This window comes from Nocardia ninae NBRC 108245, from assembly GCF_007990755.1.
GTDB classification, from domain to species: Bacteria; Actinomycetota; Actinomycetes; order Mycobacteriales; family Mycobacteriaceae; genus Nocardia; species Nocardia ninae.
In genome coordinates this window covers 1-57,671 of the sequence record NZ_BJXA01000008.1, presented here as the reverse complement: position 1 = coordinate 57,671, position 57,671 = coordinate 1, and the positions used below count along the sequence as shown (strand labels likewise).

33 protein-coding genes and 1 pseudogene (1 of these 34 running past the window's edge) are annotated in these 57,671 nt (G+C 68.4%); 5 read left to right on the top strand and 29 right to left on the bottom strand.

Annotated elements, in window-relative coordinates; all coding sequences use genetic code 11:
* From NN4_RS08505 to NN4_RS08420, 18 genes are all read right to left on the bottom strand, one after another.
* On the bottom strand, positions 1 to 840 hold the 5' end (the start) of the coding sequence (locus NN4_RS08505) for an MMPL family transporter (RefSeq protein WP_147129396.1). The gene continues 1,317 nt to the left of window position 1, outside the view; the window shows 840 of its 2,157 coding nt (coding positions 1-840); the start codon lies at positions 838 to 840; its stop codon lies off the left edge, out of view.
* A 33-nt stretch (positions 841 to 873) separates the two neighbouring features.
* The gene (locus tag NN4_RS08500; protein WP_186818326.1) at positions 874 to 1,332 is read right to left on the bottom strand and encodes an EXLDI protein; all 459 of its coding nucleotides are present in this window, start codon (positions 1,330 to 1,332) and stop codon (positions 874 to 876) included.
* Between the two features lie 453 nt (positions 1,333 to 1,785).
* Positions 1,786 to 2,988, bottom strand: coding sequence for an MFS transporter (locus NN4_RS08495; protein WP_246180777.1), 1,203 nt, complete (start codon positions 2,986 to 2,988; stop codon positions 1,786 to 1,788).
* Between the two features lie 123 nt (positions 2,989 to 3,111).
* Positions 3,112 to 3,915, bottom strand: coding sequence for a phosphatase (locus NN4_RS08490; protein WP_147129466.1), 804 nt, complete (start codon positions 3,913 to 3,915; stop codon positions 3,112 to 3,114).
* A gap of 168 nt (positions 3,916 to 4,083) precedes the next feature.
* Entirely contained in the window at positions 4,084 to 4,521 is a 438-nt protein-coding gene (locus NN4_RS08485) for a PIN domain-containing protein (RefSeq protein WP_186818325.1), read from the bottom strand.
* The gene (locus NN4_RS08480) at positions 4,518 to 4,772 is read right to left on the bottom strand and encodes a DUF6364 family protein (protein WP_147129393.1); all 255 of its coding nucleotides are present in this window, start codon (positions 4,770 to 4,772) and stop codon (positions 4,518 to 4,520) included. The genes NN4_RS08485 and NN4_RS08480 overlap by 4 nt, the downstream gene beginning before the upstream one ends.
* A 119-nt stretch (positions 4,773 to 4,891) precedes the next feature.
* Entirely contained in the window at positions 4,892 to 5,164 is a 273-nt protein-coding gene (gene rpsQ / locus NN4_RS08475) for a 30S ribosomal protein S17 (RefSeq protein WP_107654117.1), read from the bottom strand.
* Positions 5,161 to 5,400 carry a 50S ribosomal protein L29 gene (rpmC, locus tag NN4_RS08470; RefSeq protein WP_039822417.1) on the bottom strand — a complete coding sequence of 80 codons (240 nt, stop codon included), beginning with the start codon at positions 5,398 to 5,400 and terminating at the stop codon, positions 5,161 to 5,163. The genes rpsQ and rpmC overlap by 4 nt, the downstream gene beginning before the upstream one ends.
* Positions 5,400 to 5,816 carry a 50S ribosomal protein L16 gene (gene rplP / locus NN4_RS08465; protein WP_025347180.1) on the bottom strand — a complete coding sequence of 139 codons (417 nt, stop codon included), beginning with the start codon at positions 5,814 to 5,816 and terminating at the stop codon, positions 5,400 to 5,402. Before rplP ends, rpmC begins: the two co-directional genes overlap by 1 nt.
* A 4-nt stretch (positions 5,817 to 5,820) precedes the next feature.
* Complete coding sequence (gene rpsC, locus NN4_RS08460; protein WP_107654116.1) at positions 5,821 to 6,624, bottom strand: 30S ribosomal protein S3; 804 nt, start codon at positions 6,622 to 6,624, stop codon at positions 5,821 to 5,823.
* Positions 6,625 to 7,026, bottom strand: a complete 402-nt coding sequence (gene rplV, locus NN4_RS08455) for a 50S ribosomal protein L22 (protein WP_107654115.1) — start codon at positions 7,024 to 7,026, stop codon at positions 6,625 to 6,627. It abuts the gene before it with no gap.
* A complete protein-coding gene (gene rpsS / locus NN4_RS08450) occupies positions 7,023 to 7,304 on the bottom strand; it encodes a 30S ribosomal protein S19 (RefSeq protein ID WP_019045020.1) in 282 nt (93 codons plus the stop codon). Before rpsS ends, rplV begins: the two co-directional genes overlap by 4 nt.
* A gap of 15 nt (positions 7,305 to 7,319) precedes the next feature.
* A complete protein-coding gene (gene rplB / locus NN4_RS08445; RefSeq protein WP_107654113.1) occupies positions 7,320 to 8,159 on the bottom strand; it encodes a 50S ribosomal protein L2 in 840 nt (279 codons plus the stop codon).
* 33 nt (positions 8,160 to 8,192) lie between these two features.
* A complete protein-coding gene (gene rplW, locus NN4_RS08440; protein ID WP_040731336.1) occupies positions 8,193 to 8,498 on the bottom strand; it encodes a 50S ribosomal protein L23 in 306 nt (101 codons plus the stop codon).
* Positions 8,495 to 9,169: a 50S ribosomal protein L4 gene (rplD, locus tag NN4_RS08435; RefSeq protein WP_107654112.1), complete on the bottom strand. Its 675-nt coding sequence runs from the start codon at positions 9,167 to 9,169 to the stop codon at positions 8,495 to 8,497. Before rplD ends, rplW begins: the two co-directional genes overlap by 4 nt.
* On the bottom strand, positions 9,166 to 9,831 hold the full coding sequence (gene rplC, locus NN4_RS08430; protein ID WP_040731331.1) for a 50S ribosomal protein L3: 666 nt from the start codon (positions 9,829 to 9,831) through the stop codon (positions 9,166 to 9,168). Before rplC ends, rplD begins: the two co-directional genes overlap by 4 nt.
* 14 nt (positions 9,832 to 9,845) lie before the next feature.
* On the bottom strand, positions 9,846 to 10,151 hold the full coding sequence (gene rpsJ, locus NN4_RS08425; protein WP_003938093.1) for a 30S ribosomal protein S10: 306 nt from the start codon (positions 10,149 to 10,151) through the stop codon (positions 9,846 to 9,848).
* 537 nt (positions 10,152 to 10,688) lie between these two features.
* Positions 10,689 to 11,099, bottom strand: a complete 411-nt coding sequence (locus tag NN4_RS08420; RefSeq protein WP_147129392.1) for a hypothetical protein — start codon at positions 11,097 to 11,099, stop codon at positions 10,689 to 10,691.
* Positions 11,100 to 11,284: 185 nt separating this feature from the next.
* On the opposite strand from NN4_RS08420, the gene NN4_RS08415 reads away from it, so the two are divergent.
* A complete protein-coding gene (locus NN4_RS08415) occupies positions 11,285 to 11,761 on the top strand; it encodes a hotdog fold domain-containing protein (protein ID WP_147129391.1) in 477 nt (158 codons plus the stop codon).
* Between the two features lie 12 nt (positions 11,762 to 11,773).
* Here the strand turns inward: NN4_RS08415 and NN4_RS08410 are convergent, their stop codons facing one another.
* Both NN4_RS08410 and NN4_RS08405 read right to left on the bottom strand, forming a co-directional pair.
* The gene (locus NN4_RS08410) at positions 11,774 to 12,709 is read right to left on the bottom strand and encodes an esterase/lipase family protein (RefSeq protein WP_147129390.1); all 936 of its coding nucleotides are present in this window, start codon (positions 12,707 to 12,709) and stop codon (positions 11,774 to 11,776) included.
* A gap of 1 nt (position 12,710) precedes the next feature.
* Positions 12,711 to 13,646 carry an alpha/beta hydrolase gene (locus tag NN4_RS08405; protein WP_246180776.1) on the bottom strand — a complete coding sequence of 312 codons (936 nt, stop codon included), beginning with the start codon at positions 13,644 to 13,646 and terminating at the stop codon, positions 12,711 to 12,713.
* Positions 13,647 to 13,949: 303 nt separating this feature from the next.
* Here NN4_RS08405 and NN4_RS08400 point away from each other — a divergent pair, with 303 nt between their 5' ends.
* The gene (locus NN4_RS08400) at positions 13,950 to 15,140 is read left to right on the top strand and encodes a lycopene cyclase family protein (RefSeq protein ID WP_147129389.1); all 1,191 of its coding nucleotides are present in this window, start codon (positions 13,950 to 13,952) and stop codon (positions 15,138 to 15,140) included.
* On the opposite strand, the gene NN4_RS08395 is transcribed toward NN4_RS08400, so the two are convergent.
* From NN4_RS08395 to NN4_RS08385, 3 genes are read right to left on the bottom strand one after another with little or no spacing between them, the layout of a single operon-like run.
* Positions 15,110 to 15,979, bottom strand: coding sequence for an ABC transporter permease (locus tag NN4_RS08395; protein ID WP_186818324.1), 870 nt, complete (start codon positions 15,977 to 15,979; stop codon positions 15,110 to 15,112). The two genes, NN4_RS08400 and NN4_RS08395, sit on opposite strands and share 31 nt — an antisense overlap.
* A complete protein-coding gene (locus NN4_RS08390; RefSeq protein WP_147129388.1) occupies positions 15,976 to 16,800 on the bottom strand; it encodes an ABC transporter permease in 825 nt (274 codons plus the stop codon). Before NN4_RS08390 ends, NN4_RS08395 begins: the two co-directional genes overlap by 4 nt.
* Positions 16,797 to 17,780: an ATP-binding cassette domain-containing protein gene (locus NN4_RS08385; protein WP_147129387.1), complete on the bottom strand. Its 984-nt coding sequence runs from the start codon at positions 17,778 to 17,780 to the stop codon at positions 16,797 to 16,799. Before NN4_RS08385 ends, NN4_RS08390 begins: the two co-directional genes overlap by 4 nt.
* A gap of 365 nt (positions 17,781 to 18,145) precedes the next feature.
* On the opposite strand from NN4_RS08385, the gene NN4_RS08380 reads away from it, so the two are divergent.
* Positions 18,146 to 19,672, top strand: a complete 1,527-nt coding sequence (locus NN4_RS08380) for an aldehyde dehydrogenase family protein (RefSeq protein WP_147129386.1) — start codon at positions 18,146 to 18,148, stop codon at positions 19,670 to 19,672.
* 65 nt (positions 19,673 to 19,737) lie between these two features.
* Here the strand turns inward: NN4_RS08380 and NN4_RS08375 are convergent, their stop codons facing one another.
* On the bottom strand, positions 19,738 to 20,991 hold the full coding sequence (locus NN4_RS08375) for a TetR/AcrR family transcriptional regulator (RefSeq protein WP_147129385.1): 1,254 nt from the start codon (positions 20,989 to 20,991) through the stop codon (positions 19,738 to 19,740).
* Between the two features lie 130 nt (positions 20,992 to 21,121).
* On the opposite strand from NN4_RS08375, the gene NN4_RS08370 reads away from it, so the two are divergent.
* Together NN4_RS08370 and NN4_RS08365 are read left to right on the top strand one after the other, a co-directional pair.
* Positions 21,122 to 21,943 carry an enoyl-CoA hydratase-related protein gene (locus tag NN4_RS08370; RefSeq protein WP_147129384.1) on the top strand — a complete coding sequence of 274 codons (822 nt, stop codon included), beginning with the start codon at positions 21,122 to 21,124 and terminating at the stop codon, positions 21,941 to 21,943.
* A gap of 211 nt (positions 21,944 to 22,154) precedes the next feature.
* Positions 22,155 to 23,180 carry an SDR family oxidoreductase gene (locus tag NN4_RS08365; RefSeq protein ID WP_147129383.1) on the top strand — a complete coding sequence of 342 codons (1,026 nt, stop codon included), beginning with the start codon at positions 22,155 to 22,157 and terminating at the stop codon, positions 23,178 to 23,180.
* Positions 23,181 to 23,216: 36 nt separating this feature from the next.
* On the opposite strand, the gene NN4_RS08360 is transcribed toward NN4_RS08365, so the two are convergent.
* The 5 genes and pseudogenes from NN4_RS08360 to NN4_RS08340 form a co-directional block, all read right to left on the bottom strand.
* Positions 23,217 to 24,452 (bottom strand): Nramp family divalent metal transporter, encoded by a 1,236-nt coding sequence (locus NN4_RS08360; protein WP_147129463.1) that lies wholly within the window; start codon positions 24,450 to 24,452, stop codon positions 23,217 to 23,219.
* Between the two features lie 135 nt (positions 24,453 to 24,587).
* Complete coding sequence (locus NN4_RS08355; protein WP_107654101.1) at positions 24,588 to 25,580, bottom strand: alpha/beta hydrolase; 993 nt, start codon at positions 25,578 to 25,580, stop codon at positions 24,588 to 24,590.
* Positions 25,581 to 25,886: 306 nt separating this feature from the next.
* Positions 25,887 to 42,716 carry a non-ribosomal peptide synthetase gene (locus tag NN4_RS08350; protein WP_371865633.1) on the bottom strand — a complete coding sequence of 5,610 codons (16,830 nt, stop codon included), beginning with the start codon at positions 42,714 to 42,716 and terminating at the stop codon, positions 25,887 to 25,889.
* Positions 42,717 to 42,989: 273 nt separating this feature from the next.
* Positions 42,990 to 55,199, bottom strand: a pseudogene (locus NN4_RS08345) (amino acid adenylation domain-containing protein); the annotation flags it as partial.
* 200 nt (positions 55,200 to 55,399) lie between these two features.
* The coding region (locus tag NN4_RS08340) for a condensation domain-containing protein (protein WP_147129381.1) at positions 55,400 to 57,671 on the bottom strand (2,272 nt) is incomplete at its 5' end.

Sequence of the window (57,671 nt, the reverse complement as noted above, 5' to 3'; positions counted from 1 at the left end):
GACCCTGGTGACGGCACTGACCATGGCGGTCTTCGGATCTTCCCCCGCCCGCAGCCGTTCCCGGTAGCGGAACATCAGGAACAGGATGTAATCGGTGCCGACGCCGAACAGCACGACCAGCAGGATGGCGTTCACCGAACTGTCCACCTTGAGGTCGAAGGCCTCGGCCGTCATCGCGATCAGTCCGCCGACCAGACTGGAGACGGCGCCGATGGTGACGATCGGCAGCAGCGCGATCACCGGGCTGCGGAAGATGATCAGCAGCAGCACGAGGATCAGCACGATCGTCGCGACACCGATGATCGCCATGCCCTTTTCGCTGGACTCCATCTGATCCAGCATCTGCGCCGCCTGACCGGTGATGCCCGCCTTCAGTTCGCCGCCTTGCACTTCCGTCTTCAGCGCGTCACGCAGCGCCTTGACCGCGTCGCTCTGGGTCGTGTCGCCCGCGCTGGTCACCTTCGTCAGCTGCACCGCGATGACCTGGATCAGCCGGTTCTCCGACGGCGGAATCGGCTGTAGCCCAGTGACATCCTCGATGTTGGCCGCACTGAGTTTCGCGCCGATGGACGCGACCGCGGCCGTATCGCTGTCGCTCAACTGTGCCCCGTCGGACCGGGCGAAGACGATCAACGCCGCGGGCGCTGCACTCTGCGGAAAAGCCTTCTGTTGCATGTCGAGTGCCTGGATCGACTCGTAATGCGAAGGCAGGAAGTCGGATTGGTCGGTGGTCGATTTGAGCTGCGGCGCCGTCGCCACCACACCGACGATGATGAGCAGCCACAGGCCGATCACCTTCCACGGATGGTGCACGACCAACTGCCCGAGTCGAGCAAACATGGGAATGCGTCCTTTCGGTATCCGAGCGGCCGCTCAGATGTCGAGATCCTCGATAGGAGGTTGCGCGGAAGTGTCGGTGAGTGTGCGGAAGATCTTGGCGGGCACCCGCTCCCGCAGTTCCTCGAACGAGTCCACCACCTCCAGCGTGCGGTCGCCCCAACTCTGATTGTCCAGGTCCAGCCCGCCACGCCAGTTCGTCTTCTGCATCTTCTTCAATTCCTTGACCCAATCGGCCACCACCGAGAAATCGGTCCACTCCGCACTTTGCTTGTGCACCACGTACTTCCCTTTGCGGCTCAGATAAACCCGGACCAGCTCCACCCCCGCCTTGGTGACCTGCGTCGACTCCCCCACCCGCCGCCCGGCAAACCGCTGCACCCGCCCACTCCCCGGCCCTACCTTCAGCGCGACTTCCCGAAACCCCTCCGGGTCCGCCCTCTCGAAGTCGACACCCCCCTCGACCACAACCGCCTGCACCGATTCGCTACTCATGACGACTCCATCTATACGTAAATGCGCATGCACGCATCGATTCAGAACCAACGGACCCCTCATTCGCCCCGCCGGCCCAGATTCTCGGTCTCGATTTCCCCGGGCCACTGCACACCAGCACCCGTCGCGACCACTATATGTAGATGTATACGTATAACGCAAGGCCTCGGCTGGAAATCTGGCTCACCAGCACCCGCCCTCCGATCACCGCAGGCCTACGACACCCCGCTCAGCCACGACAGGGGGCTATCGAGTTGGCTCGACTCAACCGCGAAACCGGTTGTCAGCCGGGACGTTTCAGAAGATGAGCTATTGGAACCGCTCAGGGGCGAGAAGGGCAGTCAGCCACTCATGACCGAACTACCCACGGACACAACACGGTCGATCAGCACCGACCGGAGGCACATCTCAACCGCTGTCGCCGACTGCGGTGCCGTCGACGCTGGCCGAGACTCAGGCGCCGACTTGGCTCGGTTCTTTCTCGACGGCTGGGTGGCGGCGGTTGCGCAGGGCGAGGAGGAGCGGGATGCCGAGGCCGATGCCCAGGCCGAGGGCGGCTGCGGCACCGAAGCCCGCGGGGAAGCCGCCCGCGTCGATGGCGATGCCCGCCATGGAGCTGCCGATGCCGTTGCCGAGGGTGAGGGCGGCGCTGTGCCATCCGATTGCTTCACCGCGGCCGCCCTCGGGAACTATTCGGCTCATCTGGTCGATGGAGGCGGTAATCGTTGGCGCGCAGAATAATCCGGCGACCAGGCCGGTGATAGCGAGGGAGATGGGGCCGACGGCGAAGGCCATCGGTAGGGTGACGGCGCCGAGGGCCGCGAGCAGCAGGTAGGTGGAGATCTTGCGGTGCAGCGCGCCGTAGGTGAGGCCGCCGACCACCGAACCGAAGCCCCAGACGGCGAGGACGACGCCGAGCCATTTCTGCGCGTCGAATTCGCGGATGGCGGAGACGAAGGTCAGTTCGGAGCCGGCCAGGACGGCGATCGCCGCGCTCGCGCCGACGCACAGGGCGACGAACTCGAGGCGGAACCAGCTGCGGCGCGGGACGGCGACGGCGTTCGCGCGGTCGGTGTCCTGGGCGGAGCGCAGTGGTGGATTGCGCACCCAGAGCAGGATGCCGGCGAGCACCAAAGTCATTTGCACGAAGAACAACACCATCGTCGTCGACCAGATGCTGGCGGCGGCGACACCGACGATCGGCCCGACCATGAAGGCGCACTCGACCGACACCGACTCCAACGCGAGGGCGGGCTGCCGGTTCTGCTCGGTCGTCGCGGCGATGACCGCCTGCCGGACGACGGTGAAGATGGGTACGTCGAAGAGTCCGGCGATCGCGGCGAAGATGAGCAGCGGCACGTAATCGACGAACGGCGCGATCGACCAGCACACCGCGCCGACCAGAATGGACGGCGCGACCGTGCGGCGCAGTCCGAACCGATCGAGCAGGCGCCCGCGCCACGGCCCGCTCAACGCGATGCACACGGTGGCGATGGTGCTGAGCACACCGGCCTGCACGTAGGAACCGTGCAACGTCTGCACGACGTGCAGTGCGAGCAGCACGGCCCCGGCGAAGAACGGGATGCGCACCAGCGCCCCGAGCAGCAGTACGTTGCGCACATCCGCACTCGCCAAAACCACCCGATAGGACCGCACCAACCGAGCTTGTCACGCCGTACCGACAAGCCGCCACCGATTTATCCCATGAATTTTGCCGCTGTCACTCGCTGCCCAATGAGCAAGCGGTAGTTCACCTTTGCGCTCAGCCGTCGAGTAGGTTCAGCCGGTGAGACCCGCGCGGTCGAGCAGGTAGTCGGTCATCGGTTCGTAGTATTCGGGGAAGACGCCGTCGTCGAGCGGGACGGTAACGGCGATCTTGCCTTCGGCGCGGCCCGCGAACAGGGCTGGGTCGTTGGAGTCGGCGAAACCGACGGTGTCGATGCCCGCTTCACCCGCTGCGCCGGCCCAGCCGTGGTCGGCGATGACGAGGTCGGGCCAGGGGTGCGGTTCGGGGCGGTCGCGCAGTTCTTGCAGCATCGCCTGCATGGGGTTCGGGTCGTGCGTGTGCTGGAGTCGGCCGCCGGTGCTGAGCGCGGCAACGCCTGAGCTGTAGACGATTTCGCGAATCCGCGAGCCGTTCGCGGTGATGACGGGGTACGACCAACCCGCGGCGGGGGTGAGTACCTCACACCCGGCGGCGCGCAACGCGTCTTCGACTGCGCGGTAGACGCCCATCAGCGGCCCGGGGTGCCCGGTGGCCAGCAGCACTGTCTCTCGATCGCGCGCGGCCTGCCCGATTCGGGCGCCCATCTCGTCGAGGGCCTCGATGGTCAGATCCACTCCGATGGTGTCGGCGCCTTGCCGATGCCGCGGGTCCGGGTTGACCCCGCACAGCCGCGCCATCATGTCCAAGGTCTCGTCGAACGTCCAGTCCTTCAACGCCAACCCGAATTGGTAGCCGGGATCCTTGGCGACCATCCTGCGGTAATGCGCCAGGTTTCCCTCGCGTGGCGTCGCGACATCGCCCGCTATCCGAGTCTGTAGCAAGTGCTTACGCAGCAGCGCCCGGTCGTATGGCTGCACCAACAATCCCACCTCCGCATCGGCCGGCACTGCTACCGAGGCCAGGTGCTTCGACGCAGTGTTCGCCGTCAACACGACACTACAAGGACGGGCGCGCCCGGCAACCGCAGTACGCGCCCTCCTCACTGTTCGGTTCTCGCCGCGATCTCCTGCGGGTCCGGATCTGGGCTAACCCGCTCGTTCGAGGAAGGGGTTGCGCACCTCTAACCCGAGGAAGCTGCGGCCGTGTTGAAGGTCTTCCGACAGAATGTATTTCGCGCCGGACCGGGAAGCGGCCTCGATGATCAATGCGTCCCACCACGACACCATGTGTGTTTCGGCAAGAAATGAAGCGTTCATGATCACCAGCGGGTCGGTGTCGCGCGCGCACCATTCGCTGTAGGTCGCAATGACCCGGCGAGCCTTCGCTGGACTCATCCGTGGCGTCAACTTGCGCGTCGCCACGTTGTAGAACTCCTGCAGCACCTGGGTGCTGAGCAAACCGACGCCGCGACGCCACAGGTCCGCGAGGACATCTCGAGCGATCCGGTGCCGCTCCCCGGCCTCGATGTCGTGTGCGTAGATGAGGATGTTGGTGTCTATGAAGGTGCGCTCAACCGCGATCACGCGTGCCTCTGCTCCCCTCGGTCGTAAAGCTCCTCTCGCGTCCACGTGACGCGCCCTCCGTGCCCTTCGGCCTCGGCCATCAGCTGGAGCGCCTGCTGTTTGGCGTACTCATAGCGCTCGGCGTCCTGAGCGATCTCGCGCAGGTACTGCGTCACCAGCGCGCTGACCGACGTGCCCCGTTGTACCGCAATCACCTTTGCGGAGGTGATCACCTCTTCATCGAGCTGGATCGTCAGATTACGTTTGGACATGCCACATGTATACCACGTGTTCCACGTGAAAGTAACGTGGCGATCGGGTCGGCTCATAGAACGACGAAGGCCCGCCTCCCAACCGGGAAGCGGGCCTTCGCCTTACAGACCGAAAAGACCTACTTGGCCTTCTCCAGCACCTCGACCAGACGCCAGCGCTTGGTCGCCGACAGCGGTCGGGTCTCCATCAGCTGGACGCGGTCGCCGATGCCGGCGATCTCGTTCTCGTCATGCGCCTTCACCTTGGAGGTGGTGCGAATGATCTTGCCGTAGAGCTTGTGCCGGTTACGGTCTTCCAGCTCGACGACGATCGTCTTGGTCATCTTGTCCGAGACAACGTAGCCAACTCGAACCTTGCGGCTGGCGCGCTGCTGCTCTTTCTGTTCGCTCATGCCGCATCTCCCTTGTCAGCGGGTCCGGAGGCCAGACCGAGCTCGCGCTCGCGCATGACCGTGTAGATGCGCGCGATCTCGTGACGAACCACGCGCAGCCGACGGTTGTTGTCCAGCTGACCCGTCGCCATCTGGAAGCGCAGGTTGAACAGCTCTTCCTTGGAGTCGCGCAGCTTCTGCACCAACTCTTCTTCGGTGAGCTCGCGGAGCTCTGCGGCCGGTGTTTCGGTAGCCATCAGAACTGCTCCTCCCTGGTCACGATCCGGCACTTCATCGGGAGCTTGTGCATCGCGCGGCGCAGGGCCTCACGAGCGATCTCCTCATTGGGGTAACTCATCTCGAACATCACGCGGCCGGGCTTGACGTTCGCGATCCACCACTCCGGCGAACCCTTACCGGAACCCATGCGGGTTTCGGCAGGCTTCTTGGTGAGCGGGCGATCCGGGTAGATGTTGATCCAGATCTTGCCGCCACGCTTGATGTGGCGGGTCATCGCGATACGTGCCGACTCGATCTGCCGGTTGGTCACGTAAGCAGGCTCCAGCGCCTGGATCCCGAACTCGCCGAACGCCACCGAGGTGCCGCCCTTGGCCATGCCGGAACGACCGGGGTGGTGCTGCTTGCGGTGCTTGACCTTACGAGGCATCAGCATTGCGTCAGCCCTCCTGTGTCTCTGCCGGAGCGTCCACCACCGCGGTGGCGGCGCGCCCGGCCTCGGTGCTGGTCGCCGTGGTACCGGCGGATCCGGAGCGACGCGGGCGAGACGGACGCTCGCGGCGCGGGCGATCGCGATCGCCTGCCGGAGCGGCCGCGGCGGCGAGCTCACGCTTGCCACCGACGATGTCGCCCTTGTAGATCCAGACCTTCACGCCGATGCGACCGAAGGTGGTCTTGGCCTCGTAGAGGCCGTAGTCGATGTCGGCGCGCAGCGTGTGCAGCGGCACCCGACCCTCGCGGTAGAACTCCGAGCGCGACATTTCGGCGCCACCGAGGCGGCCCGAGCACTGCACGCGGATGCCCTTGACGTTCGGCGAACGCATGGCCGACTGGATGGCCTTACGCATCGCACGACGGAACGCCACGCGGTTGGACAGCTGCTCGGCCACGGCCTGAGCAACGAGCTGCGCATCCGATTCGGGGTTCTTGACCTCGAGGATGTTCAGCTGCACCTGCTTCTTGGTGAGCTTCTCCAGCTCGGCCCGGATGCGATCGGCCTCGGCGCCACGGCGGCCGATGACGATGCCCGGACGAGCGGTGTGGATGTCGACGCGAACCCGATCACGGGTGCGCTCGATCTCCACCTTGGAGATGCCCGCCCGCTCCATGCCGGTGGCGAGGAGCTTACGGATGGCGACATCTTCCTTGACGTAGTCCGCGTACTGCTTGTCCGCGTACCAACGCGACTTCCAGTCGGTGGTGATACCGAGGCGGAAGCCATGGGGATTGATTTTCTGTCCCATTTACTTTGCCCCTCCCTTCCGGCGGTTGCGAGTTGCTCCACCGGCGGTGGGGATGCTCTCGACCTCGATGGTGATGTGGCTGGTGCGCTTGCGGATGCGGAACGCACGACCCTGGGCGCGCGGCTGGAACCGCTTCATGGTCGCACCCTCGTCGACGTAGGCCGTCGAGATGACCAGGGTGGCCGGGTTCAGGCCGAGGTTGTTCTCGGCGTTCGCCGCGGCACTCGCCACGACCTTGGCAACTGGCTCGCTCGCGGCCTGGGGCGCGAACTTCAGGATCGCCAGGGCATCCTCGACTCGCTTGCCGCGGACCAGGTCCACGACGCGACGAGCCTTCATCGGGGTGACGCGAACGTGCTTGGCCGTCGCGCGTGCAGTCGGATTCTGAGTGTCAGTCGTCATCGCCGCTTGCTCTTCCGGTCGTCCTTGACGTGGCTCTTGAACGTCCTGGTCGGCGCGAACTCACCGAGCTTGTGCCCGACCATGTTGTCCGAGACGAACACCGGCACGTGCTTGCGACCGTCATGGACGGCGAAGGTGTGGCCGATGAAATCGGGGATGATGGTCGAACGACGCGACCAGGTCTTGATGACCTGCTTCGTGCCCTTTTCGTTCTGCACGTCCACCTTCGCGAGGAGGTGGTCGTCGACGAACGGGCCTTTCTTGAGGCTGCGTGGCATTTCTTACCTCCTCCTTCAGCGCTTGTTCTTGCCGGACTTGCGGCGGCGGACGATGAGCTTGTCGCTCGGGCGGTTGGGCTTGCGGGTACGGCCTTCCGGCTGTCCCCACGGCGAGACCGGGTGGCGACCACCGGAGGTCTTGCCTTCACCACCACCGTGCGGGTGGTCGACCGGGTTCATCACGACACCACGGACGGTGGGGCGACGGCCCTTCCAGCGCATACGGCCGGCCTTGCCCCAGTTGATGTTCGACTGCTCGGCGTTGCCGACCTCGCCGACGGTGGCGCGGCAGCGCACGTCGACGCGGCGGATTTCGCCGGAGGGCATACGCAGCGTGGCGTAGGAGCCTTCCTTACCGAGCAGCTGGATGCTGGATCCGGCCGAACGAGCCATCTTCGCGCCGCCGCCCGGACGCAGCTCCACCGCATGGATGGTGGTACCGGTCGGGATGTTGCGCAGCGGCAGGTTGTTACCCGGCTTGATGTCGGCCGTGGGGCCGGACTCGATCGGGGTGCCCTGCGCGATGCCCTTGGGCGCGATGATGTAGCGCTTCTCGCCGTCCACGAAGTGCAGCAGCGCGATGTTCGCGGTGCGGTTCGGGTCGTACTCGATGTGCGCGACCTTGGCCGGGATGCCGTCCTTGTCCAGTCGACGGAAGTCGATCAGACGGTAGGCCCGCTTGTGGCCGCCACCGCGGTGCCGGGTGGTGATGCGACCGTGCGCATTACGACCACCCTTGCTGTGCAGCGGACGGATCAGCGACTTCTCGGGGGTCGACCGAGTGATCTCAGCGAAGTCCGAAACGGACGACCCGCGGCGACCCGGGGTTGTCGGCTTGTACTTACGAATTGCCATGAGTTCTTCTCTTCTTTCTGGAGTCCCAGGCGCTTACGCGACCGGGCCTCCGAAGATCTCGATGGGCTTGCTGTCGGCCGAGATGGTCACGAGCGCGCGCTTGGTGTTCTTGCGCTTGCCGTAACCGAAGCGGGTCCGCTTGCGCTTGCCCTGACGGTTGGCGGTGTTGACGCTGGTAACCGTGACACCGAAGACCTTCTCGACGGCGATCTTGATCTGCGTCTTGTTGGAATCCGGGTGCACGATGAAGGTGTAGGTGCCTTCCTCGATGAGTCCGTAGGACTTCTCCGAGATGACCGGCGCCAGCAGGATGTCGCGGGGGTCGGCGATGGTGGTCACTTGCTCTCCTCCTGTGCCGCCTCGGCGGGGCCGTGCACGAAGGCGTTGAGTGCCTCCACGCTGAACACGACCTCGTCGCTTTCCAGCACGTCATAGGTGTTGAGCTGGTCCGGCGCGATCGGGTGCACGAACTCGAGGTTCTGCACGCTCTTCCAGGCCGCGATGTCCTCACGTCCGAGGACGAGGAGGAACTTCTTGCGGTCCGACAGCTCCGCGAGGAAGCTCTTGGCCGTCTTGGTCGACGGGTCCTGCCCGGCAACCAGTTCGGTGATCACGTGGATGCGCTCGTTACGCGCCCGGTCCGAAAGTGCTCCACGCAGTGCGGCGCGGATCATCTTCTTGGGGGTGCGCTGGCTGTAGTCGCGCGGCTGCGGGCCGTGCACGACGCCACCACCGGTGAACTGCGGCGCGCGGGTCGAGCCCTGACGGGCGCGGCCGGTGCCCTTCTGCCGGTACGGCTTCTTGCCACCACCGCGGACTTCACCGCGGGTCTTGGTGGAGTGCGTGCCCTGGCGGGCCGCGGCCAGCTGCGCGATGACCACCTGGTGCATCAGCGAGATGTTCGCGGTCGCGTCGAAGATCTCCGCGGGGAGATCGACGGTGCCATTGGTCTTGCCGCCCAGCTCCTTGACCGGCAGGGTCAGGTTGGCCTTCTTTTCGAGGCTGGTCATGCGTGCGCACCACCCTTCACTGCGCTCTTGACGATCACGACATTGCCGCGACGACCCGGGATCGCTCCCTTGATCAGCAGCAGGCCGTTTTCGGCGTCGACCTTGTGAACCGAGAGGTTCTGCGTGGTGACGCGGTCATTACCCATGCGGCCCGACATGCGCATGCCCTTGAACACGCGGCCGGGGGTGGCGCAGCCACCGATGGAGCCGGGGCGACGGTGCACAGCCTGCGCACCGTGCGAAGCGCCCTGACCGGCGAAGCCGTGACGCTTCATGGTGCCGGCGAAGCCCTTGCCCTTGCTGGTACCCGTCACGTCGACGTAGGTGCCCTCTTCGAAGACGTCGGCGTTGATCTCCTGGCCGACCTCGAAGGTGGACGCGTCGGCGACGCGGATCTCGGCAACGTGGCGACGCGGGGTGACACCGGCCTTGGCGAACTGGCCGGAGACCGGCTTGTTCACCTTGCGCGGGTCGATGGCGCCGAAGGCAACCTGGACGGCGCTGTAGCCGTCGCGCTCCACGGTGCGGATCTGGGTGATCACGTTCGGTCCGGCCTTGATGACGGTCACGGGAACGACGCGATTCTTCTCGTCGAACACCTGGGTCATCCCGAGCTTGGTGCCGAGGATGCCCGCCGCAGGCCTGTTCTTGTTGTCAGTCATATCTCCAGTCCCCGTCACTGAATGTTGACGTCGACGCTGGCCGGGAGGTCGATGCGCATCAGCGCGTCGACCGTCTTCGGCGTCGGGTCGAGGATGTCGATAAGCCGCTTGTGCGTACGCATCTCGAAGTGCTCGCGCGAGTCCTTGTACTTGTGCGGCGAACGGATGACGCAGTACACGTTCTTCTCGGTCGGCAACGGCACCGGCCCGACGACACGGGCCCCAGTGCGGGTCACCGTCTCAACGATCTTGCGCGCTGACGCGTCGATCGCCTCGTGGTCGTAGGCCTTGAGCCTGATGCGGATCTTCTGTCCCGCCACGCTAAGTGTCCTTTTCTCCGCTTATACCTTCGTGATCCGGAAGCTGGCTTCCGTACCACCCTCAATTTGCACAGCCCGAACACACGAAGACGTCTCACGTGAGACCACGACCGAGCACGCATGCTTCGGTCCTCGCCGCTGTTCATCTGTCATGGTTCTCCGGTCCACGCGGTCGGGCGTGTCGCCCATCCGCTCATTCTTCGGCACTGGATCGAACTTCATCTCAGGCCTGGAATCGTGTTCCCGGACGTACCCACACCGGATGAACCGGTGAGGTACACGATTGGTACTGCTCGCCTTTCCTAGCCATCCCGTCTCAACTCGGAAACAGGCACGGCCCGGTGCAAGGCAACCCGAACAGTATGCCCGACGCGCTCGGCTACTTCAAATCCGGCCCCAGGGAACGGCTCCGCCCAGGTCATCGGCGTGACGGCAAGGCAACAACAGCGGCGGCCGTGCCGATTCCGAGGAACCGGCACGGCCGCCGCCGTTCGACTGTTCGACCGATCCGACCCCACCCGCCGGAGGCGAATCAGGTCAGCGCAGCACCTGGACGATCACATACTTCGAGTTGTCGTAGAGCGCCGGATCGACCACAGCGATCGCGATCGAACCGCTGCGCGTGTTGGCCGCCTCCGCGGTGACGCCCGAGAACTCGAGGTCGTCGCTGTACTGGATGCCGTCGATCAGCTCGCCGCCCTGATAGACGGACTCCTCATCGAGGTAGAACAGCCCGTCGGTGGTCAGTGGACCGTTCAGCACGCCCATGAGCGGACTGCGCTGCAACGCGACCGTCTCGTTGTGATCGAGTTCGAGGCCGAGATAGATGCCGTCCTGCGGCGCGATGACCGGAGTGACGGCGGCGGCCTGGCCCGCCCCTGCGGATGTCGCGATGAGAGCGCCGCCCAGCGCGATACCCAGCGCGGCGGCGATTGTGCGAATACCCATGCTCGAGAACTCCCAGTTCCCCTCTACGCCAACAGAAATGGCGTCGGCCCCCAGTCCCGCCACCGATCGACGCAACGGATAAACATAGCAATTCGGACAGGCGACCAGATAGCCCCCGAGCCCGCTGTCACCGTGATTTGGGGCACACTCGACAGACCGAACTTACTCCGCAGTAAGATGACCGCATGACGAAAGCGACCGCGACCTACCGCAGCTGGCAGAAACTGCCGGACAATCGGCTCGGCCACACGCTGTTCTCGCTGGGCATGGTGGCGCGGGTGCCGTACTTCGGCACGGTGCTGCCGAGCGTGGTGCGACTTGAGCCGGGCCTGTGCGAGGTGACCTCGCCGAAGTGGTTCGGCATCCACAACCACCTCGGCACCTATCACGCCATCGCCGCCTGCAACCTGGCCGAGGTGGCCATGGGCATGCTGAGCGAGGCGACCGTGCCGGAGACGCACCGCTGGATCCCGAAGGCGATGAACGTGCAGTACCTGGCCAAGGCCGAGACCGGCCTGCGGGCCGTCGCGAAGCTGCCGGAGGTCCCCGACTTCGCGACGATCACCGAGGGCCGGGACCTGATCATTCCGGTGTCGGTCTACGACAAGCACGGCCTCGAGGTCGTGCACGCGGACATCACCACCTGGATCACACCGAAGTAGCCGCACCTTTTTTCAGCAGGGCAGCGGGCGGTTGTCGTTCGCCAGCGCGCTGAGCACCGCCGCGGCGGCACGCGGATCCCCCAGCAGCCCACTGTGATTGGCGATGTCGGCCGGGCAGCCGTCCTGCAGCCAGATATTGCGGTTGTCACCGGTGGGCGCGGTGAGCAGCGCGGTCTCCTGCGGGGTGATGATCTCGTCGGCGCGGGAGGCGAGGGCCGTGTACCGGACACCGGGCACGGTCTCGCCTCCCGCGTTCAGCCGGTTCAGCAGCGGTGACCCAACCACCTGCTGCTGACCCGGAGTTCCGAAGACCTGGGCGGCGATCTGCGCGTTCTCCAGACCGATCGAGGCCAGGTCAGGGTAGTTGTCGCGGAGTCCGGCCCAGGTCGAGCCCCGATACGGGGTACCGAGCGTGATCACCTGCGTCACCGCGGCGGGGCCGTGCGAGCGCAGGTACTGACGGATCACGTTGCCGCCGGTGGAGTGACCGACCAGCGCCACCTGCTGCGCGCCGGTGGCTTTCTGCACGGCCTGCACGACGTCGCTCAACTCGGTCGCCATCCGATCGATGTCGGCGACGCCGTAGATGGTGCGGCCGAGTACCGCGGCGCCGACCGGGCCGATACCCACTGCGCTGGAGCCGGCTTGGCCGCTGACCACGTCACGCAGGCCGGGGGTGGGGCCGAGATTCGCCGCGAAGACACAGTGACCCTCGGCCCGCAGCAGCGGTGCGAGCATCGCGAAACTGTTGGCCGCGTCGGTGCCCGAACCGTGTACGAGCACGACCGGCTGCGGGTGCACCGCCAACGGGCGGCAGGCCCAATCGTTGGCGCCGGCGAAGGCCGGGATCGGCGGGGCGGCTGCCGCGGCGGGCGCGTGCAGGACCGCCGCGCAGGCGGCAGCGAGCATCAGGCCGGCGATCCGCGCGGCCTGTTTGCGAATCCACATCTCAAATTCCCAACGGAGCAGACAGCGCGGGCCACGAGTTCTTCAACGCGTCTTCCCAATATCCCCAGGAATGGGTGCCGTCCGGGTGAATGTCATACGTTGCCGGAATACCCAGAGTATTCAGGCGGGTCTGCATATTGCGTGAGCAGTAATTGGTGGCCGCCTCGATGGCGCCGCCTTTGATGAGCTGGGCCGCGATACCGTCGACACCGGGCAGCGAATACTTGCCGTTCAATTCATCGTATTTACCGGGGATGCCGCCGCCGCTGGAAATGTAGATGGACTTGCCTCGTAGCCCCTCGGCCTGCACGTACGGGTCGTTGGCCGCCCAGCGCGGGTCGTCGGCCGCGCCGTACATGTTGGCCAGCTTCGCCCAGCCCCAGGTCTCCACGGTGAGCTTCATGAACTCCTGGCCGACCGGGTCGCTGATCTGCGCGCAGCCGCTGTAGGCGGCGACGCTGGAGTAGAGGTCGCCGGTGGTCGCGGCGAGCGCGAGCGTGGTGGTGCCCGCCATCGAGAGGCCCGCGATGGCATTGCGCCCGCTGGTCGCCAGATATTTATCGATGAGGGGCGGCAATTCACGCGTCAGAAAGGTCTTCCACTTCTGCTTGCCCAGGCGCGGATCGTCGTTGATCCAATCCGCGTAGTAGCTGAACATGCCGCCGATCGGCGACACCACGTGCACGTTCTTGGCCGAAAGGAACTGCAGCGCATCGGTTTCCGTCTCCCAGGTAACGCCGTCCTCGCCGCCGCCCGCACCCTGCAGCAGGTAGAGCACCGGCCGGGGCACGCTGGTGTCGGCCGCCCGCTGCGTCTCCACCTGGATATCGCGATCCATGGCCGCCGAGTGAATTGTCAAGGTGAGCTTTCGCGCATCGTGCTCCTGCACCGCAACAATTGCGGACTCCGCAGGCGCACCGTGCGCCGATGCCGGCATAACCGCGAATACAGCCGCACCGGCTGTGACCGCGAGCACACCAAGCCTACGGAGGGTATTGCCACTCATGATTCCCCTTCTCCTGAACGCGGAAACCACCCGCGTCCGGCACCGAGACTACGGTGTGACACAGCCCTTTTTCATCACTGAAGTTGCAGGGCCACCAATTCTGGGGGCACCGTGAAAAGCAATTCTCGGACTGCGCGCTTTCACCGTGTTCGGTTTAATGCGAGACCCGATTTCCGGGGGCTCGATGCGCGCGGACAGTTGCGTCGGCCCGGCCGCAGCGGATTGAATGCCCTCATGGGTGTCAGCGCGGTCCGAGATGTCGACGTGTGTGTGGTCGGGCTCGGTCCGACCGGCCGGGCGCTGGCGCATCGTGCGCTGCGCGCCGGGCTCAGCGTGACCGCGGTCGATCCGCGGCCCGATCGGCTGTGGCCGCCCACCTACTCCTGCTGGGTCGACGAACTGCCGGACTGGCTGCCCGCGAGCGCAATCGCCAGCACGATTCCGCAGCCCACCGTCTGGACCAAAACCGCGCTGCGCATCGATCGCCCCTACTGCGTGCTGTCGAAAACGGGCCTGCGCGAGGCACTCCCGCTCGACGGGGCCACCGTACTGGCGGGGCGCGCCACCCAGGTCGACGCGCACGTCGTCACCCTCGCCGACGGGACGACGGTGACCGCGGCGACGGTTTTCGACACCCGCGGCCTGCCCACGCTCGGCCGGCGCCGGGCCGCCAGCGCGCACGGCATCTTCGTCGCCGCCGAGACGGCCGCGCCGATGGTCGAGGAGGGCGAGGGACTGCTGCTGGACTGGCGGCCGGAGAACGGCGCGGGCCCCGACGAGCCGCCGTCGTTCCTCTACTCGGTGCCGCTCGGCGACGGCACGGTGATCTTCGAGGAGACCAGCCTCGGCCTGCGTGGCGGCATGCCGCAGCACGAGCTGCGCAAACGGACCCTCAATCGACTTGCCGCGCACGGCATTCGGCTCACCGGCACGGAGCCGACGGAGGCCGCGCACTATCCGCTCGATCAACGGCCGCCGAAAAAGGGCGTCGCCCAGGCCGTTCCGTTCGGATCACGCGGCGGCATGATGCATCCCTGCACCGGCTACAGCGTCGCCGACTCGCTCGCGCTGGTGGACACCGCGATCACCGCGCTACAGCAGGGCCGCGACCCGATCGCCGAACTGTGGCCGCGCCGCGCCCGATTGGTGTACTGGATGCGGATGCGCGGGCTATGGGGACTCGGCCGGCTGACCACCGAGCAATCGATCGCCATGTTCGACGCGTTCTTCAACGCCTCACCGCGCGGACAACGCGCCCTGCTGTCCGCCCACGACGACTACACCGCCCTCGGCGCGGTCCTGTTCAACACCGTCGCGCACACCTGGCCGTTCCACTGGCGCTACGACCTGGTCGGCTGGACGAACCGCAATCGCTGGCTGGACTACGACTTCGATCAGGCCCCGGTCTCGGCCGCCCGTCGATAGCCGCGCACCGCGGGGTAGGCGAACACCACGATCAAGCCGAGCGTCCACAGCACGGTCTTCATCAGCGGCTCGGCGACCGGTCCGCCATAAGACAGGCCGCGCATCGCATCGATCGCACAGCTCATCGGCTGGTTCTGGATCGTCGACTGCAACCAGACCGGATAGGCGAACGCCGGTGCGAAGCCGGTGTTGAAGAACATCAGCAGCGTGTTGATGATGCCGATGATGTTCACCAGCATCACGCCCTCGGTGACGGTGGCCAGCGCGGTGACGAGCACGGCGAAGGCGACACCGAACAGCACCGGGATGCCGATCAGGGCAAGGCCGGCGAGCGGGCCCTGGTTGAACCGGAAGCCGAGCAGCAGCCCGACGCCGACGACGAACAGAGTGGTGACCAATACCCGAACCGCTTCGGCCAGCAAGCGTCCGGTCAGCCCCGCCGCTCGGTGGATCGGCATGGTCCAGAACCGGCCGAGCAGACCGGACATCTTCTCGCCCTTGAAGCCGAGCGCGCTCACCACCGCACCGGACATCGCCGCGACCAGCGTGAGCAACGCCATCTGCGCGTAGATGCTCGGCTGGCCGGTGTAGCTGGTGATCGACTTGCCGAGCACGATCTTGAACATCAGCAGCGTCAGCGCCGGGTACACCAGCGTCTGGATCGTGGTCGCGGGATCACGCGCCCAGACCAGCAGCAGCCGCTTGCACTGGATCAGGCTGTGCGTGGCCCAGTTGCGCAGCGAGTTCTCCGGTGTCGCCGCGACCTCGGGCAGCGGTGTCTTCCAGGAGATCTTGTCGGTCTCGTCGATGGGCGCCATGGTGGCCTCTACGGAACTCATGATCGCCTCACGCTTGCCCAGATCGACAGTGGGATGAACACGAGCGCGAGCCCGATCACCCAGGTCAGCGGTACCCACAACACCTGCCACGTCACACCGCCCGCGGCCATGTCACGCAGCGCGAAGGAGAACTGGGAGATCGGCTGATTGCGCACGAATCCCTGAATCCATTCCGGGAAGCTGCGTTCCGGGACGAACCCGCAGGACAGCATGCCGAAGATCAGCGTGGGCAGGGTCAGTGCCTGGCTCAGCGATTCCGGGCTCTTGGTCAAACTGCCCAGCGCGTCGGCGCCGAGCGCGAGCGTGGTGCCGACCGCCAACGAGAACACACAGAACAACACGGCCTGCCCGAAGCCCGCGACGAAGCGGAAGCCGATCAGGTGGCCGAATATGACGGCGGCGGTCAGCGAGGTGACCGAGCGAACCAGCCCGGCGGCGATCCGCGCGGACAACGGAACAAGCATGCCGATCGGCATGGTCTGCATTCGGGTACTCAGCCCGGTCAACGCCTCGAACGCCGCCAGCTGGGCGTTCGACATCATCGTGAAAGCCATGGTCTGCAGCACGATGATCGGCATGACGTACTGGGCGTAGTCGATGCCCTGGAACTTCATCACCAAGCGCAGCGGAAAGTAGAACCCGAGTGTGAACACCAGCGGCGTCACCACCGCGACGATCAGCTCACCCTTGGTGGCCATGGTCCAGACGATCCGGCCGGACAGCGCGCGCCACTGCGCGAACGAGGACAGCCGAGCCTCGGGTAGGTCCGCGAACAGTGCGGCCGCGTCCGCGGCCCGATCAGGGGCAGTAGCCGTTGTCACGCCGTCCCACCCGAACGTCCGGTGATGGACAGGAACACGTCGTCGAGCGAGGGTCTGCGCAGTGCGATGTCGGCCAGGTCGATGCCCGCGCTGTCGAGGCGGCGCAGCGCCTCGGTGAGCGTGGCCGCGCCCTCGGGGGCTGGAATGGAGAGCCGGTCGCCGCCGTTGATGTCCGCGAGTACCGCGGCGGGAACCAGGTCGCCGAGGGCGGCGGCGGTCGTGCGCAGCTGCGTCGGGTCCAGCGGGACCACCTCGCAGTAGCTGCCGCCGGTCTTCTCCTTGAGCTCGTCGGCGGTGCCCTCGGCGATCACCGTGCCCTTGTCGATGACGATGATGTTGTCGCTGAGCACATCGGCTTCCTCGAGGTACTGCGTGGTCAGCAGGACCGTGATGCCTTGGGCCTTCAGCGCGTTCACCAGATCCCACACGCCCTGACGGCTGCGCGGGTCGAGGCCGGTGGTCGGCTCGTCGAGGAACACCACCTCCGGGCGCACCACCAGGCCGCACGCGATGTCGACCCGGCGGCGCATGCCGCCCGAGTAGTGGCGCACCGCGCGGCGGCCCGCGCTCACCAGGTCGAACTCCTCGAGCAGGGTGTCGGCGCGCTTGCGGGCGGCGCTCTTGGTCAGGCCCATCAGGCGACCGAACAGTTCCAGGTTCTCCCGGCCGGAGAGGTTCTCGTCGAGGGCGGCGTACTGACCGGTCATCATGATCGACCGGCGCACCCCCGCCGCGTCTTTGAGCACGTCGTGCCCGGCGACCACGGCGGTGCCGGAGTCCGGGCGCAGCAGCGTGGACAGGATCTTCACCATCGTCGTCTTGCCCGCACCGTTCGGGCCGAGGATGCCGAGGACGGAGGCGCGGTCGGCAACGAAGCTGACCCCCTGCAGTGCATGCACATCGCCGAACGACTTCCGGACGTCCGTCACCCGGACCGCTGGCTCACTGGCATGCAGATCTGCTTGGTTCAAGCTCGGCATCAACTCTCCACTATCGGCAATTGCGACGACTCGGGGCCGCCGGAGCGCGCGCGTATACGTCCCGATGAATGATCCGTAGCGCTTGGCGTGATGTTACCGGCATGCAGGATTCACGCCGGGTCGCCCGCGCAGTACCCAACAGGACCGCAGACTAATTGTGTCCTTACTCACACTCGCCGATATCCGTCCGGCGCGGCGCAGATCGGCGCTGGTGGACCGTGTCAAGGGCAGCGTGGCGGCAGCGGACGAGCCTTGTCGGCCCGGCGCGGCGACCATAGTCTGCTAATCGGGGGAACACTCACTCGTCCGCGGCGGCCGCTCCACCGGTGGCCCGCACGCCGATTTCGACACTGCGAGAGGTGATCATGGCCGAGTCCGCGCAGCCACGAGTGGCGGCGCAGCCGGGAGGATCTGGCCGATCGAACGTGCTGACGTCCTACGACCCGCGCACCGGCGAGACCGTCGGCAACTACGCCGTCATGGGCGCCGGTGAAATCAATCGCACCGTGCGCGGCGCCCGTTCGGCCGAAAAATGGTGGGCCGAACTGGGATTCAGTGGGCGCAAGCGCTGGCTGCTCGACTGGAAGCGCGACATCACCCGCCGCGCAGGCGAATTGGTCGAGATCCTGTCCGAGGAGACCGGGAAACCCGAAGCGGACGCGGCGATCGAGGTGATGCTCGCGGTGGAGAACCTGGACTGGGCGGCCCGGAACGCGGCGCGCGCGCTCGGCAGGCAGAAGCTCGGCTCCACCTGGCTGACCCGCAATCAGCGCGCCTCGGTGGGTTACCTGCCGCTCGGTGTGATCGGCGTGCTGGGCCCGTGGAACAACCCGGTGTTCACGCCGATGGGATCGATCGCCTATGCGATGGCCGCAGGCAACACCGTGGTGTTCAAGCCGCACGAACTGACCACCGGCGTCGGCGTCTGGCTGGCCGACAGCTGGACCAGGCTGGCGCCGAATCAGCCGGTGCTGCAAGTGGTTACCGGCGATCAGGCGACCGGCGCCGCGCTGTGCCGGGCCAAGGTGGACAAGATCGCCTACGCCGGTTCGGAGTCCGGCGCGCGCGAGGTGATCGCGCTGTGTACCCAGACGATGACGCCGGTGGTCGTGGAGCGCAGCGGCAAGGGCAGCATGATCGTGCACGTCGACGCGAAGCTCGACGACGCCGCCGAGGCCGCGGTGTTCGGCGCGATGGCCAATGCCGGGCAGAACGCCACCGGCATCCAGCGGGCCTACGTGGCGGAGTCCGTCTTCGACCGATTCCTGGAACTCGTGGTCGCGCAGGCGGTCAAGCTGCGGCCCGGCGCGGACAAGCGCGCGTCCTACGGTCCGATGATCCTGGAGTCGCAGGTCGAGGTGGTGCGCAAGCAGATTCGCGACGCATTGGCCCGCGGCGGTCGCGCGGTGGTCGGCGGACTGGATTCGATCCGCGAACCGTATATCGAACCCGTCGTGCTGGCCGAGGTGCCCGAGGAGAGCCTCGCGATCACCGGCGAGGGCATCGGGCCGGTGCTGGTGGTGAACAAGGTGACCAGCATGGCCGAGGCCGCCCAGCGCATCAACGCGGTGGGCAACGATGTCGCGGTCTCGGTGTTCACCAGGGACGTGCACGAGATCGAGACCTTCGCCGAGCACCTGCGCGTCGGCGTGGTGACCATCAACTCCTCGACCGCCTACGCAGGCATCCCCGCGCTGCCCTTCGGCGGCGTCGGCGAATACGGCCAGGGGCACAGCCACGGCGATCAGGGTCTGCGGGAGTTCAGCCACACCTTGGCCATCGCCCGCAAGCGCTATCAGGCGCCGGTGAACCTGTCGACATTCGACCGCCATCCACACCATCTGCGTTTGGCCAGGACCATCTTCCGCATCCGGCACGGTCGCCGCGCCTGAATTGCCGCACAGTCCTTGGTTTCCCGCACAGCGAATCGGTGTGCGGGAAGTCGGCAGGTTTGCGCCTACGCCTTGGAACCGAGCAGGACGGCTTGCATCAAGGCGGTCACCCGAGCCAATTGGGCTGGGCGGGAGTCGAATCGGAGCAGACGACCGACGTCGATCACCTGACCGATGGCGGCGTGCACCCGGAACCGAGCCTCGACGGGATCGCCGTCGAGCAGGTTGGCCCACTCCAGCACGTTCTGGCGTTGAATGGCGCGCAGCTTGTGCTGCTCGGCCTGCGGCAGATTGCTGAATTCGGCGTAGTAGACCGGCATGATCTCCGGCATCGCGAAGGTCAGGCGGGCCTGTCGCTCGGCGATCCGGCGCACCGCGTCCTCGCGGCTGGTGGCCTCGGCCAGCGCCTCGGTGATCGCGAGGGCGACCCGATCGCCGGTCCGATAGAACGCGGCGGCGAGCAGGTCGGACTTGCTGGCGAAGTAGCGGTACACGCTGGAGGCGTTGATGCCGACGGCCGCGCCGATCTCCTCGATGCTCGCCTCGTGATAGCCCTGCCTGCCGAAGATCCGGATCGCCTCGGTGAGCAGTTGTTCGCGCTTCGAGGACACCGGCAGGCCGCGCGTGACGGGTCCCGGATCCGGTTCCGGCGGGGCGGGCGGCAACTCGGCGCGCAGGATCGCCCACGACATGTCGTGCAACAGCGGCAGCAGCCTGGCACCGGACAGCGCGCTGCGATGCGCGGAGATGCTGGCGATCGCACTGAGCACCGCGGCCGCCAACATCGCGACATCCGCGGGCGGCGACTCCGGGCGCAGCAGTGCGATGGGTTCGGCGAGTGTGCCGTTCAAGTCATCGTAGATCTGCCGGATCCGGACGCGATCTTCGCGTTCCAGGTAGCGCCGCTCCCAGCGGTACAGCCCGGCCTCGCGGCGGATCTCGATGGTGTGTTCGCTGATCGCGCGGATCAGTGCGTCCAGCCGCTGCGCAGGCTCCAGTTCCTTGTCGTCCGCGGCGCGGGCCACGTTCAGCAGGTGGCGCGCGCCCTCTTCGGCGGCCGCGACGAGCAGCGCGTACTTGTTCGTGAAATGCCGGTACAGCGCGGGCCCGGAGATCCCCACCTCGGCGGCGATCTCGTCCACGCCGACCGGGTAGTACCCGCGATCGCTGAACGCGCGCGCGGCCGCCCGGATGATCTGCACCTTGCGATCCTTGGGCCTGCGGCGCACCGGGCTCGCCGCGGTCCGACCGCCACCGCCGCCGGAATCGGCATCCGGCCGCGCGGAAGCGAGGCCGACCTCGCTGCGATCCGCGACCATGCACCTCTCCGTTCTCCGGCGGCGCCGCTGGTTGACAGCGCCCGACAATGGAACCTAAGTTAACCACAATTCGCAAAGTTAACCAGTATTCATGGCAGAGTAGCTGCTGAGTTGCAGCGTAGGAGCAGACATGAGTAATTCCGATTCCGCGGCGTCAGTCGCGTCCTCCACGCCTGCCACGGGCTTTTCGGCGGTGCACGACGGCAAGGTGCTGCGGGTGACGATCACCAACCCGAAGCGCAAGAACGCCGTCGACTACGACACCATGGTCGCCCTCGGGGACACCTTCGTCGCGGCCGCCGCGGACCGCTCGGTGCGGGTGATCGTGCTGACCGGCGAGGGCGGCGATTTCTGCACCGGCGCCGACCTCTCGGCCACCGCGCGCGAGGCCCAGCGCGGCATCACCCCCGACATGACGATGGACGCCGCGAACCGTTTGGTGAAGGCGATCGTCGACGCTCCGGTCCCCGTGATCGTCCGCGTCAAGGGGTCGGCGGCGGGCGTCGGCGTGGCCATCGCGTTGGCCGCCGATCTGGTCTACGCCAGCGAGGACGCCTACCTCCTGCTGGCCTTCATCAACATCGGCCTGATGCCCGACGGCGGCGCGGCCGCCATGATCGCCGCCGCTGCGGGCCGCCCCCTCGCCGCGGAGATGGCGCTGCTCGGCGAACGCCTGCCCGCCACCGCCGCGAAACAGGCCGGCTTGTTCACCGCGGTGGTCCCCGAAGCCGAACTCGACGCGAAGGTCGAAGCCGCCGCCGCCAAGCTCGCCGCAGGCCCCCGCCGCGCCCTCGAACTCACCAAGAAGGCCCTCAACCAAGCGACGCTGACCTCCCTCGACACCGCCCTGGCAGCCGAAAAGTCCGGCCAGACCGAACTATTGACCTCCCCCGACTTCATCGAGGGGGCCACCGCCATGCTCACCAAGCGCAAAGCGGTCTTCACCGACTGACCCATTCCCACTTCGGACTCACCTCCGAGCATCCGACGCCGCCGACCATCGGATCCCCTCCAGAACAACTGATTTCGCAAGCACATGGGTAACTCGCCGGGGACCGGCCAACCCAACTCACCACCCAACCGCCGGTCGCCAACGCGACATTCAACGCGCACGAGTCCGGCCTGAAGTCCCGGAGAGGCGGCCCGAGCTAGGCTCATCGGCTATGGGCTACCTGGTTACCGGGGCAACTGGGTTCATCGGTCGGTTCCTCATCCCCGAGCTGCTGAAACGCGAGGGTGTCATCCATGTACTGGTACGGCCGGGCGCCGAGTCCGCCGACCGGTTCGCCTGCTGTGCCCGGGAATGGGATGGTGCGGATCGGGTGCTACCGGTGCCCGGCGACCTCGGTGCGCCCGGGCTGGGTATCGACCCGACGTGGCTGACCGCGCACCGCGGCGCGATCGACCATGTCTTCCATCTGGCGTCCAGCTACGACCTGGCGGAGCGGGCCGACGGCACCCGGCACGTGGTCGATGTCGCCGAAAGCTTGAAAGCCGGTCTGCTCCATCATGTCTCGACGGTGGAGGTGGCCGGCTCGGCCGAGGGCCTGTTCACCGAGGACATGTTCGACGTGGGCCAGGTGTTGACCACGCCGACGCAGCGCGCCAAGTTCGAGGCCGAGCAGATCGTCCGCGCGGCCGCGCTGCCCTGGCGGATCTACCGGCCCTCGATCGTGATCGGCCACTCCCGGACCGGTGAGATCGACCGGATCGACGGACCCTACTACTTTTTCCGGCTGCTGCGCATGGGTGCGCAGTTACCGCGCATCCTGCCGGTGCTGGTGCCCAAGCTCGGCGAAACCAACATGGTCCCGGTCGATTTCGTGGCGCGGGCGCTGGATCACATTGCACACCAACAAGGCTCGGACGCGACGACCTTCCATCTGGTCGACCCGCGTAGACAGAGCGTGGCCGAGGCATTGAACCTGTTCGCCGACGAGGCAGGCGCGCCGCACCTGGTCGAGGTGATGCCCAAGCGCGCACTGGACATGGTGTTGCAGGTGCCGGGCGCGAGCTGGGTGCTCCCCCGGGTCGGCGTTCCGCAGGATGTGTTGGAGCACAGCGAGTTCAGCTGCTGGTTCGACTGCCGCAACGCCACCGCCGCCCTCGCGGGCACCGACATCAAGGTGCCGCCGCTGGCCGGTTACGCGCCGCTGATCTGGAAGTACTGGATCGAGAACTGGGTCTGATGCTCGACGCCGAATGTCCCGGCGGCCGTGTGGCTTTCAGGCGCCGGTGAGGGTCAGATAGATCAACGCGACATTGAGTGCCGAGATGATGGCGGCGATCAGCCAGGCCAGTGCGGTGGTGACCCGATGGTTGACGTCGTTGCCCATCAGGACTCGATCGCTGGTGAAGCGCACCAGCGGAATCAGCGCGAACGGGATGCCGAACGACAACACCACCTGCGAGATGATCAGTGCCCGAGTGGGATCGATGCCGACGGCCAGGATCACCAGGGCGGGGATCAGGGTGACCAGGCGGCGCACCATCAGCGGGATCTGCTTGCGCAGCAAGCCCTGCATGATCATCGCGCCCGCGTAGGCGCCGACCGAGGTCGAGGCCAGGCCGGAGGCGAGCAGGCCGATGGCCAGCAGCAGCGCCGCGACCGGTCCGAGGGCGTCACCGACGGCGGTGTGCGCGTCCTGCAGCGTCTCGATTTCCCGGTCGCGCAGCGTATTCGCCGCCATCAGCAGCATGGCCAGGTTCACCGTGCCCGCCAGCACCATGGCCAGTGCGACGTCCACCTTGGTGATCTTGAGCAGCCGCACCCGCAGCGGGCCGGGCGCCGGGTGTCCGTGCCGGTCCCTGGCCAGGCCCGAATGCAGGTACACCGCGTGCGGCATCACCGTCGCGCCGATCATGGCCGCGGCGAGCAGCACGCTCTCGGCGCCCTGGAACCTGGGCACCAGTCCGCCGAGCGTGCCGCCGACCGAGGGCGGTGAGATGAACACGCTGGCCAGGAAGCCGATGGCGATGACGGCGAGCAGCCCGGTGATCACCCGCTCGAACGGCCGCTGTCCACGCCGGTCCTGCACCAGCAGCAGGCCCATCGACACCACACCGGTGATCACGCCGCCGACCAGCAGCGGCAGCTGGAACAACAGGTTGAGTGCGATCGCGCCGCCGACCACCTCGGCCAGGTCGGTGGCCATGGCGACGGTCTCGGCCTGCCCCCAGTAGCCGAGCCTGGTCCACTTGCCCGACCGTTCCCGCACCGCCTCCGGCAGCGACATGCCGGTCACCAATCCCAGCTTGGCGGAGAGGAATTGGACGAGTCCGGCCATCACATTGGCCATCACGATGACCCACACGAGCAGATAGCCGAACTGTGCGCCCGCGCTGATATTCGACGCCACATTGCCGGGGTCCACATAGGCGATCGCCGCCACGAAGGCCGGCCCCAGTAGGAGGCTGGCCGCACGGGCCCGCTGGGACACAGACTTAGCGGACTCGACCATCGTTGCACTCACGGAACAAGATTTTACGGGTTCCCAAACTTTTTGGTTAGCGCTACCCCTAAAAGCCGACCGCCCGGTCATACCCGAAGGTATAACCAGGCGGTCAGTCCGTATTCAGTTGGTGAAGCTGAAGCCTCAGATGCCCAGGCCGCGGGCCAGCACCGGCCACGACAGCTGGAACTCGTCGCGCCAGTAGCCCCAAGAGTGGGTGCCGCTGTTGCGGAAGTTGTAGGTCGCCGGGATGCCCAGCGAGTCCAGCTTCCCCTTGAGGTTGTTCGTGCAGTAGTTGGTGCCTGCCTCGATCACGCCGCCGATGATGATCTGGTTCGCCAGACCGTAGGCGCCGGGCAGCGCGTACTTGCCGTCGAGGGTGTCGTACTGGCCGGGCAGGCCGTTGCCGGTGGAGATGTAGAGGTCCAGTCCGCGCAGGCCTTCGGCGTGCACGTACGGATCGTTGGCCACCCACTCCGCCGAACCCTGCGGGCCCCACATGTTGTCGGTGTTGCCGCCGCCCCAGGTCTCGACGGTCAGCTTGACGAACTCCGAGCCGACCGGGTCACTGGTCTGCGCGCAACCGCTGTAGGCCGCGGCCGCCTTGTACAGGCCCGGCTTGGCGATCGGCAGCGCGAGCACGGTGGTGCCCGAGGTGGACAGGCCGGAGATCGCGTTCACGCCGTTGGTGCCCAGCGCGCCGTCGATCAGCGGCGGCAGCTCCTCGGTGAAGAAGGTCTTCCACTTGTTGCGCCCGAGCGCCGGGTCGTCCTTGATCCAGTCGGTGTAGTAGCTCCACTTGCCACCGATCGGCTGCACCACGTTGACGTTCTTGTCCGAAAGGAACTGCAGCGCATCGGTCTTCGCCTGCCAGGAGGCGTCGTCCTGGCCGCCACCCGCGCCGTTGAGCAGGTAGAGGGTCGGGCGCGGCACCGAGGCGTCGGCCGGGCGCTGGACGTCGATGATGACCTTCTGGTCCATCGCCGCCGAGTACACGTACAGCCGGATGTTGCGCGCATCCTTGTACTCGGCCTTGGTGATACGTGATCCGTCCGGGGCGGTCGGGTTGGCGAGCAGACTCTTACCCTCGATGATCGGGTCGGCCGCCGACGCGGTGGTCACGCCGAGACCGGTCATCACTCCCGCAAGGACCGCCGTGGCCGCGATCGCCGCGGCGGCACGTAGGCCGCTGCGCCGGGTCTGTCGACGTATCAATTTCGCACCTTCGCTTCGTCTCGAGATTCCATCTGCATTCCCCTTTGGAGCGCTTGCGGGTCGCGCATGCGCGAGGCCACACGCGCCTGCGGTGGATGCCCTGGACACACCACGGCAGACCATACGGCTTATGTAGTCGCGGCAAAAGAGGTGATCGTTACCGCAGGGTTGCCCCATCATGCCTGAACTACCCCTATTCCTGCGCGTCCGACCCACCTTCGCACATACCTAGTGCGCCCGCGGGTCGAGCAGGTCGGACAGGCCCGGCCCGATCTCGGCCAGCGCCTCCGGCGTGGTCATCTGATCGTGTGCGACGCCGACCGGGTGATCTTCGACACGGCCGTCGACGAACGGTTGCCAGTTGGCTGCCGCGGTCTCGTGCCCGGCCGCGCTGTAGTAGTCGAGCCTGCCGCGGAACACCTCGGGGCGATGCTCGGCGATGAGCTCGGCCGACCGCACCGCGCTGCGGTAGATCCGGCGCACCCGCTCCGGCGTGAGCACGGCCATGTCCGGTGGGATGGTGGCGTGCAGCGCGGCGAGCGCCTCGTCGCTGAGATCGTGGATATCGCCCTCGGTGGGCAGCAGCGCGTCGGCGCCGATACCGAGCTCGCTCAACGCCTCCCGGATCGCGGCCCGGAAGTCCGTGACATCAATGTCGGGATGGCTGTCCAGCATGGCCAGCAGCGCGACCTCTTCGCCCGCGGCCTGCAGTTCGGTCGCGACGGCGTGCGCCAGCACCCCGCCGAGCGACCAGCCGAGCAACCGGTACGGCCCGGCCTGCTGGACGGCGCGGATCTCCGCGACGTACCGGCTCGCCATCTCGGCCAGCGAGGCGGGCAGATAGCCGTCTTCGGTCAGCGCGGGCGACTGCAGGCCGAAGATCGGCCTGCTGGCGGGCACGTAGCGGGCCAGACCCGCGTAGCACCAGGACAATCCGTACATCGGGTGGATACAGAACAGCGGCTCGGCGGCGGCGGTGTCGTGCGGCACCCTGGTGCGGATCGGCAGCAGCACACCGAGCGCCGCGTTCGAGTCCAGGTCGTAGTCGTGGTCCCCGGCCAGCGCCGCGAGGATGCGGGTGGCCAACGCGCCGGGGGTGGAATCGGTGAAGAACCACTGCACCCGGACCTCGGCGCCGGTCAGCGTGCGCAGCCGGCTGACCGCGCGGGTGGCGACCAGTGAGTTGCCGCCGAGATCGAAGAAGTCGTCGTCCAGGCCGACCCGTTCGACGCCGAGGATCTCGGCGAACACCTCGATGATGGTCCGCTCCAGCGGGGTGGTCGGCGGCCGGTACGGGCGGGCGGCGAGTTCGGGGACCGGCAGCGCCTTGCGGTCGAGCTTGCCACTTGCGTTGAGCGGCAAGGCCTCCAGCACGACGAACGCCGACGGCACCATGTACGACGGCAGCGCGCCGCGCGCGTGCAACAGCACTGCGGTCTGGTCGACGGTGTCCCCGGGCATGGCGACCAGATAGGCGACCAGCCGATCGCCCGATGGGCCGCCGACGAGGGAAACGGCGGCGTGGCGCACCGATTCGTGGCCGAGCAACACGGTTTCGATCTCGCCGAGTTCGACGCGCTGACCGCGCAGCTTGACCTGGAAGTCGCTGCGCCCCAAGTACTCCAGCGCACCGTCGCGCCAACGGACGATGTCACCGGTGCGATACAGGCGCGTACCGCCCTCGTGCGCCACGAAACGCTCCGCGGTGAGGGCGGGGGCACCAAGATAGCCGCGGGCCAGCTGTACGCCCGCGATGTACAGCTCGCCAGCGGCGCCGGGCGGCACCGGGCGCAGCTGCCGATCGAGCACGTGCACCTGAGTGTTGGCCACCGGTGTACCGATCGGAACCGCCAGTCCGGCAGTGCCTTCCACCGGGTAGTCGGTCACCACAGTCGCCTCGGCGGGCCCGTACCAGTTCACCAGCTGGGTGTCCGGAATGGTGCCGGCGAAGGTCGTCGCGGTCTCCGCAGACAGCGCCTCACCCGCGGCGAACACCCGGCGCAAGCTCGGGTAGTCCGCTGCCGAATCCGGCACGAGGAAGGCCTCCAGCATGGACGGCACGAAATGCACCGTGCTGACCGCGTTCTCGGCGATGACCTTCGCCAGATACACCGGATCGCGGTGGCCGTCGGGCTCGGCGACCACGATCGAGGCGCCGGTCTGCAAGGGCCAGAACAGCTCCCAGGTGGAGATGTCGAAGGTGATCGGCGTCTTGTGCAGCACCACGTCGCCGGTGTCGTGCGGGTAAGCCCGCTGCGCCCAGCGGAACTGGTTGACCATCTGCCGGTGCGTGATCACCACGCCCTTGGGGCGGCCGGTGGAGCCGGAGGTGTAGATGACGTAGGCGACGTTGTCCGGGTGCACCCCGATGTCCGTGCGCGCGACCGAATCCAGCGGCAGGTAGAGCGTGTCCACCGCGACGACGGCGATATCGGTGTCGGTGACGAAGGCATCGCCGGTGGTCAGCACGCAGGATGGGGCGGCACTGGCGAGCACGTATTCATTGCGCTCGGCCGGGTGATCGGGGTCGATCGGCAGGTAGCCCGCGCCCGACCGCAGCACCGCGTAGATGGCGACGACCAGGTCGACACCGCGCCGCATGGCCACGCCCACCAGCGATTCCGGCCCGACGCCCCACCGGGCGATCTCGGCGGCCAGCGCGCGGGAGCGCAGGTCGAGCTCGGCATAGCTGAGCGTGGCGTCGCCGTAGCGCACCGCGACCGCGTCGGGCGTGCGGGCCACCTGAGCGTCGAACAGCGACAGCAGCGTCGCGTCGTCCAGCAGCTCCGGCGCCTCGGTGGCGTTGCGGGCGGCCAGCTCGGCCCGCTCGCGGTCCAGCAGCACCTCGATGTCGGCGACGCGCGCCTGCGGGTTGGTCACGAAGCGGCGGATCAGGGCCGAAAGCCGTTGCGCGAGCGCCTGTGCCGCCGGCTCGTCGAACAGGTCGCGCAGGTACTTCACCGAGACCCGCAGCTGACTGTCCAGCACCACCATCACGGTGAGCGGGTAGTGCGTGCCGTTGACCGCGCCGACGCCGGTGACGCTCATGCCGTCGATGGCGCTGGCCTTGTCCAAGCCGTCCCGGTCGACGGGGAACGATTCGAACACCACCAGGGAGTCGAAAAGCCCTTCCACGCCGACGGTTTCCTGAATATCGCTCAGCCCGAGGTAGTGGTGGTCCAGCAGCCCGGCCTGTTCGGCTTGCAGCTGGCGCAGCAGCCCGCCCAGGGTGTCGGTGGCGCCGAGGCGCACCCGCACCGGGATCGCGTTGAGGAACAGCCCGACCATGCTCTCGACGCCGTCCAGCTGCGGCGGCCTGCCGGAGACGGTGGCGCCGAAGACCACATCGTCGCGGTCGACGCTGCGCCCGATCAGCAGACCCCAAGCCGCCTGCACGACGGTGTTCACCGTGACGCCGAGACCCGACGCGAGCCGGGTGAGCGCGGTGGTGTCGGACTGCGCCAGCTCGAAGCCGACTTCGCCTACCCCGGCCGAGATTTCGCGGCCCGGATCGACCGGCGCCAGCGGCGTCGGCTCGGTGATCCCGCTCAGCGCGGCCCGCCAGGCTTCGCGCGCGGCGTCGGCCTTCTGCGCGACCAGCCAGGCCAGGTAGCCCCGGTAGGACGGCACCTTGGGCAGATGCCGGGAGTTGCCGCCGAGCGCGTACAGCGTCAGCAGGTCCTTCATCAGCAGCGGCATCGACCAGCCGTCGATCAGGATGTGATGGCTGGTCACCAGCAGGTGGTACGTGCCGGTGGCAGGTCCGTCCGCGGTCGCGGGATCCGCCGCGGCGGACCGGATCAGCGCGAACCGCAGCAGCGGCGCGGTCCGCATATCGAAGTGATCGGCCAGGTCGGCCGCCTTGATGCCGGCCAGTTCTTCGGCGGCGGCCTCGGGGGCGAGCTGACCGAGATCGATGTAGCGCCACGGCACTTCGAGCGAATCCTGCACGACCTGCAGTGGATTGCCCGCGTCGTCCTCGGCGAAGGCGACGCGCAGGTTGTCGTGCCGGTCCAGCACGGCCTGCGCCGCGGCGTGCATCCGTCCGGTGTCCACCGTGCCACCCAGGTCGAGGACGAACTGGGTGGTGTAGACGTCCACCGACGACTCGGCGAGCAGCGCGTGGAACAGCATGCCCGACTGCAGCGGCGTGACCGGCCAGACATCGGTGAGGGTCGGGTACGCGGCGGCGAGCCGGTCGATGGTGGGCTGCTTCAGCCGAACCAGCGTGAAGTCCGACGGCGTGTAGGTGACCCCGTCCGCCCGCAGCCCGTGCTCGGCCAGCCCGCCCAGCGCGTAGATCCAGTGCTCGGCAAAGGTTTTCACCTCGTCGGCGGCGAATACCGCGGCGGCGTAGTCGAACCGGGCCACCAGGCCGTCGTCGGCGGCATCGACGGTGAGGTCGAGCAGCAGGTCGTCGGCCGGGGTGTCGGTATGCACCCTGGCCGGGCGCAGATCTCGGTAGCGCAGCGCGAATCGACCACGGCCGAGCTCGCTCAGTTCGGCGGCGGTGTCCGCGTTGAGGTAGCGCAGCAGGCCGTAACCGACACCGTGCGAGGGCACCGAGCGGCGCAACTCCTTGATCTGCGCCAGCGCGGCCCCGGCGGCCGGACCGCCGACGAGCGCGTCGTCGGCGTCGATCCTGGTGAGCCGCAACGGAAGCGGGAAATCGGTGGTGAAGCCGCCGACCATGCTCTCGTCGGCATCGGTCGCGGACCGCTCGTCGGCGGACAGCCGGACCACCGAACCGAGGGCGCGGGTGACGGATTCGCCCGCCGAGGTCTGCAGCGCCAGCGCGACCGCGGTCAGCAGGACGTCGTCCACGGTGGCGTGGTAGGCCGTCGCCGCGGCCACCACCGCGGCGGCGCCCTCGGCGGTGATGGCCAGCGAGACCCGGCTGCGCACTCGCAGATCGCGCCCGTCGGCGACGTTCCCCTCGGGGACGGTTGCCAGAATCCGCTCCCACCAGCCCAACTCGCCGACGGTGCGCAGATCGTGTGCCTTGGTCGAGAGCGCGCGAATGAGCACGCCGAGACCGGATTCCGGTGCCGCGGGTGCGGCGTGCCTGCCGCGGCTCCAGGCCGCGGTTAGCTGATCGACTATGGTCCGCCACGAGATGTCGTCCACGACAAGGCCGTTGGCGACGACGATCAGCGTGGATCGACCCTCGGGGCCGCCGGTCAGCACGAAGTGGATATTGCGGCCCTGTTCGGGATCCAGCGCCGCGGCGGCGGCCTGCACCACATCGTCGATGGGCAGCGTGGTTTCGCCGTGCTGCGCGTCGAGGCGACGGAACGCCTCGCCCGTGCGCTCGTCGGCGGGCGGGATCCGCAGCACCGGGGTCTCACCCGAACGATCCAGCCGCACCCACAGCATCGGATGCTGATCGAGCACCTTGCCGACCGCGGTGTGCACGGCTTCGACGGCGCAGCTCTCCGGCACGTCGAGCGCGAGGGCGCGCACCTCGACGCCGGTGTCGAGCAGCCGCGCCGCGTGCGGCGTCAACGGCAGATCGCCGGATTCGTCGCCCGGCCCGTCCTCGACCGTGGCAACCTTGGCCAGCGCGGCGACGGTGCGCAGCTCGAAAACGTCACGCGGGGCGAAGGTCACGCCGCGGCCGCGCGATCGCGACACCACCTGGATGGAGACGATGCTGTCGCCGCCGAGGGCGAAGAAGTCGTCGTCGAGGCCGACCCGGTCGATGCCGAGCACCTCGCCGATCACCTCGGCGATGGTCAGTTCGGCGTGGGTCTGCGGTGCGCGGTAGGCGGTGGTCTCGAGGGCGGGCTCGGGCAGTGCGCGCCGATCCAGCTTGCCGACCGGCGTCAGCGGGATCTCGTCCAGCACGACGATGGCGGTGGGCACCATGTACTCCGGCAGGACGGCGCCGAGCTCTTCGGTCAGGTCCGCGACATCGAGCGTGACGCCCTTGGCGGGCAGCACATAGGACACCAGCATCGTCGCGCCCGAACCGGATTCGCGGCCGAGGGTAACCGCGAACTCGACGCCGGGCTGCGCGGTGAGCGCGGCGTCGATCTCGCCGAGCTCGATCCGGAAACCACGCACCTTCACCTGGAAGTCGTTGCGGCCCACATACTCCACCACCGGCTCGCCGCCGGAACGCGCCCAGCGCACCACATCGCCGGTGCGGTAAAGCCGCTCGCCGGGCACCCCGTACGGGTCCGCGACGAACCTGCTCGCGGTGAGCCCCGGCTTGGCGTGGTACCCACGCGCCAGCTGGATACCGCCCAGATACAGTTCGCCCGCAACACCTTCGGGCACCGGGCGCAGCCTGCGGTCCAGGACGAGCGACCGCATACCCCGGATGGGGCCGCCGATGGTGACCGGCTCCCCCGGCCGCAGCGGGTCGCTGATGTTGGTCATGATCGTGGTCTCGGTGGGGCCGTAACCGTTGTAGAAACGCCGGTTCTCGGCGCCCGCCCACTTGGCGACCAGGTCGGCGGGCACCGCTTCGCCGCCCGCCACGATCGCCTGCATGCCCGCGAGCGCGTCCGGGTCGAGCGAGGCGAGCACCGAGGGCGTGAGGAAGGCGTGCGTCACCCCTTCGGCCCGGATGAGGTCGGCCAGTTCGCTACCGCCGAACGTCAGCGGCGGCGCGACCACCAGTGCGCCCGCCGAACCGAGCGCGAGCAGCAGCTCCAGCATCGAGGCGTCGAACGACGGCGAGGCGAAAGCCAGTGCGCGGGTGGACTGGTCGAGTCCGTACCGCTCAACTTGTTCGGCACTGAAGTTGGCCAGGCCCGCGTGCGTGACCACCACGCCCTTGGGCAAACCGGTGGAGCCCGAGGTGTAGATCACGTACGCGGCGTTGCTGCTCCGGATGGGGCCGTGGCGTTCGGTGAGGCTGATCGGGCGGTCCGAGCGGGACGCGACGTCGAAGGTGAAATCGCGATCGTCGAGCACGAACCAGAAACGCCCGCCCGCCAAGGTGGGCAGCGCGCCCAGCTCGGCGGTGAGCGTCACGCCCAGTGCCGCACCGGAATCGGCCACCATGTGCGCGATGCGCTCGGGCGGGTAGGTCGGGTCGATCGGCACGATCGCCGCCCCGGTCTTGGCGATCGCCCACAGCGCGAGCAGGGATTCCACCGAGCGCCGGACCGCCAGCGCGACCAGCACATCCGGGCCCGCGCCGCGATCGATGAGTGTGCGCGCCAATTGCGAAGAGGCGGCGTCGAGTTCGACGTAGCTGAAGGATCGGCCGCCGACGACGAGGGCGGCGCCGGTGGGATTCCTGGTGACCGACGAGGCCATCAGTTCCGGCAGGCTGCGGGGCGCCACGGCGTCGCCGCCCGAGCGGGTGACCAGCTCGGCCCGCTCCGACTCGTCGAGGATCTCCAGGTCGCCGACGGCGGTGGCCGGATCCTGCGCGACAGCGGCCAGGATGCCGCGGAAGCGGCGTCCGAACTCGGCGACCGTGTGCTCGTCGAACAGGTCACGGGCATAGGTGAATTCGGCGGCGAGGCCGGCTTCTGCGCCCGCCTCGGTGCGCTGCTCGCGCACGGTCAGCAGCAGATCGAACTTCGCGGTGTCGGCGGCCGGGTCCAGCGCGGCGAAACTCAGGCCGGGCAGCTCGAAGCTGGTGGCGGCGAGGTTCTCGAAGGACAGCGCCACCTGGAACAGCGGGTGCCGACCCGCCGAACGCGCCGGGTCGAGCACCTCGACCAGTCGCTCGAACGGGGTGTCCGAGTTGGCGAAGGCCCGCAGGTCGGTCTCCCGGTTGGCCGCGAGCAACTCGGTGAAGCCGAGGTCGGCCGCGACCTTCGTGCGCAGCACCAGCGTGTTGACGAACATGCCGATGAGATCGTCGAGTTCGGGCTCGCCGCGGCCCGCGATCGGGGTGCCGATGGCGACGTCCTCGGTGCCGGACATGCGCGCCAGGAACACCGCGAGCGCGGTGTGCACGACCATGAACAGCGTCGCGTTGTGCTGCTTGGCCAACCCGACCAGCGCGGCATGTACATCGGCGTCGACGACGAAATCGGTTTTGCCGCCCGCGAAGCTCTGCGCCGCGGGCCGCGGCCGATCGGTGGGCAGGTTCAGCTCATCCGGCAGATCGGCGAGTTCGGTTGTCCAATAGGCGAGTTGCGCGCCCGCGAGGGACTCGGGGTCGTCGTCGCTGCCGAGCACGCTGCGCTGCCAGAGCGCATAGTCGGCGTACTGGATCGGCAGCGGCGCCCAGGAGGGTGCCTCGCCACCGCTGCGGGCGGCGTAGGCCAGCATCAGATCTCGGGTCAGCGGGCCCATCGACCAGCCGTCCGCGCTGATGTGGTGCGCGACGAACACCAGGACGTACTCGGTGGCCGCGAGCTGGAACAGCCTGGCGCGGAACGGCACCTCCATGGTGACGTCGAAACCGGCGGAGACGATGCGCTGCACCTCGTGCGCCACGCGCTCCTCCCCGATCTGCGCGGGAGCCAGATCCACCGAAACCTCGTGCGGCGCGAGGACGCGCTGCTCGGGCCCGTCCATCGTCTCCGGGTAGACGGTGCGCATGATCTCGTGGCGCGCGACGAGGTCGGCGACGGCCTGCTGCAACGCGTCGACATTCAGGTCGCCGGACAGCCGGATGGCGGCGGGGATGTTGTAGACGGCGGCGGAGGTGTCGAACTGGTTCAGGAACCACATCCGCTGCTGCGCGGAGGACAGCGGAATGTGCTCGGGGCGCGGCTGGGCGACCAGCGGGGTGCGGGTGGTCTCCGCCGTCGTGTGCTCGACCTTGATCGCGAGTCCGGCCACGGTGGCGGCCTCGAACAAGGCGCGGACGGGGACCCGTGCATCCAGCGCGGCACCGATGCGGGCCGCGACCTGAGTGGCCAGTAGTGAATTACCACCGAGGGCGAAGAAATCGTCGTCCGCACCGACCCGTTCGACGCCGAGCACCTCGGCGTACACCGAGGCCACGATCTCTTCAATCGGCGTGGACGGGGCACGGAAGACCTGAGCCTCGAACTCCGGCTCCGGCAACGCTTTCCGATCCAGCTTGCCGTTCACATTGAGCGGCAACGCATCCAGCACCACGAACGCCGACGGCACCATGTACGACGGCAACGCCTCGCTCAGCACCGACTTCACCTGCGCCACATCGAGACCCGCGCCCTCGGATGCCTCGTCATCGGTGGCGCGGGCGGCGAAGGCGGCGGCTTGTACGGCGAACGAGGCGGCGGGCCCGGCCGGGGCGACCGGCTCGGCCCGGCCGACCAAGTAGGCGACCAGACGATCACCGGTCTTGGGATCGGACTTGGCGACCACAGCGGCCTGCGCGATCTCCGGCAACGCCAGCAGCGCCGCCTCGATCTCCCCCAACTCGATGCGGAAACCACGGATCTTCACCTGGAAATCGGTGCGGCCCTGATAGTTCAGCTCGCCGTCGCGGTTCCAGGCCACCAGGTCACCGGTGCGGTACATGCGCTCGCCGGGCTGGAATGGATTGGCCACGAACCGATCCGCGGTCAGATCGGCCCGGCCGAAGTAGCCGCGGGCCAGCTGAGTGCCCGACAGGTACAGCTCACCGAAGACGCCGACGGGCACCGGGCGAAGTCGCGAATCCAGCACGTAGACCAGGCTGTTCCATTCGGGCGCACCGATCGGCACGGAGCCGTGGTCGGCCTCGGTCACCCGATGCTGGGTGACCGACACCGCGGCTTCGGTGGGGCCGTACAGGTTGAACAGGTCCGCCTCTGGCCGCGTGGCCAGGAACCGCTGCGCCAGCGCGGCGGGCAGCGCCTCACCGATGGCGAGCACGAGCCGCAAGGGCAACGGTGCCGGCGCGGACTCGGTGCCGGTGTGCACCAGCAGCGCGTCCAGCATGGACGGGACGACATGCAGCGTCGTCACCGCTTCCCTGGTAATCAGCTCGTTGAGGTAGGCCGGATCCCGATGCCCGTCCGGCGCGGCGATCACCAACTTGCCCGCGCAGGCCACCGCCGACCAGAATTCCCAGACCGAGAGATCGAAGGTAGCGGCCGTCTTCAGCAGCACGGCGTCGCGCTCCGACAGACCGAATTCGGCCGTCTTCCACTGCAACTGGTTGGCGATCGCGGCGTGCGAGACGGCAACGCCCTTCGGGCGACCGGTCGACCCCGACGTGAAGATCACGTACGCGGTGTTCGCGGGCCGCAGCGGCGCGCGGCGCTCGATGTCGGCGAGCGGTCCGCTGGCGAAGGAACTCAGGACGAGCTCATCGATGGGCACCACGGGCGCGACCTCGGTGTCGAAGTCGGCGTCCGCGTTGGTGAGCACGCACACCGGCGCCGCGGTCTCCAGGATGTAGCGGGTGCGCTCGGCGGCCTGGTCCGGGTCGACCGGCACATACGCGCCACCGGCTTTGGCGACCGCGTACATGGCGACGACCAGGTCCACCGAACGGCGGAAGGCGAGCGCCACCCGCGCCTCCGGCCCGACCCCGATCGAGATCAGGTAGCGGGCAAGGCGATTCACCCTGGTGTCCAGCTCGACGTAGGTCAGCTCGTGCCGGGCGCCGTCGGGCAGGTCGGCCACCACGGCGACGGCCTCGGGTGCCGCCGCCAGCACCGCGCGCTGCAGGAACCACGGCAGCGTCACGGCCGCGTCGACCTGGTGCGCGGTGTCGTTCCAGCGGGACAGGACCGCGTCGCGTTCGGCGGCGGCGAGCAGGTCGATATCTCCGACGGGAATCGTGGCGTCGGCTACGACGGCGGCGAGGATGCGCGCGAGCCGCTCGGCGAAGCCCTGCACCGTCGCGGCGTCGAAAAGATCGGTGGCATAGGTGAAGAACCCACCCATGCCGGTGGGCGTGCCGGACTCGTCGTAGCTGTCGCCCACGATGAGGTGCAGATCGAACTGCGACACATCGAGATTCGCGTCGACGCCGGTCACGGCCAGGCCGGGTAGCTCCAGTGCGGCGCGCGCGATGTTCTGGAACGACAACCCCACCTGGAACAGCGGGTGATGGGCGGTCGAGCGGGGCGGATTGAGCACCTCGACCAGGCGCTCGAACGGGATGTCCGCGTGTGCGAACGCCTGCAGGTCGGTATCACGCTGCTTGGCAAGCACATCGGTGAACGCCGCACCGCCGTCGACCGTGGCCCGGAAGACCACGGTGTTGACGAACATACCGATCAGGTCGTCGAGTTCCCGCTCGCCGCGACCGGCCACCGGGGTGCCGATGGCGACATCGCCGGAACCGGACAACCGGGCGAGCAGGACGGCCAGCGCGGTGTGCACGACCATGAACAGCGTCGCACCGTGCGCGCGAGCGAGTTCCACGAGACCGGCATGGGTGGCCGCGTCGATCTGCACATCCACCCGCGCACCGGCCATCGACGCGATCGCGGGCCGCGGTCGATCCGTCGGCAACTCCAGCAGGTCGGGCAACCCCGCGAGCTGCTTGCGCCAGAACAGGATCTGCTGCGCGGCAATCGATTCCGGGTCGGCCTCGTCGCCGAGCACCGCCCGCTGCCACAGCGCGTAGTCGGCGTACTGCACCGGCAGCGGATTCCACCCGGGTGCCTCGCCCGCGGTCCGCGCGGCGTAGGCAACCATCACGTCGCGCACCAGCGGGCCCATCGAGGACGCGTCCGCCGCGATGTGATGCACCACCACCGCGAGGACGTGGTCGGATTCCGCGGTGCCGTCGGTGATCTGGAGCAGGCGCACGCGCACCGGCACCTCGTCGGTCACGTCGAACGGTGTGGACGCCAGCGCATACACCTCGCCGGGCACCTCGGCCGCTGCGACGGGACGCGCGGTGACGTCCAGCTGCACCCGGCTCGCGGGCAGCACCACCTGGATCGGGCCGTCCGCGTTCTCCGGGTACACGGTGCGCAGCACTTCGTGCCTGCTCACCACGTCGTCGAGGGCCGCGACGAGGGCCGCGACGTCCAGCGCGCCGGTGAGCCGCAAGGCGAACGGCAGGTTGTAGGCGGCCGAACCCACCGCCGCGTCACCGTCGGACTGGTCGAAACGGTTGAGGAACCACATCCGCCGCTGCGCGAGCGACAACGGCAACTGGTCGGGGCGGGCGATGCTGCCCAGCGGCACGCCGCGCGCGCCGTGCGTCTGCGAGTCGATGGCGGCGGCCAGCGACTGCACCGTCGGCGTCTCGAACAGCGTCCGCACCGGGACCCTGGCGTCGACCGCGGCACCCAGCCGGGCCACCAGCTGAGTGGCGATCAGCGAGTTGCCGCCGAGGGCGAAGAAGTCGTCGTCGGCGCCGACCCGGTCGAGGCCGAGTACCTCGCCGAACACCTCGGCGACGATCTCCTCGACCGGCGTTGCGGGCGCCCGGAATTCGCGCGCGGTGAAGGTCGGCTCGGGCAGCGCCTTGCGATCCAGCTTGCCGCTGGGGTTCAGCGGGAACGCGTCGAGCGCGACGATGGCGGTCGGAATCATGTAGGCGGGCAGCGTTTCCGCGATCGCGGCGAGCAGTTCGGCCTGCTCGACCCGCTGGCCCGGCACGGCGACGACGTAGGCCACCAGCTGGTCGCCCAGCGTGGACCGGCTGACCAGCGCCACCGCCTGGTTCACCGAAGGCTGGGCCAGCAGCGCGGTCTCGATCTCGCCGAGCTCGATGCGCTGGCCGCGGAACTTCACCTGGAAGTCGGTGCGGCCGAGGTAATCCAGCCGATGGGACCGACCGGCGGTGCGGTCGCGCCACACCACCAGGTCGCCGGTGCGGTACATGCGCTCGCCGAAGCCGAACGGGTCGGCCACGAACCGATCCGAGGTCAGATCGGGGCGCCGGACGTAGCCGCGGGCCAGCTGATCACCGGACAGGTAGAGCTCGCCGGGTACCCCGGCGGGGACCGGGCGTAGTCGCCCGTCGAGCACGTAGACCCGGGTGTTCCACTGCGGCAAGCCGATCGGCACCGTACGGGTATCCGAGCCGTCGGCCGGCCAGTAGGTCACCGATACCGCGGCCTCGGTCGGGCCGTAGAGGTTGTGCACCCTGGCGTCCGACACCGCGGCGAACACGGCGACGGTCTCCGGCGGCAAGGCCTCGCCGATCACGAAGACGTCCCGCAGGGTCGGGCAGGCACCCGCCGCGGTGTGCGCGGCGAACACGGTGAGCATCGACGGCACGAAGTCAGTGACGGTAACCCGCTGCGCGGCAATGGTTTCCGCGACATAGACCGGGTCGCGATGCCCGTCGTGGGTGGCGACGACCAGCTTCGCGCCGACGCGCAGCGGCATGAAGAAGCCCCACAGCGACACGTCGAAGGTCGTAGCGGTCTTCTGCAGGTAGACATCGTCGGAGCCGAGCGGGTACTCCGCCAGCATCCACTCGATCTGATTGTTGATCGCCGCATGCGACACCGCGACACCCTTGGGGCGACCGGTCGAGCCCGAGGTGAAGATGACGTACGCGGGATGCTGCGGCAGCACATTGCGCAGCAGTTCTTCGTCGCGGACCGGTGCACCGTCGAAGGCGTTGGTATCGACCGTATCCAGGGTCAGCACTGTCGTCCCGGCGGGCACCTCAACCGTGTCCTTCGACGTGGTCACCACGCAGGCCGGCTGCGCTGTATCGAGGATGTGCGCGATCCGCTCGGCCGGATGATCCGGATCCAACGGCACATACGCGCCACCTGCGGTCACGATCGCGTACATGCCGACAACAAGGTCGAGCGACCTCCGAATCGCCAGTCCTACCAGCGACTCCGCACCCACACCCTGCGAAATCAGCAGCCGGGCAAGCTGGTTGACTCGGCGATCGAACTCACGATAAGTAAGCTCGGTTCCCTGGTAAGCCAGCGCGACGGCATCGGGGTAAGCCGCTGCCGTCCGCCGGTATCCGTCGAGCAGGAGTTCGGGCGCGACCGCGTGCCGAGTTTCGTTCCAGTCGACCAGAATCCGCGCCAGCTCATCCGGCGCCAGTAGATCGATCTCCCCGACCGCGCGATCCGGGTCGGTGCCCACGGCCGCGAGCAACCGTTGGAAGCGTTGCGCGAACTCCGTGATGGTCGTCTCGTCGAACAGATCCGTGGCATAGGTGAACTGCGCCGAGAACCCGTCGTCGGTCTTGGGCACCACGGTCAGCTGCAGGTCGAACTTGGCCACCGCGCCGTCGAATTCGACCGCGTGCGCGGACAAGCCGGGTAGCTCGACATGCGCCTTGCTCATGTTCTGGAAGAACAGCGCCACCTGGAACAGCGGGTGGTGGGCCTGCGAGCGCACCGGATCGAGCACCTCGACCAGCCGCTCGAAGGGCAGCTCGGCATGCGAGAACGCGGCCAGGTCCGTCTCTTTGGTCGCGGCGAGCAGCTCGGTGAACGAGGCGCCGGGAGCGATCGGCGTGCGCAACACCAGGGTGTTCACGAACATGCCGATGAGTCCGTCGAGCTCGCGCTCGCCACGGCCGGCGACCGGGGTGCCGATGACGATGTCGTCGGTGCCGGTGAGCCGGGCGAGCAGTGCGGCGAACGCGGCGTGCACCACCATGAATTCCGAAGCGCCCGCCCGCTGGGCCAGCTCGGTGAGCCCGCGATGCACCTCGGCGGACACCTCGAAGGTGTACTCGGCTCCGGCATTCGAGGCGATGGCCGGGCGTGGCCGGTCCGCGGGTAGGTCCAGTCGATCCGGGATGCCGGCCAGCGCCTGGCGCCAGTAGGCGATCTGCGCGGCGGCTATCGAGTCGGGGTCCTTCTCGTCGCCGAGCACCTCCCGCTGCCACAACGTGTAATCGGCGTACTGCACCGGCAGCGGCGGCAAGGCGGGCGGGGCGCCGTTGCGCCGAGACAGGAAGGCGCCGAGCAGATCCCGCAGGAACGGGGCGACCGAGGCGCCGTCGGCGGCGATATGGTGCACAACCACCACGACCACGTGTTCGCTGGGCGACAGCTCGGCCAGCGCGACGCGCAGCGGCACCTCCGCGGCGACATCGAACCCGGCCAGCGCGAGCCCGCGCAGCCAGTCCGCCAGCTCGTGCTCGGCGAGCGGCTTCGGCGCCAGGTCCGGAACGGCCTGTGCCGCAGGAAGAACCACCTGGTAGCCGGTGCCGTCGATGGCCGGGTACACGGTGCGCAGCGTCTCGTGCCGTTCGATCACGTCCATGATCGCGGCCTGCAGCGCCGACACATCCAGCGCGCCGGACAGCCGGACCGCGATCGGAATGTTGTTCGCCGCCGACGCGGTGTCGAACTGGTTCAGGAACCACATCCGCTGCTGCGCCAGCGACAGCGGAATGTGTTCGGGCCGTTCCGTCGGCGCGAGCGCACGCCGATCCCCGGCGCCCTTCAACGACTCCATCCGTTCGGCAAGGCCTGCGACGGTGGGTGTCTCGAAGATGAGCCGCGCGGGCACCCGAGCGGACAGGGCGGTGCCCAGCCGGGCCGCCGCCTGGGTGGCGATCAGCGAATTGCCGCCGAGTTCGAAGAAGTGGTCGTCGGCGCCGACCGGGGCGCCGGGCCCGAGCAACTCGGCGAAGACGTCGGCGACCAGCTCTTCCAGCGGGCCGACCGGTGCGCGGAACACCTTGGTCTGCAGGCGTGGTGCGGGTAGCGCGGCGCGGTCGAGCTTGCCGACCGGTGTCAGCGGGATCGCGGCGATCACCATGACCACGGTCGGCACCATATGGGCGGGCAGACGCTGCTCGGCGACGGCGGCCAGCTCGGCGGCGTCGGCATCCATGCCCGGCGCGGAGTGTACGTAGGAGACGAGAATGGTGGCGCCGCTGTCCAGTTCGTGGCCGACGGTGACCGCGAAGTCCACCGTCTCGTCCGCGGCGAGTACCGCGTCGATCTCGCCGAGCTCGATGCGGAAGCCGCGGATCTTCACCTGGAAGTCGTTGCGGCCCAAATACTCCAGCGCACCGTCGGCTGTCCAGCGGACCAGGTCACCGGTCCGGTACAGCCGAGAGCCGTTGGCGTCGAAAGGATTCGCGATGAAGCGGCCCGCCGTCAGCCCGGCCCGGTCGTGGTAGCCCCTCGCCAGCTGCGCGCCGGTGATGTACAGCTCGCCGACCGTCGCGCCGGTGACCGGCACCAACTGCTCGTCCAGCACGTACTCGGTGACGGCGCGGATCGGCCCGCCGATCGTCACCGGCGCGTCCGGGGCCAGCGGCGCACTGATGTTCGTCATGATCGTGGTCTCGGTGGGCCCGTACCCGTTGTAGAACTCACGGACCCGCTTGCCGGACACCGGTACCACCCAGCGCCGCACCAACTCCGGCGGGCACGCCTCGCCACCCGCGACGACCACCCGCAGCTCGTCCAGCCCCGCGGGATCCACCGACGCGAGCGCCGCGGGCGTGATGAACGCGTGCGTCACGCGTTCCCTGCGGATCAGCGCCGCGAGTTCCTCGCCACCGAACACGGTCGGCGCCACCACGACCATGGTGGCCGCGCCACCGATCGCGAGCAGCAGCTCCAGCACCGAGGCATCGAACGACGGCGACGCGAAATGCAGCGTCCGCGAATCACTCGTCACCTGATAGCGCTCGCGCTGCTCGTCGCAGAAGCCGGACAGGCCGGCCTGGGTGACGACGACGCCCTTGGGTGTGCCGGTGGATCCGGAGGTGTAGATGACGTAGGCCGGGTGTTCGGCGCGCAGGGGCCGCACCCGGTCGATATAGGTCACCGGGTCCGCCGGGAACTGCTCGAGCCACCTGGCGCAGTCGGCGGTGTCGATGGACAGCCAGTCGACCCGGTCCGGCAGTTCGTCGCGCACCGCGGCGACGGTCAGTCCGCAGACCGCGCCGGAGTCGGCGACCATGTGCTCGACCCGGTCGGCCGGGTAGTTCGGATCCACCGGCACGAAACCGGCGCCTGCCTTGGCGACCGCCCAGACCGCGACCACGGACTCGATCGAGCGCGGGATGCCGACGGCCACCAGGTCCTCGGGGCCGACGCCCCGGTCGATCAGCAGCCGCGCCAGCCGGGTGGACCGCTCATCGAGTTCGGCGTAGCTCAGCTGCGCCAGCGTGCCGGTGGCGTCGGCGAGGACGACACCGAGGCCGTTCGGGTTCGCCTCGACGGCCGTCGCCATCAGCTGCGGCAGCGTGGTGACCCTGGCTCGTCTGGTTCGGGTAGGCCGAACTCTGGCTGGGCGGGTCATGCGCACACCGCTGCGCGAGCGTCGTCATACCGCTGCCCGACCGACCGAACCATGGAGATGCCTCACCCTGCCTGTTGTCGCCGCACACACGCCTCGCTGGCCCCACCCCCATGGACATCGAATGCGCGCATACCCATCGTTACCGACCGCACCGGCGCACACCGAACACAGCCCTCGCGATCTGTGCCACAGACCGCTCCCCGACCGCGCGAAACGAGCGCCGGGAACGATTATTCCCTGCCGAGGCGCGATTGGTGATCTCACCTCGGCCGGGGCCGCTCAGCTCGCGGTATCGAGCAGAACGGCCAGCTGAGCACCGATGTCGGCCAGCGCCTCCGGTGCGGTCATCTGCGCGTGCGTCACCCCGATCGGCCGGTCGTGCACCGCACCCGTGACGTGCGGAGCCCAGTCGGTCGCAGTGGCGCGAAGCACATCCGCGGGGTCGGCCACGGCGGCGCTGAAGTACTCCAGCGTGCCGTGGAATACCCCTGGACGGTGCTCGGCGATCAGTTCGGCCGAGCGGACCGCGCTGCGATAGATGCGACGCAACCGTTCGGGGGTCAGTGCGACCAGTTCCGGCGGGATCATCGCGTGCAGCGCGGCCAGCGCCTGGTCACTCAGGTCGTAGATGTCGTCCTCGTCGGCGATCAGGTCGCTGCCGAGCCCGAGTTCGGCCAGCGCGCCGCGCACCGCCGCGCGGAAGCCCGCGACGTCGGGGTTCGGGTGGCTGTCCATCATGGCCAGCAGCGCGACCTGCTCGCCGTCGGCCTGCAGCTCGGTCGCGATCGCATGGGCGAGCACGCCGCCGAGCGACCAGCCGAGCAGTTTGTACGGCCCGTGCGGTTGCACGGTCCTGATCTCGCTGACGTAGCGGTGCGCCAGCTCGGCGATCGAGGTGGGCAGGTCGCCGTCCTCGGCCAGCGCCGGTGACTGCACGCCGTAGATCGGCTGGTCGGCGGGCAGGAACTGGGTGAGCCCGGCGTAGCTCCAGGCCAGGCCGTACATCGGGTGCAGGCAGAACAGCGGTGCCGCGGTGCCGCCGATGCGGATCGGCAGCAGGACCTGCATCGCGGCGTCGGCGTCGGACTCCCCCGCGGTGTCGATCCGCGCGACGAGGCCGGCCACCGTGGCATCGGTGAAGAACCACTGCACGCTGACGGTGGCACCGGTGGCCTCGCGCAGCCGGCCGACCGCCTGCGCGGCCAGCAGCGAGTTGCCGCCGAGTGCGAAGAAGTCGTCGTCGAGTCCGACCGTCTCCGCGCCGAGCAGATCCGCGAAGACCTGTGCGACCGTCTGCTCCAGCGGCGAGCTCGGCGCCCGGAAGACGGTGCCGCTGACGAATTCCGGAGCGGGCAGGGCCTTGCGGTCGAGCTTGCCGTTCGGCGTCAGCGGGAGCGCATCGAGCGGCACGATCGCATCCGGCACCATGTAGCCGGTCAGGAACTGGGCGGCCTGGGCACGGACGGTCACCGGGTCGATGGCGCTGTCGGCGACCACGTAGCCGATGAGCCGGTCACCGTTGCCCTCCGAACGAACCAGGGCGACAGCCTGATTCACGCCGTCGCACCGCAGCAAAGCCGCCTCGACCTCGCCGAGTTCGATCCGGAAACCGCGCAGCTGCACCTGCTGGTCGCTGCGACCGGCGTATTCGAGCTGCGCCTTGTCGCCGCAATCACGCCAGCGGCCGACGTCACCGGTGCGGTACATGCGAGAACCGGGCGCGCCGAACGGGTTCGCCACGAAGCGGGTCGCGGTGAGGCCGGGCCTGCCCAGGTAGCCGCGGGACAGTTGCGCACCGACGACGTGGATCTCGCCGGGCACGTCCAGCGGAGTCGGATGCAGGCGCGGGTCGAGCACGTACGCGTCCAGGCCGGGGATCGCGCGGCCGATGACGCTGGCCGGATTGTGCCGGTCCCGCTCGTCCAGCGGCAGGAACGACACGTGCACCGTGGTCTCGGTGATGCCGTACATGTTGACCAGACGGGTTGCCGCGCCGTGCCGTTCGTACCAGCGCTCGAGCTTGCGCAGATCCAGGGCCTCACCGCCGAACACCACGTAGCGCAGCGCCAGCGCGTCCGGCTCCGCGGCCCGGTCGGCCTCCACCAATTGGTAGAAGGCGGACGGGGTTTGGTTCAGCACCGTCACACGTTCGCGAATGAGCAACTCGCGGAACTGTTCCGGCGACCGCGAGGTCAGGTAGTCGACCACGACGACAGCGCCGCCGTGCGCGAGGCCACACCACAGCTCCCACACCGAGAAGTCGAAGGCGAACGAGTGGAACAGCGTCCAGACGTCGTTCTCGTCGAACCGGAAGAGGGTCTGGGTGTTCGCGAACAGCTCGACGACATTGCGGTGTGCGACACCGACGCCCTTCGGCACCCCGGTCGAGCCCGAGGTGTAGATGACGTAGGCCAGATTGTCAGGGTGCAGCGGCGCGAGCCGGTCCGCGTCGTGGATGGGCGCGTCGGCGAAAGCCGCTGTCTCCTCGAACAAGACGACGGGCAGGTCACCGGTGGGTACGGCGGCGCGGTCGTCCAGCGTGGTCAGTACGCAGACCGGAGCGGCGTCGGCGAGCATGAATTCCAGCCGCTGCGCCGGGTAGGTGGAGTCGATCGGCAGGTAGGCGGCACCGGTGGCGAGCACACCGAGCAGCGCGACCGGGAGGTCCTCGGTACGCGGAACGGCAACGGCCACCAGCGATTCGGGACCCGCGCCCTGGGCGATCAGTGCGCGGGCCACCTGGTTGGCGCGGCGCTGCAACTCACGGAAGGTAAGTGTGCGGTCACCGAATCGGATGGCGATGGCGTCCGGCCGACGCCACACCTGATCCGCGATGAGGCCGGGCAGCGTGGCGCCGGGCACCCAGGCGCCCAGCGAATTCCATTCGTGCAGGACGAGTTCGCGTTCACCGGCGGCGAGCAGGTCGATATCGCCGACCACTACCGCATCGTTGGCCGCCACCGCCGCGAGGATGCGGCGGAAACGGTCGGCGAAGTTCTGCACGGTCGCGGCATCGAACAGGTCGGTCGCGTAGGTGAGGACCGCCGAAATGCCTTGCGTGTCAGGCTGTTCCGCGACGGTCAGTTGCAGGTCGAACTTGGCGGGCTGGACCTGCGGGTCGATGCCGGACACGGTGAGTCCGGGCAGCTCGAGCGAGGTCTGCGCCAGGTTCTGGAAGACCAGCATCACCTGGAACAGCGGATGCCGCGCCGCGGAGCGGACCGGATCCAGCAGCTCCACCAGGCGTTCGAACGGCAGGTCGGCGTGGCCGAAGGCGGCCACGTCGGTCTGCCGGACGTCGGCGAGCAACGCGTCGAAGGTGGCGCCCGGCTCGATCTCGTTGCGCAATACCAGGGTGTTGACGAACATGCCGATCATGTCGTCGAGTTCGGCCTCGCCACGACCGGCCACCGGGGTGCCGATGGCGATGTCGGTGCTGCCGGACAACCGCGACAGTAGGACGGCCAGCGCCGCGTGCACCACCATGAACAGGGTCGAGTTGTGCTGCTGGGCAACGCGATCGAGGGCGGCGTGCAGATCCGCGTCGAGCTCGAAGTCCAGCGTCGCGCCTCGGTAGGAGGCGGTTGCCGGTCGCGGGCGATCCGCGGGCAGGGCCAGTTCGTCGGGCAGTGCGGCCAGCGCGGTGCGCCAGTATTCGGCCTGCTGAGCGATGAGGCTCTGCGGGTCGTCCTCGGCGCCGAGCACGTCGCGCTGCCAGATGCTGTAGTCCGCGTACTGGACCGGCAGCGGCGCCCAGGCCGGTGCCTCGCCGCCGGTGCGGGCGGCGTAGGCCAGCACCAGGTCGCGGGTCAGCGGGCCCATCGACCAGCCGTCCGCGCTGATGTGATGCGCCACGAAGACCAGGACGTGGTCGGTGGTGTCGGCGACATGGAACAGCTTCGCGCGGAACGGCACCTCGGTGGTGACGTCGAAACCCGCTGCGACGATGCGGTATACCGCGTCCGGCACGTCGACCGTGTCGATGCGTGCGGGCGCGAGATCGACCGGCACCGCTGCGGCGATGGACTGCACCGGGCCGTGCTGGGTCTGCGGATAGGTGGTGCGCAGGATCTCGTGGCGGGCCACCAGATCGCGTACCGCCGCTTGCAATGCGGCGACGTCGAGGTCGCCGGACAGGCGGATGGCGGCCGGGATGTTGTAGACGGCCGAGGCGGTGTCGAACTGGTTCAGGAACCACATGCGCTGTTGTGCCAGCGACAGCGGGATCTGCTCCGGACGCAGTCCTGCGACCAGGGCTTTGCGACCGCCGGTGCCTGCGTGCTGTTCGACCTTGGCGGCCAAGCCCGCGACGGTCGAGGCTTCGAACAGCGTACGAACGGGGACACGGAAGTCCAGCGCGGCACCGATGCGTGCCGCGACCTGAGTGGCCAGCAGCGAGTTACCACCGAGGCCGAAGAAGTCGTCGTCGGCGCCGACCTGCTCGACGCCGAGCACCTCTGCGTACACCGAGGCCACGATCTCTTCGATCGGCGTGGACGGCGCCCGGAAGACCTGAGCCTCGAACTCCGGCTCCGGCAACGCCTTCCGATCCAGCTTGCCGTTCACATTGAGCGGCAACGCATCCAGCACCACGAACGCCGACGGCACCATGTACGACGGCAAACCAGCGGTCAGCGCCGACTTCACCTCGGCGACATCGATACCGGTGGTCGCGGGGACCAGGTAGGCGACGAGGCGGTCACCGGTGCACGGGTCGGACTTGGCGATGACGGCGGCCTGGGCGATCTGCGGGAGCGGGAGCAGCGCGGCCTCGATCTCGGCGAGCTCGATGCGGAAACCGCGGATCTTCACCTGGAAGTCGGTGCGGCCCCGGTACTCCAGCTCACCGGAGGCGTTCCAAGCCACCAGGTCACCGGTGCGGTACATCCGCTCGCCGGTCTGGAAGGGGTTGGCCACGAACCGATCCGACGTCAGATCCGCCCGACCGAAGTAACCCCGGGCGAGCTGCGCACCGGCCAGATAGAGCTCGCCGGAAACGCTGACCGGGACCGGCCGCAGCCGCGAATCCAGCACGAAGACTTGGCTGTTCCACTCGGGCGCACCGACCGGCACGGACGCCTGGTCGTTGCGGGTGACCCGATGGCTGGTGATGGACACCGCGGCCTCGGTCGGGCCGTACAGGTTGAACAGTTCGACGCGGGGATAGTCGCGTAGGAAGCGTTGCGCCAGGCCACCGGGCAGCGCCTCACCGATCGCCAAGACCCGCCACAGGGAGGTCGGGAAGTCCGCCGTCGCCAATGCGTCGAGCATGGAGGGAACCACGTGCAGCGTGGTGACCCACTCGCGGGCCATCAACTCGTTCAAGTACGCCGGATCCTGATGACCATCAGGCGCGGCGATGACCAATCGGCCACCGCACACCGCAGCGGACCAGAATTCCCACACCGAAAGATCGAACGTCGCAGCCGTCTTCAGCAGAATCGCATCCGCCGCATCCAACCCGAACTCAGTGACCTTCCACTGCAACTGATTCGCAATAGCCGCATGCGAAACCGCCACACCCTTAGGCCGACCCGTCGAACCCGACGTAAAGATCACATACGCGGTATTCGCCGGACGCAACGGCGCAACCCGATCGGCATCGGTTACCGGGGAAGAATCCAGTCCCTCGAGGTCGAGCTCGTCGATCCGCACCAAAGGCGCTACCGGGGTATCGAACTCGGCGGCAGCGTTCGTCAGCACGCACACCGGTGCCGCCGACTCCAGGATGTAGCTCGTACGCTCGGCCGCCTGCGCGGGATCCACCGGCACATACGCACCACCGGACTTCGCCACCGCATACATCGCCACGATCAGATCGATCGACCGCGGGAACGCCAGCGCGACCCGCGACTCCGGACCCACGCCGATCGAGATGAGGTACCGGGCAAGGCGATTCACCCGAGCATCCAGCTCGCCGTAAGTCACCTTCGCGCGACCTTCGGGCAGATCCGCTACCAGCGCCACGGATCGCGGATCGGCCGCCACAGCGGCATCCACCAGCGAGACCAGCGTCGCCGACTCGTCGACCTGCTGCTCGGTCACGTTCCAGTGCGCCAGCACCGCATCGCGTTCGGCCTCGTCGAGGATCTCGATATCGCCGACCGGCACCCGCGCGTCCGCCACCACGGCGGCGAGAATCCGCGTCAACCGCTCGGCGAAGCCCTGCACCGTAGCGGCGTCGAAAAGATCTGTCGCATAGGTGAAGAACCCACCCAGGCCGGTGGGCACACCCGATTCGTCGTAGCCGTCGCCCACGATCAGGTGCAGATCGAACTGCGACACAGCCAGATCCGCGTCCAGCCCCGCGACCGTGAGGCCGGGCAGTTCGAGCGCGGTGCGCGCGATGTTCTGGAACGACAACCCCACCTGGAACAGCGGGTGATGCGCCGTCGACCGCGGCGGGTTGAGCACCTCGACCAGCCGCTCGAACGGGATGTCCGCGTGCGCGAACGCCTGCAGATCGGATTCCCGCTGCCTGGTGAGCAATTCGGCGAACGACTCGCCCGACTCGAACTGCGTCCGGAACACCACCGTGTTCACGAACATGCCGATCAGGTCGTCGAGCTCGCGCTCACCGCGACCGGCCAGCGGCGTGCCGATGGCGACGTCGGTGGCGCCCGAAAGCCGGGCCAGCAGCACGGCCAGCGCGGTGTGCACGACCATGAACAGCGTCGCACCGTGCGCGCGAGCGAGTTCCACGAGACCGGCATGGGTGGCCGCGTCGATCTGCACGTCCACCCGCGCACCGGCCATCGACGCGATGGCAGGACGCGGCCGATCCGTCGGCAACTCGAGCAGATCCGGCAGGTCGGCCAGGTGCGTGCGCCAGAAGCTGATCTGCTGCGCGGCAATCGATTCGGCGTCGGACTCGTCGCCGAGCACCGCCCGCTGCCACAGCGCGTAGTCGGCGTACTGCACCCGCAGCGGCGCCCAGCTCGGCGCCTCGCCCGCGGTCCGCGCGGCGTAGGCGATCATCACGTCGCGCGCCAGCGGGCCCATCGAGGAACCGTCGGCGGCGATGTGATGCACCACGACGGCCAGCACATACGTGTCCGCCACGCCGTCTACCTGCAGCAGCGCCACCCGGACCGGAACCTCGGCGGTCACGTCGAACGAACTCGATGCCAGCGCGTAGACCGCGCCCGCGACGTCGGCCTCGCTCAGTACCCGCGGCGCGACATCGAGGTCAATACCGTTGGGCGGCAACACCACCTGGATCGGGCCGTCGGCCGTTTCCGGGTACACGGTGCGCAGCACCTCGTGCCGCGCCACCACGTCGTGCAGCGCCGCGCCGAGCGCGGCCACATCCAGCGCACCGGTCAGCCGCAGCGCGAACGGCAGGTTGTAGGCGGCCGATCCGGCCGTCTCGTCGTCCTGGTCGAAGCGGTTGAGGAACCACATCCGGCGCTGTGCCAGCGACAGCGGCAACTGGTCCGGTCGCGCGATGCTGCCGAGCTCGACGCCGGGGCGTCCGTGCACCTGCGAGTCGATCACCGCCGCGAGACCGGCCACGGTGGGCGCCTCGAACAGCGTCCGCACCGGCACCCGGCCGCCGACCGCGGCGCCGAGCCGCGCCACCACCTGGGTGGCGATCAGCGAGTTGCCGCCGAGGGCGAAGAAGTCGTCGTCGGCGCCGACCCTGGCCAGGCCGAGCACCTCGCCGAACACGCCGGCGATGATCTCCTCGACCGCCGTTGCGGCCGCTCGGAATTCGCGCGCGGTGAACATCGGCTCCGGCAGCGCCTTGCGATCGAGCTTGCCGCTGGGGTTCAGCGGGAACGCGTCGAGCGCGACGACGGCGGCCGGAACCATGTAGGCGGGCAGTGTTTCCGCCACGGCGGCCCGCAGCTCCTGCGGGTCGATGTGCGCGCCGGGCGCGGCGACCGCGTAGGCGACCAGCTGGTCACCGAGCGACGACTGGCTGACCAGCGCGACGGCTTGGCTCACCGAATCGTGGGCGAGCAAGGCGGTTTCGATCTCGCCGAGCTCGATGCGCTGGCCGCGGAACTTCACCTGGAAGTCGGTGCGGCCGAGGTAGTCCAGCACCATCTCGTCGTCGGCCTCGGCACCGGAGGCCTTGCGCCACACCACCAGATCGCCGGTGCGGTACATGCGCTGACCGGCGCCGAACGGGCTCGCCACGAAGCGATCCGCCGTCAGGTCCGGCCTGCGGACGTAGCCGCGGGCCAGTTGGTCACCGGCCAGGTACAGCTCGCCCGCCACACCGTCGGGCACGGGGCGCAACCGCGAGTCCAGCACGTAGACCTGAGTGTTCCACTGCGGCAACCCGATCGGCACCGAGCGGGTATCCGACCCGTCGGCCGGCCAGTAGGTCACCGACACCGCAGCCTCAGTGGGCCCGTAGAGGTTGTGCACGTCCGCATCGATCACCGCGTGCACCGCGGTGACCGTCTCCGGCGGCAGCGCCTCGCCGATCACGAAGATCTGCTCCAGCGTCGGCACGGCGCCCTTCGCGGTGTGCGCCGCGAAGATCGTCAGCATGGAAGGCACGAAGTCGGTGACCGTTACCGACTGCGCGGCAATGGTTTCCGCGACATAGGCCGGGTCGCGATGCCCGTCGGGGGTCGCGACGACCAGTTTCGCGCCGACGCGCAGCGGCATGAAGAAGCCCCACAGCGACACGTCGAATGTGGTCGCGGTCTTCTGCAAGTAGACGTCGTCCTGGTTGAGCGGGTACTCCGCCAGCATCCACTCGATCTGATTGTTGATCGCCGCATGCGACACCGCGACACCCTTGGGACGACCCGTCGAGCCCGAGGTGAAGATGACATACGCGGGATGCTGCGGCAGCACCTTCCGGAGCAACTCGTCCTTGCGGACCGGGGCACTATCGAACCGCGCCAGATCGGCGGTGTCGATGGTCACGGTCGCAACGCCTGCGGGCAAGGCGGCCGCGTCAGTGGAAGTTGTCACGACACAGGCGGGTTGGGCGGTATCGAGGATGTGCGCGATCCGCTCGGCCGGATGATCCGGATCCAGCGGCACATACGCACCACCCGCGGTCACGATCGCATACATGCCGACAACGAGGTCGAGAGACCTCCGAATCGCCAGTCCTACCAGCGACTCCGCACCCACACCCTGCGAAATCAACAGCCGGGCAAGCTGGTTGACCCGCTGATCGAACTCACGATAAGTGAGTTCGGTGCCCTCGTAGGCCAGCGCGACAGCATCCGGGGTCGTGGCCACCATCTGCCGATAGCCGTCGAGCAGCAGATCCGGTGCCACCCGCTGCCGGGTGTCGTTCCACTCGAACAGAATTCGATCCCGCTCGACCAGCGACAGCAGGTCGGCATCGCCGAATGCGCGGTCGGGATCAGCGGTGACCGACCGGAGCAGCCTGCGCAGCCTGGCGGCGAAGCGCGCGATCGTCGCCTCGTCGAACAGGTCGGTGGCATAGGTGAACATCGCCGACATGCCTGCGTCGTCGCCCTCGTGCGGGGTGACGGTCAACTGCAGGTCGAATTTGGCTGCCGCGCCATCCAGATCGAGGGCCGCCGCGGACAGCCCCGGTAGTTCCAACACGGGTTTGTCCATGTTCTGGAAGAACAGCGCCACCTGGAACAGCGGATGATGCGCCTGCGAACGGGCAGGATCGAGCACCTCGACGAGCCGCTCGAACGGCAGCTCGACATGCGAGAACGCCGCGAGGTCCACCTTTTTGGCGGACTCGACCAGTTCACGGAACGACTTGCCCGGCGCGGTGTCGGTGCGCAGCACGAGCATGTTGACGAACATGCCGATCAGGCCGTCCAGCTCGGCCTCGCCGCGGCCCGCCACCGGGGTACCGATGGCGATGTCGGCGGAGCCCGACAGCCTGGCCAGCAGCGCGGCGAAGGCCGCGTGCACCACCATGAACAGTGAGGCGCCCGTGTCGAGGGCGATCGCCTCGAGCTTCGCCCGGATCTGCGCGTCCACCTCGAACGTGTAGACCCCGCCGCGGCCGGAGGCCAGCGCGGGCCGGGATCGATCCGTCGGCAGCTCGAGCCGGCCGGGCAGACCCGCCAGAGCGGTTCGCCAGTAACCGATCTGGGCGGCGGCCACCGACCGTGGATCGTTCTCGTCGCCGAGCATCGCGCGCTGCCACAGCGCGTAGTCGGCGTACTGCACCGGCAGCGGCGCCCACTCGGGCGCGGTGCCCGCGGCGCGCGCGAAGTAGGCGACGGTCAGGTCTTGTACCATCGGCGCCATCGAGGTGCCGTCGGCCGCGATGTGGTGCACGACCACCGCGAGCACGTAATCGTCGCGGCCCACCTGGAACAGCGCCATCCGCAGCGGCACCTCGGCCGCCACATCGAAACCGGCCAGCATGAACTCGGCCAGCGTGTTCGGCAGTGCCGACGCCGCGAGCTCGGTCACCGTCAGCTCCGGAATCGCCTGCGCCGCAGGCAACACCACCTGGTAACCGGTGCCGTCCACCGCCGGGTAGACGGTGCGCAGGGTCTCGTGTCGCTCGACCAGGTCGGCGACCGCCGCCTGCAACGCAGGCACGTCCAGCGAGCCGGACAGCCGGATCGCGAACGGAATATTGTTCGCCGCCGACGCGGTGTCGAACTGGTTCAGGAACCACATCCGCTGCTGCGCCAGCGACAACGGAATGTGTTCGGGGCGCGGCATCCGCGTCAGGGCCTGCCGCCCGCCCGAGCCCGCGATCGGCTCGAGCCGGGCCGCCAGACCGGCGACCGTCGGTGCCTCGAAAACCGTCCGCGCCGGTACGCGCGCGCCGATCTGCGCGCCGAGCCTGGCCACCACCTTGGTCGCGATCAACGAGTTGCCGCCGAGGGCGAAGAAGTCGTCGTCGGCGCCGATCGCGGTATCGGCATCGAGCAGCTCCGCGAAGATGCCTGCGACCAGCAGCTCCAGTTCGCCGCTCGGCGCACGGAATTCCTTGGTCTGCAACTGCGGTGCCGGTAGCGCGCGCCGGTCCAGCTTGCCGACCGGGGTCAGCGGGATCTCGTCGAGCACCGTGATGCTGGTGGGCACCATGTGCGCGGGCAGCTTGCGCTCGGCGAGCGCGATCAGCTCGTCGGCAGCGATCGCCGCGCCAGGAGCTGCCAGCACGTAGGAGGCCAGAATCGTGGCGCCACTGTCGAGTTGGTGGCCGATGGTGACCGCGAAGTCCACGCTGTCGTGTCCGGCGAGTACCGCGTCGATCTCACCGAGCTCGATGCGGAAACCACGCACCTGCACCTGGAAGTCGTTGCGGCCCGCGTACTCCAGCCTGCCGTCCGCCGTCCAGCGGACGAGGTCGCCGGAGCGGTACAGCCGAGAACCGGTGGGGTCGAACGGGTTCGCGATGAAGCGCGTCGCGGTGAGCGCGGGCCGCTCGTGGTAACCGCGCGCCACCTGGGCGCCCGAGATATACAGCTCGCCGACCACGCCGTCCGGCACCGGCGAAAGCCGCTCGTCCAGCACGTATTCGGTGACGCCGCGGATCGGTCCGCCGATGGTCAATGGCGCGTCCAGTTCCAGCGGCGCGCCGATATTCACGACGATGGTGGTCTCGGTCGGTCCGTAGATGTTGAACAGCGCGCGCACCCCGCCGGACACCGGAAGCAGCCAGCGCCGCACCAGATCCGGCGGCCACGCCTCGCCGCCGACCGCGACGACCCCGAGGTCGTCCAGACCGGCGGGATCGATGGAGGCCAGCGCGGCGGGGGTGATGAACGCGTGGGTCACCCGCTCGCGGCGCAGTAGCTCGGCCAGATCGTCGCCGCCGAACACCGTCGGCGCGACCACGACCATAGTCGCCGCGCCGCCCAGCGCGAGCAGCATCTCCAGCATCGACGCGTCGAACGACGGCGACGAGAAGTGCAGGGTGCGTGCGGTACTGGTGACGCCGTAGTGGGTGCGCTGCTCCTCGCAGAAGCCGGCGATCCCGGCCTGGGTGGCCACCACGCCCTTCGGCGCGCCCGTCGAACCGGAGGTGTAGATCACCCAGGCCGGATGCTCGGCGCGCAGCTGACGCACCCGATCGGCGTTGGTGATCGGCTCGGTCGAGTGCTGTTCGAGCGAGTGCAGCGTCGAATCACCATCGATGGCAAGCCATTCGACCTGCCCGGGCAGCTGGGTCGCCGCCTGCCTGGTGGTCAGGCCGAAGACCGCGCCGGAGTCCTTCACCATGTGTTCGACCCGGTCGGCCGGGTAGTTCGGGTCCACCGGGACGAAGCCGGCGCCGGACTTGGCCACCGCCCAGACCGCGAGCACGGACTCGATCGAACGCGGGATGCCGATCGCGACGAGATCCTCCGGGCCGATACCGCGATCGATGAGCAGCCGTGCCAGCCGGGTCGACCGCTCGTCGAGCTCGGCGTAGCTCACCTGCGCCAGTGTCGCGGTGGCGTCGGCGTAGCGCAGGGCGATGCCGTCGGGGTTCGCTTCGACGGCCGTCGCCATCAGCTGCGGCAGCGTGATGACCCGGGGCCGCCGGGTTCGGGCCGGACGGACACGAGCGGGACGCGTCATGCGGTCACCAGTGCCAGGGTCTTGCTTCCCCGTCGCCGAGCCGACCGCACGTCCCCCACTACACGAACCATGAAACTCTGCTCATCCTGCCTGTCGAACATGTTTACGCCACACTTGCAACGGCTGCCCTGATTCGGCAAACCGGTCCCGAGTGACCCTAGTCATGTTTTTAGGGGCTTGCACCCGGTACTTGACGGGTTTTACCCCGCACGCAGCAGATCGGACAGGGCGACCACGGTCGCCACCTGCGTCCATGCGCTGTCGACATCGGCGCCGTCGGCGAGCGCCACCGCCCGCAGATCCGCCAACGCCGCCGGATCGAGGGTACCGAGTCCCGCTCGGTCGGTCAGCAGGTGGCTGACCCACTCGTCGGCCAGCGCCTCGGTCAGGTCGGCATCGACCGGGGCGAGCACCATCGACGCCCCGCACGAGCCTGCGGCCACCACTTCGATCAACGCCAGCTCCGCCGAACCGCCGAACTGGAAGGTCCGCGATTCGAAGGTCAGCTCGGTGTCCGTGCGCAACCGGTCCGCCGCACCGGCCAGTTGGTCATAGTCGAGCGTGCGCGCCCCGACGAAGGCCGGGTCGGTGCCGCGCAGCACCCGCGTGCGGTGTGCGTAGGTGACCGGCCGCGGCGATTCGGCCGCGATCTGGGCGGCCACCGCGGGATCGTCGAGCACGAGCCAATCGACCTCACCCGCCACCGGTGCCGTGGCACTGGTGAGCCCGGTCTTCACGACCGGCCCCGCCGGAATCGGCGCGTCGAGCGAGGCAACCGGTACCACCGCGGCCCCGGCCTTGAGCACGGCCCAGGTCGCCACCACGGCATCGACCCCGCGGTCGAACCGCACGGCGACACCGTCGCCCGGGCCGCAGCCACGGGCGGCGAGCACGCGCGCCAGGCGGGACGAGCGGGCATCGAGTTCCTGGTAGCTCACCGCGTCCTCACCGAAGACCAGCGCGGGACCGTCGGGGTCGTCCTCGACCACGGCGGTCAGCGCCTGCGTCAGCGCGGTTCCGGTGGTGGCGGTGCCGCCCTTGGGTGCGGACTCCTGCGCGGACTCCGCGGCGGACTGCACCCGCTCGCGCTCTTGCGCGTCGAGCAGGTCGATATCGCCGACCCGCACCTGCGGATCGGCGACCACCGCGGTCAGCACCCGCTCCAGCCTGCGGCACAGCGCCTGCACCGTCGACTCGTCGAAAAGGTCTGTCGCGTAGGTGATCGCGGTGATCAGCTCGTCGGGCGCACCGTCGGGGCGGTGCCGCGGGTCGACGTTCACCTGCAGGTCGAACTTGGCCGCGATCTCGCCGCCGTCCAGCCCGGTGACGGTCAGGCCGGGCAGTTCCAGCGACGGCTGCTCGTTGTTCTGGAACGAGAGCACCACGCCGAACAACGGGTTGTAGACCGAGGCGTGACCGGCGGCGACGACCTCGGCGACCCGTTCGAACGGGATGTCCGCGTTGGCGAAGGCGGCCAGGTCGGTCTCGCGGGCCCGGTCGATCAGTTCGGCGAACGTCACGCCGGGCTCGACGGCGGTGCGCAGCGTCAGCGTGTTGACGAACATGCCGACCAAGTCGTCCAGCGCGCGTTCGCCGCGGCCCGCGATCGGGGTGCCGATGGCGATGTCGCTGCTGTTCGACTGCCGGGCCAGCAGCACCGCCAGCGCGGCGTGCACGACCATGAACAGCGTCGAATTGTGTTCGCGCGCCAGCCGAACCAGCGCCGCGTGCACGTCGGGCGACACGGCGAAGCCGGTGGACGCGCCGCGCATCGACGGGATGGCGGGGCGCGGGCGGTCCAGCGGCAGGTTCAGCTCGCCGGTCAGCCCGTCGAGCTGGCTGCGCCAGTAGGCCAACTGCCGTGCCGCGATGGAGTTCTCGTCGTCGTCGGTGCCGATGACCGTGCGCTGCCAGCTGGCGAAGTCGGCGTACTGCACCTCGAGCGGCGACCAGCGCGGCGAATTACCGCCGATGCGAGCGAGATACGCGGTCACCAGATCGCGCGCCAGCGGCGCCATGGAGGCGCCGTCGGCGGAGATGTGGTGCACGACCAAGGCGAGCAGGTGCTCGTCCTGGCCGACCGCGAGCAGCAGCGCGCGCACCGGAACCTGTTGCGTCACATCGAAACCGGTGGCCATCAGCTCGGTGATACGGCCGAGCGGATCCGCGGTGGTGACCGTCTCCAGGCCGCCGGGCAGCGCCTCGCCGACCGAGAGGATCTCCTGGTAGGCCACCCCGGACGGGTCCGCGGGGTAACGGGTGCGCAGGGTCTCGTGCCGCTCCAGCACGTCGGCGACGGCATTGCGCAGCGCGGGCACGTCGAGCACGCCGGACAACCGGATGGCCAGGGGGATGTTGTAGGCGGGCGAGTCCGGATCGAACTGGTTGAGCACCCACATCCGTTGCTGGGCAAGGGAAAGCGGCACCCGATCGGTGCGCGGCACCCGGGCCAGCGGCGGCCGTGCGCCGGCC

Bases quoted from the DNA above. Each gene is read 5' to 3' on its own strand.
- NN4_RS08480 (WP_147129393.1), bottom strand. From the start codon at position 4,772: ATGTCCAAACGTAATCTGACGATCCAGCTCGATGAAGAGGTGATCACC.
- NN4_RS08415 (WP_147129391.1), top strand. From the start codon at position 11,285: ATGACGAAAGCGACCGCGACCTACCGCAGCTGGCAGAAACTGCCGGAC.
- NN4_RS08405 (WP_246180776.1), bottom strand. From the start codon at position 13,646: ATGCCGGCATCGGCGCACGGTGCGCCTGCGGAGTCCGCAATTGTTGCG.
- NN4_RS08400 (WP_147129389.1), top strand. From the start codon at position 13,950: ATGGGTGTCAGCGCGGTCCGAGATGTCGACGTGTGTGTGGTCGGGCTC.
- rpsC (WP_107654116.1), bottom strand. From the start codon at position 6,624: ATGGGACAGAAAATCAATCCCCATGGCTTCCGCCTCGGTATCACCACC.
- NN4_RS08410 (WP_147129390.1), bottom strand. From the start codon at position 12,709: ATGTGGATTCGCAAACAGGCCGCGCGGATCGCCGGCCTGATGCTCGCT.
- rpmC (WP_039822417.1), bottom strand. From the start codon at position 5,400: ATGGCTACCGAAACACCGGCCGCAGAGCTCCGCGAGCTCACCGAAGAA.
- NN4_RS08395 (WP_186818324.1), bottom strand. From the start codon at position 15,979: ATGAGTTCCGTAGAGGCCACCATGGCGCCCATCGACGAGACCGACAAG.
- rplV (WP_107654115.1), bottom strand. From the start codon at position 7,026: ATGACGACTGACACTCAGAATCCGACTGCACGCGCGACGGCCAAGCAC.
- rplC (WP_040731331.1), bottom strand. From the start codon at position 9,831: ATGACTGACAACAAGAACAGGCCTGCGGCGGGCATCCTCGGCACCAAG.
- NN4_RS08360 (WP_147129463.1), bottom strand. From the start codon at position 24,452: ATGGTCGAGTCCGCTAAGTCTGTGTCCCAGCGGGCCCGTGCGGCCAGC.
- NN4_RS08420 (WP_147129392.1), bottom strand. From the start codon at position 11,099: ATGGGTATTCGCACAATCGCCGCCGCGCTGGGTATCGCGCTGGGCGGC.
- NN4_RS08380 (WP_147129386.1), top strand. From the start codon at position 18,146: ATGGCCGAGTCCGCGCAGCCACGAGTGGCGGCGCAGCCGGGAGGATCT.
- rplP (WP_025347180.1), bottom strand. From the start codon at position 5,816: ATGCTGATGCCTCGTAAGGTCAAGCACCGCAAGCAGCACCACCCCGGT.
- NN4_RS08370 (WP_147129384.1), top strand. From the start codon at position 21,122: ATGAGTAATTCCGATTCCGCGGCGTCAGTCGCGTCCTCCACGCCTGCC.
- NN4_RS08355 (WP_107654101.1), bottom strand. From the start codon at position 25,580: ATGACCGGTCTCGGCGTGACCACCGCGTCGGCGGCCGACCCGATCATC.
- NN4_RS08385 (WP_147129387.1), bottom strand. From the start codon at position 17,780: ATGCCGAGCTTGAACCAAGCAGATCTGCATGCCAGTGAGCCAGCGGTC.
- NN4_RS08500 (WP_186818326.1), bottom strand. From the start codon at position 1,332: ATGAGTAGCGAATCGGTGCAGGCGGTTGTGGTCGAGGGGGGTGTCGAC.
- NN4_RS08375 (WP_147129385.1), bottom strand. From the start codon at position 20,991: ATGGTCGCGGATCGCAGCGAGGTCGGCCTCGCTTCCGCGCGGCCGGAT.
- rpsQ (WP_107654117.1), bottom strand. From the start codon at position 5,164: ATGAGCGAACAGAAAGAGCAGCAGCGCGCCAGCCGCAAGGTTCGAGTT.
- rplB (WP_107654113.1), bottom strand. From the start codon at position 8,159: ATGGCAATTCGTAAGTACAAGCCGACAACCCCGGGTCGCCGCGGGTCG.
- rpsS (WP_019045020.1), bottom strand. From the start codon at position 7,304: ATGCCACGCAGCCTCAAGAAAGGCCCGTTCGTCGACGACCACCTCCTC.
- rplD (WP_107654112.1), bottom strand. From the start codon at position 9,169: ATGACCAGCCTCGAAAAGAAGGCCAACCTGACCCTGCCGGTCAAGGAG.
- NN4_RS08365 (WP_147129383.1), top strand. From the start codon at position 22,155: ATGGGCTACCTGGTTACCGGGGCAACTGGGTTCATCGGTCGGTTCCTC.